Below are 57,671 nucleotides of genomic sequence, written 5' to 3'. Positions count from 1 at the left end.
CCGGTGCCATGTCCTTTTCCACCGGAAGCCCCGTGATTCAAAATTCTCAGTTTATCCAGAATGAACGTTCTGCACTTTCCTCGGCAGCCAACAGTACCGTATCGGCCACCATCAGCAATAATTACTTCAGCGGAAACACCACAGACAATTCCAACCGGCCACAAATCAACATGGGCCCCAGCGGCCTGGACTCCATCCGGATCATCAACAATACAGTCATTGGTGATCCTGCAAAAATTATGGTAGGCGGCATTGCAGCAGCATCTTTGGGCTCCATTCCGCAGCGGGTGAGAATAGAAGGAAATACGGTGACCAATAACCGTTACGGAATCACCGTGTATGGGGTAAATGCCGCAGGTTATATCCGGAACAATATCATTACCAACAATAATACACAAAATAATCCCGACCAGGGCGGCAGCGGAATTGCACTTTACGGAACCGGTGACCAGCTGTACATCGCACACAATGAAATCCGCGGCAATCTCTGGGGAATTACCCTACCCACCTCCGGAACCGCTAACCTGGGAAGTGATGTGGCAGGAAACCTGAATCCCGGGCAGAATATATTCTTTAATAACGGAAATAACGGGACCACTACCGCTTTGTTTAACAATACTTCCAATCCGGTTATGGCTAAATTTAACTGCTGGCGTGAAAATGAAAACTCTACAGATGCCATGGTAGAAGCCGTAATTCATCATCAGGCAGATGATCCTGCACTGGGACAGGTCACCTATTCCGGCCATTACAATTGTGGCACTCTTTCTACCGCCGAGGTTCCGCTTCCTAAAAATGCAGTGTACCCGAACCCCAGCAGAGGATTCTTTTATTTTGAGGCACCCGAGCGCGGGAATATCATCATTGCAGATACAGCAGGACGCATCATCCATTCATCTTTGGTGCATCAGGGAAAAAACGAAATCCGGCTGCAGGGACTTCCGGGCGTGTATTTCATGCTGTATCAGTTTAATCATCGAAAATCAAGTGTAAAACTGATTATTCAGTAGTCCCGATTAAAGTATTGACCCATTTTTTATGAAAATTCATACCACCAACTATTTTGACACCTTCATTGAAATCGCCGAAGATTCCAAAGTTCAGCACAGTGAAGTTCCGCCACAGAAAAGCACAAAAACCGTGGCCAGAATGCTGTACGAAATGATTGCTGAACAGCCGTACAAATTTACTTCAGATATGGTTTTATTTGAATGTTTCGCACAAAAGAACAATATTCCCGAAGACCAAAAAGCGGAGGCAAGAAACCTGTTTTTCTCTAAAGGTCAGGCCTGCATGCGGGCATCTGCGCTGCCGAAACGTTACGGATTTGGCATGCATTTTAACAGTGAAGGGAAAATAGCGCTTTGCCCTGCTGAAAGTGATGAATATCAAAATTTCCTCAATAATCCGGAGATTAAAAAGGTAAAAGCCATGCGGTCTTCCCGAAATTAGCCAACAGATATCTTCTATGATGATCAAAGGCGGAAATGCATGCTTTAATGAATAAAAAGCGGTAATTTTACGTGAAATTAAAGCTTATGAATTACCATACCCGTAAATGGATTAAACCGGAAGACCTGAATCCCAATCACACCCTGTTTGGCGGCCGGCTTTTGCAGTGGATTGACGAAGAAGCTGCGCTCTACGCAATTGTTCAGCTGGAAACTCCCCGCTGCGTTACCAAATACATTTCTGAGATCAATTTTGTGAGTTCTGCCAAACAGGGAGACATTATTGAAATCGGAATAGAAGCCACAGATTTTGGCAACACCTCCATCACTTTGTATTGTGAAGTACGCAATATGATGACCCGGCAAACCATCATTACCATTGACAAAATTATCTTTGTAGGGGTAGACGAAAACGGAAAACCCACCAGACACGGCAAAACGAAAATAGAATACGTATCAGATCGGCTGAAAGATCTCCCATGAAAATCTTCATCAAAAATATGGTCTGCACCCGCTGTGAAATGGCTGTAGCCCGAATTCTGGATGATTTGCATATTCCGTATACCAGCATGAAACTGGGCGAAGTAGATTCTGCCCACCCACTTTCAGATGAAAAATTGAAAGATCTGAATCAGGAACTTCGCAAAATGGGTTTTGAAATCCTGGGCGATGCTGCCCAACAGCAGATTGAGGCGGTCAAAAATCACATCGTTCAGAAGATTGCCGGCCAGGATATTCCTGAAGATTTCATGCTGTCCGAATTTGTGAGTTCCAGGATGAACAGAGAATACAGTTCCGTATCCAAACTCTTTTCGCAGCATGTGGGCATCACACTGGAACAATATTTCATACTTCAGAAAATAGAAAAAATAAAAGAATTGCTTTTCTACAATGAATATACCGTGAGTGAAATTGCAGTAATACTGGGTTATAAAAGTGTACAGCACCTCTCGGCCCAGTTCAAAAACACTACAGGACTTACTCCCACTCAGTTCAAAAAACTGAAAGAAAACACCAGAAAAACCATTGACTCAATCCACCAGAGCCAGCGCTGACCGAATTCTATGAATCTTTTCCTTATATTTATAAATCTTTATGAGGAAGAAAGCGGAAATTTGTTTCATAAATTTTGAACATGAAAAAGACTTATCACGTATCCGGAATGTCCTGTTCCGGGTGTCAAAATAAAATAGCAGATATTCTGAATGCTGTACAAGGAATTAAAGCTACCGTACATCTTGAAAACTCCACCGCTGAGATTGAATCAGAAGAGAACATTGACCTGGATGACCTGAACCGGCTTCTGAAGGCTGCCGGAGACTATCAGCTGAGTGAACTGCAGGCTGCACCTGCGGAAAACCCCGCATCCGTTCCGCCAAAAGACCGGGTTTCGCCAAGTTCGGTATATTACTGCCCGATGGAATGTGAAGGCGAAAAAGTATATTTTCAGCAGGGTCTGAGATGTCCGGACTGCAATATGTATCTGGTTCCCATTGAAGAAAAAAAGGGTCACAAATCGCCGCAGACTTATACCAAAACCTATCTTCCGGAAAGCTTCAGGGCTCAAAAAGGAAAATATTTCTGTCCCATGTTTTGCGAAGGAGAAAAGGTCTATGACACAGACACCGGATGCCCGGTTTGCCACATGCATCTGGAACCCATTACCGATGAGTTGCTTCAGCATGCTACTTTCGCCCCTGCTCAGGATCCGCATTCTCACCACGAGCATCACCATATGGTCACACAGGAACCTTCCAAAAGTTTTATGGCGGAAAATGCCGGAAAGTACTACTGTCCCATGTTTTGTGAGGGCGATAAAGTGTATGATTCCAATGTCGGTTGTCCTGTATGCGGAATGGATCTGGTAAAAATTCCTGAAAAGCAGCAGTCCAAAAAATACCAGTGCCCCATGCATCCGGAAATTGAAAGTGAAACTCCGGGTGAATGCTCCATTTGCGGAATGGACCTGATACCGGTACGCAGCGGGAAAGAAACCGGTGAAAACGAAACCGTAAAAATACTCTCCCGAAAATTCTGGATCGCAGCCTTATTTACACTTCCGGTATTCATTCTTTCCATGGGTGGCATGTGGATCAACTGGCCGTTTACGCATCGGGTGCAGGGCATTCTGGAACTCTTACTCACCCTTCCTGTTTTGTTCTACGCCGGCTGGTTTCTGATGGAGCGGGGCTGGCGTTCTTTTAAAACATGGAACCTCAACATGTTTTCGCTGATTGCACTGGGGGTGGCGGCAGCACTTCTGTTCAGTCTTGTCGCACTCTTTCTCCCCGGAATCTTACCGCATGAAATGGTCCATGACGGAAAAGCGCCCTTGTATTTCGAAGCAGTAGCGGTCATTCTGACTCTGGTTATTTTGGGTCAGCTGATGGAGGCCAAAGCGCATGAACGTACCGGAAAAGCCATAGAAGAACTGATGAATCTGGCACCGGATGAAGCCAATATTATCATTGATGGTACTGAAAAGAAAATTCATGTAGCCCATGTGAAAAAAGGCGATATTCTTCGGGTAAAACCGGGCGAAAAAATTCCGGCAGATGGCAGAATCACCGAAGGAAATTCCAGCATAGATGAAAGCATGATTACGGGGGAACCTATTCCATCTGAAAAAGGAGCAGATGACCAGGTGACCGCCGGAACCATCAATGGAAACGGAACCTTCCTGATGGTGACTGAGAAAATAGGTGAAGATACCGTACTCTCGAAAATTATAGAGATGGTAAACAGCGCCAGCCGCAGTAAAGCTCCCATGCAGCGCCTTGCCGATAAAATCTCAAAAATATTTGTACCTACGGTCATCATCGTTGCACTGCTCACCTTTGTCATCTGGGCTCTGTTCGGCGGAGAAGACCGGTGGATGTTGGCTCTGGCCAATGCGGTGGCAGTCCTTATTGTGGCCTGTCCATGTGCTCTGGGCCTCGCCACACCCATGAGCATGATGGTAGGTATCGGTAAAGGTGCCAAAAACGGCGTGCTGATTAAAAATGCAGAAGCTTTGGAGCATATGAATAAGGTGAATGTACTCATTACCGATAAAACAGGAACTCTGACCGAAGGAAAACCAAGCCTGGAAGAAATTGTACCTCACGGTGATGCAGACAAACACCAGATTCTGAAACTGGCCGCCTCACTGAATCAGGGATCTGAACACCCGCTGGCAAATGCGGTACTTACAGCATTTAAACAGGCCATATCGGATTTTGAAAAAGTTGAAGATTTTGAAAATATTTCCGGTAAAGGGGTCAAAGCACACGTGAACGGTCACATGGTTTTACTGGGCAACGAAGCTTTGCTGAATCAGTTCGATATTACTGTTCCGGCATCATTGGTTGAAAAAGTTAATGAAAACCGCCGGAAGGCCAGAACCGTATCCTATCTCACCCGGGAAAATAAAGTATTAGGCTTTCTCACCTATTCAGACAAAATAAAACCTGCTTCAAAAAAGGCCATTGAATATCTTCATAAAGAAGGTGTGGAAGTTATCATGATTACCGGGGACAACGAACATACCGCACAAGCCGTAGCCCGTGAACTGGGAATCCACAGATATCTTGCCGGTGCCTTACCACAGGACAAAATGAATGAGGTAAAAAAACTTCAGGAGCAGGGCAAAATAGTGGCCATGACCGGAGACGGAATTAATGATGCGCCTGCACTGGCACAGGCAGACATCGGAATTGCCATGGGAACCGGAAGTGACGTGGCTATAGAAAGTGCCGAAATCACACTGGTAAAAGGGGACATTCTGGGAGTAGCGCGCGCCCGGATCCTGAGTGAAAAATTACTGAAAAACATTAAACAAAATCTTTTCTTTGCGTTTATCTACAATACACTGGGAATTCCTGTAGCAGCCGGACTTCTCTATCCGGTTTTCGGAATCCTGCTCAGTCCCATGATTGCCGCTGCAGCCATGAGTTTCTCTTCTGTTTCGGTCATTATGAACTCACTAAGGCTGAATGGCGCGGAACTCATTATAGATGAAGCCGGAAAAAGAAAATAATGAAAATATGAAAAAAAAATTAGCAGTATTGTCTGGCGCTGGGATCTCTGCTGAAAGTGGTGTGAAAACCTTCCGTGATTCAAATGGTCTTTGGGAAAATCACAGAATTGAGGATGTTGCCAGTCCGGAGGGATTCCGCCGCAACCCGCAGATAGTACTGGATTTTTATAATGCCCGCCGCCGGCAGCTGAAAGAAGTACAGCCGAACGAGGCTCATATTATTTTAGCTGAACTGCAACAAGATTATGAGGTTCATATCATTACTCAAAATGTAGATGACCTGCATGAACGTGCGGGTTCAGAAAAAGTATTGCACCTGCATGGCGAACTGCGGAAAGCCAGACCGGTAAACGCTGAAAGGGCCGTCATCCCCTGGGAAAGTGATTTAAATCTGGGCGATACGGATGAGTTCGGGATTCAGTTGCGACCACATATTGTATGGTTCGGGGAAATGGTTATTGCAATGGAAGAAGCACAGCAATCCGTACAAGACGCAGATCTGTTTCTGGTCATCGGTACTTCTATGCAGGTGTACCCGGCCGCAGGCCTCATTCACCATGTACCGGAGCATTGTGAGGTATACCTGATTGATCCGCACCTGGAAAATAAGTATGTGAAACCAGAGCATTTTTTTCAGCATTCAGCAACAGAAGGGATGCGGGAATTTCGGGAACTTCTGAGGAAATCATAGCAACAAATCCCGTTATAAAAAAAGAAAAACCGACTGTAAAGTAAGTCGGTTCTCATCATTTGTGTTTCTGGCTATTTTTTCTGAAACAAATATAGAGGAAGAGCGAAAACTGTGAAAGAGGAAAATCACCCAATATTACTTTCATTTTTAAATTATATTATGTTTCAGCACAAATAAAACCAGTCCCACTCTGCTTTTCACATCCAGTTTCAGAAAAACACTGTCGCGGTATCCGTCTATTGTTTTCGGACTCATACACATAATATCTGCAATTTCCTTATAGGTGTTTTCGGTACAGGCAAGTTTCAGAAATTCTTTTTCCTTTTCCTTCAGATCCGCCATGATATTGCGTACGTTATCTTCATCATTTTTCACTTTCATCAACCGCTGCGTCAGAAAATCCGTGTAAAAAATCCCCTTGCTGTAGACCGTTTCTACGGCCTCGAACAATAAATCCGGAGACATATCTTTCAGCAGATAGCCTTTGGCACCAGCGCGCATCATCTTAATAATGGTGTTTTCATTATCTTCCATGGTAAGAGCAATTACTTTTACCTGAGGCTTTTTACTCTGCAGCCAGGCGGTGGTCTCTATACCGTTCCGAAAGGGCATATTGATATCCATAAGGACTACATCCGGGTCCACCATCCTTTCATTCAGGCTTTCTATAAACTCATCACCGTTACTGCAGTTATACACGACTTCATACTTGGGGTTGGCCGCAATCATATCTTCCAGTGCTTTAGACACCATTTTATGATCATCAACGATCGCAATTTTAATCCTGTACATCTTATTTATTTTTTAGGGTAAACAATTCTGATTTCAGTTCCTTCATTCAGTTCAGAAGAAATAAGGAATTCTGCCTTAATGATACTCGCACGATTTTTAATATTCCGCAGTCCGCTTCCTTCGGTGGCCAGATTCTTCGGAATGCCTACGCCAAAATCCACAATCCGGATGTCCAGACTTTCATCGCCATCATCCAGAAATATTTCCAGTTTTTTGGATCTGGAATGTTTCAGCACGTTATTGAGGCACTCCTGTACCATACGGAACAAAATGAGGGCGTGTTTGGGATTGATGTCTATATCATGGCTGTTAAAAACAAACCGAACGGTTATGAAATCCAGTTTTTCAATCCGCTGTACCTCCCGTTCTATAGAATCTATGAGTCCTACATGCTCAATCTGGTCGGTATTAAATGTTTTGGAAAGGTTGCGTATATCTGTGATGCATTCTGACAAAAGTTCACTCAGTTCTTTCGCCAAGACCTGCACATCCGGCTGCAGAGTCGCGTTCATTTTATTGGTCATCATTTTGGCTACCGATAATTTTTGACCGATGTCATCATGCAGCTCTCTGCCTACATAACTGAGGGTTTGTTCCCGCATTTCAATCTGGGAAAGCGCCAGTTCCTGGGAGAATTTCAACTCATTCTGCTGCTTTTGGAGGACCAGTTCTGTTTTTTTCCGGAGAAAACCCACATAAATCAGAATCATCATCATCAAAACCATTAAAATAATGAGTGACGAGAAGATTATTAACATTTCGGAGCCTTCAAATTTCATAATTTGAAGTTAAGTCTTTTTTTGAAACCTTGCAAAGAAAATTCCGGCAAGCATAATGGAGTATCCGAAAAAGTTAATGATAAAGAGCATCATGTAAAATGTAAACATCTCCACCTCTGTCACAATACGGTTACTGAAAAACAAAATAGGAACAAGTCCCACATAAATAAATGTGAGACTTACTGCAACAAAGAAAGGGAAATACCCTTTTATATAAAGGACTTTGTTGGAATTGAACGTATCATGCAGAAAAATAAAAAGCGAAATTAATATCAGGAATATACTCGTAAAATTGGTATATTCCGGAAAGCTGGAAAAAAAATCTTTTTTAAATATAAGCGAACCCCCGAAATTCAGCACGTGAAGCAACATCAGCAACATCTGAAATTTCTTCAGTTGATGGTTTTGCATCATTCTGTAGAAATAAAACAGAAATAAAAAATACACAATCCCTAAGATGCTGACCACAAAAAGAGGAAGGGTATTCATTGTTCCCTCAGTAAACTTCACCGCAGAACCCACAGATTCGGTTAAAAAAGTGATGATCATGGCAATGATGATAATCCCGATATGTTTTCCCAGATATTTGCGGTACAAGACCATCAATATCACAAGGGCTAAATAATAAAAATTAAGTATCAGACTTCCTGCATCTCTGATAATTTCCATAAATTTTAGTAAGGCGGTCTTAAATTAAAATAATTGAGCGCCAATATACTGTCCAGGTCTTCAGATGATTCTGCAGATTCTGCCTTCAGAAATACCGTCTGGTATCCTTTATACTGCTCATCAAACTTCGGATTACTGTAATCTTCAGGATATTGTGCAAAACACACTGCAATCTTCACCTGGTCCACACCTATGTTTTGCGCCTCGGTTTTTACATATTCCAGATAATCTTCCAAAAGTTTAATATCCATCGTGCACACCAGCGCATCTGGCTGCTCAGATGGTCTTTTAGCATTGATTACAGCGTAATTGTGCTCTTCGTAAAATGCCTTGATTTCTTCCTGAGAAGAAACATCAAGTAAATGATCTTGTAAATTGCTCATGATCTGACTTTTTAAGTTAATTAGTTTATATAGCGGCAAATTTATGGTATATTTGAATTCTGTTTCACAGGAAAAACACCCTTTTTTAAATGAACCATCCTATACTGCAGGAAAATTACAAAAATATCTGCAAAAAACTGCCTCCGCATGTACAATTAGTAGTCGTGTCCAAAACCCATCCCGTTGCCATGATACAGAATGTGTATGATATGGGACAGCGGCACTTTGGCGAAAATAAAGTGCAGGAACTGCTGGAAAAGCAACCGCTGCTGCCAGAAGACATCTGCTGGCACCTCATTGGCCATCTGCAAACCAATAAAGTAAAACAAATCATTCATTTCATTGATGTCATCGAAAGTGTGGACAGTCGTAAACTGATGGCTGAAATCAATAAGCACGCTGCAAAAGCAAACCGCACGGTAAAAGTGCTTTTACAGGTAAAAATTGCGGAAGAAGACACCAAATTCGGTTTAGAAGTTTCCGAAACCAAAGAATTGTTTCTGGAATGGATGCAGGGGCAATATCCCAACGTAGAAGTAAACGGCCTGATGGGTATGGCTACCTTTACAGATGATGAAGCACAAGTAAGCCGAGAATTTTCTTTTCTGAAACAACTTTTCAAACAACTTTCCCTGCAGAAGGAACTTACTACCCTTTCCATGGGCATGAGCGGTGACTACCCGGTGGCTATAGATTGCGGATCTACCTCTGTACGCATCGGATCTGCCATTTTTGGCGAAAGAGATTACCTGTAATATACTGCCAGACCTGTTTCCCGTTTCATTTGGAGCCTCGCCTATAATGGGAACGATATTTGATAACTTAGAAGACTTAATAATTTACTCTACAAGCAAAATTTAGCCACAATGCAAAAAATTCTCATTATTGAAGATGAAAAAACCATTTCCGGAGTCCTGCACAGCATCTTGTCTGATGAACTTCCTGATTATGAATTTATAATTGCCGAAGATGGCCTGGAAGGCTTTAAGCATATTGAAAAAGATGATTTTCAACTGATTATTTCTGATATAAAAATGCCTAAACTGGCGGGTACGGATCTGCTAAAACAGACTCTTGCCATAAAACCGGAATCCACAGTTGTCATGATCAGTGGACATGCAGATATAGACACCGCGGTAGATTGTCTGAAGATGGGGGCTTACGACTTTATTTCCAAACCTATCGACATCAACAGACTCATCACCAGCGTAAAAAACGCCCTGGACAAAGAAAAACTGACGAAAGAAAATAAAACCCTTCAAAAAGAAAACACCACTTTAAAAAAGAAAGTGAATAAAAAATACCAGATGATTGGTGAAAGTGATGCCCTGAAAAAAATTCAGGACATGATAGACAAAGTAGCCGCATCTGACGCCCGGGTACTTATTACCGGTCCCAATGGTGCCGGTAAAGAACTGGTAGCTCATGCCATACATGCACAAAGCGAACGCAGCAAAGGCCCGATGATTGAGGTAAACTGTGCCGCCATCCCCTCCGAACTTATTGAAAGTGAACTTTTTGGTCATGTGAAAGGTTCTTTCACGGGCGCTATTAAAGATAAACAGGGAAAATTTGAACTGGCCAATAACGGCACCATTTTTCTGGATGAAATTGGAGACATGAGCCTTGTGGCACAAGCCAAAGTACTGCGCGCGCTTCAGGAAAGCCGTGTATCCCCGGTAGGAAGTGACAAGGAAATAAAAGTAGATGTCCGCGTACTGGCTGCAACCAATAAAAATATGGAGAAGGAGATTGAAGCCGGACGATTCCGGGAGGATTTATACCACAGATTGTCTGTCATTGAAATATACGTACCCCCGCTGGACGAAAGAAAAGACGACATCCGACTACTGGTAGAACATTTTGCCAAATCTCTGGCCGATGAACAGGGCACAGCGCCCAAAGTTTTCGAAGAAGAAGCCATCAAAGCACTGGAATCTTTCACCTGGACGGGCAATATCCGTGAACTGCGTAATATTGTGGAACGGCTGATTATTTTGGGCGGAACTACAGTAAGCGCCGAAGATGTGGCGGCGTTTGTAAGAAAATAAAATTCAAAAGAAAAAACGATAATTCTACTAAGTTTGCAGTATTTTTGCTGCAAATTTTTTTTCATGCAACTGCTCAACAGAAATTACACCAAAGAAGCACTTACCCTGGCTGTTCCCGTGATGCTTACACAGCTGGGACAGGTCTCGGTACAGCTTTTTGATAATATTATTGTCGGGAATTTACTGGGTGCAGATGCCCTGGCAGCAGTTTCACTTGGAAACGCGGTTTTTATATCGGTATTTATTTTCGGGCTGGGCATTTCCTTTGCCATTCCGCCGCTGGTATCGGAGGCACACGCCCAGGGAAAACATCAGCGCATCAATGCGGTTTTCCGCCACGGCTTTGTGCTGAATATGGTGGTTGGATTCTTACTCATGCTGCTGCTGCTGGGATTTGTCCCCATACTTCCCCACCTCAACCAACCGGCAGAAATCATTCCGGATACTCAGAATTTCCTCACCATTATGGCCTTCAGCATTCTGCCTTTTATGGCCTTCCAGACTTTGCGTGAGGTTTCCGAAGGTCTGGGCTACACCATCGGGGTAACGGTGGCTACCATACTGGCCAATATCATTAATATTGCCTTGAATTACGTTCTGATAAAGGGAATGTTTGGCTTACCTGCCATGGGCGTTCAGGGTTCTGCCACAGCTACCCTCATTGCCAGAATTTTCATGATGATCTTTCTGTACGTAGTGATGTTTAAGCACGAAACCACCCGTCAATACCTGCGGGCTTTTACCATCAAATTCAACGAACTGCGCAAAACCATGTTTACCAAAATGCTGAAACTTGGCTTTCCTACTGCTATGCAGATGTTTTTTGAAGTCACGGCTTTTGCCGGCGCGGCTTTTGTCTGCGGTCTGGTATCTTCCAAAGATATCGCTTCTCACCAGATTGCACTCAGTATGGCTTCTTTCACCTTTAATCTTTGCGTGGGATTCAGTGTGGCTTCCACGGTGATGATTGGCAGAAAACTGGGCGAAAAGAATTTTACCGAACTCAGAAAAGTAGGCATTAATAATATAAAGATTTCATTTATTTTCATGCTAATTTGTGGTTTATTTTTCATCATCGGCCGCAACGTGCTGCCTACGTTCTTTACCCAGAAAGAGGATGTGGAGGTTATCCTGCTGGCATCCAAATTATTGATTATTGCAGCGCTTTTTCAGTTGTCAGACGGCGTTCAGGTCACGGTACTTGGTATTCTGAGGGGCATACAGGATGTTAAAATTCCAAGTTACCTCACCTTCGTGGCTTACTGGATTTTTACCATACCGCTTGGCTATTTTCTTTGCGTAACGCTCAATATGGGCGCATTCGGAATGTGGATTGCATTGGGATTAGGCCTTACGCTTTCGGCCTGTATGCTGGTCATCCGTTTTCTCCGGCTTTCAAAAAGAAAAATGCAGATATAAAAAAATTCCCTTCGTGTGGTGCGAAGGGAATTTTTGTTAATGCTTGATGAATTTAAAACTTTGACCGTCCAGAATCAACATATACACACCCGGTTTCAGGGTGCTCACATCCAGCGATTTATGAATTTTAAAAGGTGTTTTTTTGTTAAAAATTAAAGAACCAGTCATATCATAGATTTTGGCAGACTGAATTTTGAGGATGTCGGATCCATTCACAAAAAGTTCATGCTTTACGGGATTTGGATAAATGCTGACATCAGAAAATGAATTTCCGGGCGTACCGACCACAGAAAGTGTCCCCAGATTGGTGCAGTAGTCTGACGGATAGGTCTGCCATTCTGCAGCAGCAAAGGTTGCAGTGGGCTGCGTAGCATTGATCCGGTAGAGGGAGCGGTCTTCCAGATTGTTCATCGTATCCCGCACACCTATTGCATCTACGGTAAACTGATTGCGGTAAGACAATTCTATATATTGGGTACCACTGAAGGTCAGCGGGTCTGAGGCCGTCACAAATTTTGCTTGTTCATTGGTACTACAACCCAGCGCTGCTTTGGGATTCAGTACTACGAAAACTTCACCGGGGGCTGCGGTGCCCTCCATCTGGAATGCCTCCGCAAAGTAATAATTGCCGTTTACAGAATTGTAATTCTGAATGCGGAGATGATAATTATTCAGATTGACCTCATGACCTGTATTGTTTACAATCTCAATCGCCTTATTATTGCTGCTTCCTTCTATATATTTGGTAATCATTAAATCCCGGGCAAAACCGTCTGATGCCGCAGTGGTGACAGAGATTGCATTACTCACGGGCGATTCCAGATAGCCTTTATCATAAGATTTTACCGTAAAAGAATAGGTAGTTGACGGCGTAAGCTGGTCTATGCTTATACTGGTAGATTTGGTTACAGCTACCGGTTCTGTGCTGCCATCTGCAAAGATTTTATATCCCAATACATCAGCATCAGCGGAAGGTGTCCAAGAGAGCGTTACAAAATGTGCTCCGCTCTGGTTAACTGTGAGATTTGCCGGTGCCTGCGGGGGCACAGCATCAGGTGTTTCAGACCACATCAGATTCACCCACTGGGGGTTATCCACAAAAGGATTTCTGTTTTTCTGAATGGTATACACCGCATTATTTCGGTCTGTTTCCCGCTGTGATACAGGATCTGCAGCGTGCCATTGTTTCAGCATTTCCAGATATCCTGGATCAAAAGCATATTCGGCAGTACCGTTAAAAGGATTGGTATCATTGGCCACCGTGGTCCCGGGTGCATAATTAAATGAACGCAGTTTGGCTTCGTAACGGACTGCAAAATACAGGATAATCCGTGCCAGATCACCCCTGAACTCAGGAGCAGGCTCATACACCCTACCCGTATACGCATAGCCGGGCGTAAGGTCATTAGAAATTCTAGACGTATTACTGAATACATAATGATTGGTAGCCCCGCCCGTGGCAATAGGATAATTACTCCTGAGTTGATTGATTCTGGCATCTACCGGAATCACGGTATGGAGATCAGAATACATGGGATAGTAACTGTAAAATGTGCTCTGGGGCATGATGTGTTCGCGGTTATACCCCATCCCCTCTGCCGAGGCATTGCCTATAAGTTGTGCCGCGGTATATTCGTATGCATCTGGGCCACCAATAATTTCCGAATAAATATCCATCAGTATGGTGGTGTTGGAAACATCGTGATCATCATATATATCCAAATCTGTCTGATTGTAAAAACCTGGCAAATCACCGTAATTCCAGTTGTAGTTTCGTGAGATAATCTCTGAAACCTTCGTCTTTAATGCATAACCGGTAAGACCAGCCGTTCCGTTGTAATATCCTGCGGGTGCCTGACTGAACCCGGCAAAGGGAATCAAAACAGCTAATAGTAAAATTCTTTTCATAATCAATGGCTAAATTACTGATTTTCTGGCGAGCATCAGTCTGAAGGCATGTTAATTTTATGTAATTTAATACATAACATAATGATTATCAACAATAAACAAAAACAGTTTCCTATCCCTATTAAATTAATTTTTACCAGTTCTACATTTTAAGTATCTTTGGAACAAATAATTTTTATGAATACCGATACTCAACAAAACATTAAAATGGTGGCAGAAACGGCCAGAGATTTTGCCGAAAAGAATATCAGACCACATATTATGGATTGGGATGAAAGCCAGACCTTTCCGGTGGAGTTGTTTCACCAGTTGGGTGAAATGGGTTTTATGGGCATCGTAATCCCGGAACAATACGGTGGTTCAGGTCTCAGCTACCATGAATACGTAGCCGTTTTAGATGAAATTTCTCAGGTAGATCCCTCCATCGGTCTGTCTGTTGCTGCGCACAATTCTTTATGTACCAACCATATTTATGAATTCGGAAATGAAGAACAACGCATGAAATGGCTTCCCAAACTGGCTTCAGGGCAGGTCATTGGCGCTTGGGGACTTACTGAACATAATACCGGATCAGATTCCGGAGGCATGAGTACCACGGCCGTAAAGGACGGTGACGAATGGATTATTAATGGTGCCAAAAACTTCATTACCCACGCCATTTCCGGAGATATTGCCGTTGTAATGACCAGAACAGGAGAAAAAGGAGAAAAAAATAATTCCACAGCATTTGTACTAGAGAAAGGAATGCCTGGATTCACCTCCGGCAAGAAAGAAAATAAACTGGGAATGCGTGCTTCAGAAACAGCAGAACTTATCTTTGATAACGTTCGTGTACCAGATTCTCACAGATTAGGAGAAGTAGGCGAAGGTTTCAAACAAGCCATGAAAATTCTGGATGGCGGAAGAATTTCCATTGCCGCCCTGAGTCTGGGGATTGCCAGAGGAGCTTACAAAGCCGCTTTGAAATATGCCAAAGAAAGACAACAATTTGGAAAACCTATTTCAGAATTTCAGGCCATCAACTTTATGCTGGCAGACATGGCTACAGAAATTGACGCTGCAGAACTGCTGATTCAGCGCGCTTCTACCCTGAAAAATGCCAAACAAAAAATGACCCGCGAAGGCGCCATGGCAAAACTTTACGCTTCTGAAGCGTGTGTGAGAATTGCCAATAATGCCGTTCAGATTTTCGGCGGCTATGGGTATACCAAAGATTTTCCGGCAGAAAAATATTACCGGGATTCCAAACTTTGCACCATCGGAGAAGGAACTTCTGAGATTCAGAGACTGGTCATCGGAAGAGATATTACAAAATAAATTCTGACCTCAAAATACTTCAAAAGCATTCATTTCCGGATGCTTTTGTTGTTGTGGTATACTTTTTACTTTTCATATATTTGCTAAAATTAAATCTGAATGGAGAAAATAGACAGCCTGAACATGGTTGCAGAATTTCATAAAACCTTTAACGCGCCGGTACTGGAGACCCCGCAGATTCCGTCGGCAGAAAGGTGTACCCTGCGAGTATCCCTGCTGCAGGAAGAACTCAATGAACTGAAAGAAGCCATTGAAGCTCACGATCTTGTGGAGGTGGCAGATGCGCTTTGCGATTTACAATACGTGCTCAGCGGTGCGGTTCTGGAATTTGGTCTTGGCGAAAAATTCGGAAGACTTTTCAGCGAAGTGCAACGCTCCAATATGTCCAAAGCTTGCGAAAATGAAGAACAGGCCATACAGACCATGCAGCATTATCAGGCCAAAGGTGTGGAAAGCTATTACGAGAAATCTGGTGATAAATATAATGTACACCGCAGCTCTGATGATAAAGTTCTGAAAAGTATCTTTTACTCACCTGCAGATTTAAAAACCATTATTGAAAATTAATTCATGAAGAAAATATTTCTGGCCGGCGCACTGGCCACTGCCCTGTTGGTTACCGTACAGTCCTGCAAAGGACAAAATACCATCGTGGTGAACCGCGAAGTGGAAACAGAGAAGGGCAAGATGCTGCTGGGACACCAAACCCTGGATCAGTTCAGTAAAGAGCCGTACAGTGAGTGGTACACCAAAGAATACAATGAATATTTCATTGATAAAAAAGCTGTGGAAGAACTGAAAAAAGAAAACCTCAATTCTTTCAATATCCTGGTTTTTGTAGGCACCTGGTGTAGCGACAGCCACCGTGAATTTCCCCGGCTGATCAGAATTCTGGACGAACTGAAATATCCCCACTCCCGCCTTACCATCATTGCTGTAAACCGCAAAAAAGAATCTCCTACGGGTGATGAAGGCATTCATAACGTTCATAAAGTTCCGACCATTATTGTATCCAAATACGGAAAAGAGACAGGACGAATTATAGAATCCACGCAATCCGGCTATCTGGAAAGAGATTTGCTTGAAATTATTAAAAAACACGACCCCAGTATCAAAGATATTCTGAAATAATTTGAAAAATACCGAAATCATCAAAGGAATTGTGATAGGAGCAGCAGCCGTGTTACTCATCACCTGGCTTGTGCAGAGTCTTTCTGGCGTGGCTGCAGAAAAAACCGATAACAGCTACCAGATTCTGCGCAATCAGATTACCAAAATGAATAAAATGGTGGTGCTGGAGCAGGATTTTTCTACCATACAGAAAACCAGTGTGGCATTTGAACTGCTGGGAAACAAAATCTCTGAGAATGAAATCATTGCGTTTACCAAAACCAATGCGCAGGTATCTTACGATTTAAACAAAATGGTGATTGAAGTAGATTCGCTGGACCGCAAACTCATCATCCGCAATCTTCCGGATGCCGAGATCCGCATCACGCCGTCCGTGGAAATTCAGTCCATAGATGACTCTTTTCTGAACAGAATAGATGATTCGCAGATAAAAAAAGTCACCCAATCTGCCAAAGACGATGCCGTAAAACGGGTAGATCAGACCCGGCTGCGCAGCGAAGGTCGAAAACAACTGATGGATAATCTGAACAATATTTTCATTCTGGCAAAAGCACTGAACTACTCGGTGGTAGATGAAACCAAAACCATCAGCCTTTCAGAACTTTCAAGGCTCTGAATCAGCACCTGCATTCGCCATCCGAATCATCATCGATTCCTTTGGCAAATCTTTTGAAGCACTCATGAAGACCAGAGTGGTCAACCATTCACCCAAATCACGGACAACATGGAAAAAGATAATGCCAAAAAAGACCACCAGAAGGCTGATGTTAAAAAACAAAATCAGGATCTGGCCAATATTCCCGCAGCTTCAGAGAAAATAAAACCTGGAGAAAAAGCCAAAAAGGCCAAAAAGGAAATCCGCAAAACATCCGGACTGCACCCGGACGGAAAAACCGACAATACAGAACACAACCACGACTGAGCCATGAGCTTGAGTGCAGCGTTATTTTGAGAAAATATTGCAACATCACTTCCCCGCTCTACAATTTCGGCACCACATCATGAAAAATTAAAGGAAAATTCGTAATTTTGTACCTTAATTTTTCAATTTTATCCATGGTAAAGATTACACTTCCGGACGGAAGCATTAAAGAGTTTGACGGGGCAGTGACCCCGCTGGATGTGGCAAAATCAATCTCAGAAGGATTGGCCAGAAATACCATTTCTGCAATGGTAAACGGTTCCCAGGTGGAAACCACCACAACCATTGACTCAGATGCTACTGTTCAACTGTTTACCTGGAATGATGAAATGGGCAAAAAAGCCTTCTGGCACTCCTCTGCTCACCTTCTGGCACAGGCGATTCTGGAATTCTATCCGGATGCGAAACTTACCATAGGCCCGGCCATTGAAAACGGATTTTATTACGATGTAGATTTTGGCGAAGAAACCCTGTCTGAAAAAGACTTTGAAAACATCGAGAAAAAGATGCTGGAAAATGCCAAAAAAGATTCCACTTTCAAACTCTACGCCGTATCCAAGGAGTATGCTCTGAAAGAATATGCAGACAATCCGTATAAAACAGAACTCATTTCTAATCTGAATGATGGTGAAATCACCTTCGTGACCCACGACAATTTCACCGATCTGTGCCGTGGCGGCCACATTCCCACTACCGGGATTGTAAAAGCTGTAAAAATCCTCAATGCTGCAGGTGCTTACTGGCGTGGCAATGAGGACAATCCGCAACTCACCCGAGTGTACGGCATCTCTTTCCCGAAACAAAAAGAACTCACCGAGTATCTGGAAAAACTGGAAGAAGCCAAAAGACGGGATCACAGAAAATTAGGAAAAGAACTGGGCATTTTCGCCTTCTCCGAAAAAGTAGGAGCCGGCTTGCCATTATGGCTTCCGAAAGGGGCTGCACTGCGCAAAAAACTGGAAAATTTCCTTTCGGATGCACAGAAAAAAGCAGGCTATGAATTTGTACTTTCTCCGCACATCGGGGCCAAAGAACTGTACGTCACTTCAGGACACTGGGACAAGTACGGAGCCGATAGTTTTCAGCCCATTAAAACCCCGAACGAAGGCGAGGAATTCATGCTGAAACCCATGAACTGTCCGCATCACTGTGAAATCTACAAAGTGGGACAATGGTCTTACCGGGATCTGCCAAAGAGATTCGCAGAGTTCGGAACCGTGTACCGCTATGAGCAATCGGGAGAACTTCACGGACTGACCCGCGTGCGTGGCTTTACTCAGGATGATGCACACCTTTTCTGCACACCGGATCAGCTGATGACCGAGTTCGAAGGCGTCATTGATTTGGTAATGTACGTATTCAGAAACTTGGGATTTGAAGATTTCGTTACCCAGGTTTCACTCCGCGACCCTGAAAATCGCGAAAAATACATCGGTTCCGACGAAAACTGGGAGAAAGCCGAACAAGCCATCATCACCGCGGCTGCCAATAAAGGTTTGACCACCGTAGTTGAATACGGCGAAGCCGCTTTTTATGGTCCGAAACTGGATTTTATGGTAAAAGACGCCTTAGGCAGAAAATGGCAGCTGGGCACCATTCAGGTAGATTACAATCTGCCGGAACGCTTTGACCTGCACTATATAGGAAACGACGGCGAGAAACACCGTCCGGTCATGATTCACCGCGCACCGTTTGGCTCCATGGAACGCTTCATCGCTATTTTGCTGGAAAATACTGCCGGTGACTTCCCGCTCTGGCTGGCACCGGATCAGTTCATCATCCTGCCGATTTCTGAAAAATATGCAGAATATGCAAAAAAAGTTTCACATAAATTAGAAAATGCCGATATTAGCGGCCTGATTGATGACCGCAACGAAAAAACCGGGAAGAAAATCAGAGATGCTGAAATCAATAAATATCCTTTCATGCTGATTGTGGGAGAAAATGAAGAACAGGGCGGCACCGTATCCGTGAGAAGACGGGGCGAAGGCGATCTGGGAACCATGAGCATAGAAGATTTTATTGCATATTTTAAAGATGCTGCAGCGTTTCACGCAGAATTTGGAGCATAAAAAATAAGAGCATACCAAGATAAGATTAACTTAAAATTTAATACAATAGCACAGAAATTTAATTACAGAGGTAGAGGCCCGCAAAGACGTGTGCAGGAAGATGCACATCAGATCAACGAAAAAATTCGGGCTAAGGAAGTCCGTTTGGTGGGCGATAACGTAGAACCGGGTGTGTATCCGCTGGCAAAAGCATTAGAAATTGCCAAAGATCAGGAACTGGATCTGGTGGTCATTTCAGATAAGGCCGAACCTTATATTGCACGGGTGCTGGAATACAAAAAATTCCTGTACGAGCAGAAGAAGAAGCAAAAAGAACTGAAAGCCAAGCAGGTAAAAGTAGTGGTAAAAGAAATCCGTTTCGGGCCGCAGACAGATGAGCACGATTACGAATTCAAGAAAAAACACGCAGAAAAGTTCCTGGAAGAAGGTTCCAAGCTCAAAACCTACGTTTTCTTCAAAGGCCGTTCCATTATTTTCAAGGATCAGGGCGAGATTCTGTTGCTCAGACTTGCACAGGATCTGGAGCATGTAGGCAAAGTAGATCAGTTGCCCAAGCTTGAAGGCAAACGGATGATCATGATGATGAGCCCCAAAAAACCGGCAAAATAATCTGAATACCGCAACCTCCCGGGGTTGCCAAACATACGGAGAGTTCTGAAAAGAGCTCTCTTTTTTTTGTAGATGTATATTTTTTATCAGGAGCTTCACAAGAATCGGGCAGCGTCACTTGTATTACGCGCTGTTCGCTATTACTCCTCCAGACTGCCCACGGTTAAAACCGTGGGCAATCTGTGCGGGGTAGCCGCTGCCATCACGGCTAGGCTGAGGATTTGTCATTCTTTCACCCAGCCTTCACTTTGCCCATAAAAAAATCCCGCCGGAGCAGGATTTCATGTGTTCAATATGATAATGTCTTATTGACCTCCGCCAAACCTATACCCCACGCCCGCCTGAAGGAAGCTATTGGTTAATTTTCCTTCGGTCTTACTGAGATCAGAAAGTCCCTGGTGGTAGCGGGCCTCAAAGAACAAGCCGTTCCCCAGTGTATAACTCACTCCTGCAAACGGCGCAAAGAGCAATGAATTCATCTGATTCTTTACATCATACTCATCATCCGGAATCACAGAGAGCTCTGTACCTGGCACATTGTGGGATTCGTATGCCACATAGCGTAGTTTGGCAGAAAGCACAAATCCGAAATTTACACCGGCAGAAACCGAGAAAGCATCATTGATAAAATACTGCCCGGACAGTGGAATCTGCAGCGTCTCCAAATTCAGCTGAGTTTCCGTAAGGCTGTACATGGTGTCGCTGCGAAATTCAAATGACTGGGAACCGCCCAGTGGTGCATACAGCAACTCCCCTTGTACGCCGAACTTGCTGCCCAACTGATGCTGAACCAGACCTCCTATGTAAAAAGTATGCAGCGGATCTGAAGTATAGGTTGTAGCCACCGCCTCGGGTGAGTCATTTTTCAGCGTAGAAAGCGCGTAACCGGCTTTCAGCCCCCATGTGGTTTTCTGTGCGTTCATAGTGGTTCCTGCAAGTACTAATGTAGTAAAACATATAATTTTCTTCATATCAAAAGATGATTAAATATCTGACCAAGATAAATCAAAAAAACCACATTGTCCAGGGGATTGACCACCGTTGGCTTTAAATTTTTGTTAATTTTTAAGGTAAAAAAACAAAAAATCCCGCCGGAGCGGGATGATATGCTAAAGGAAATACGTCGGGATTAATAACCGCCTCCGAATTTGAATCCTACACCAATCTGTGCAAAGCTGTTGGTCATTTTTCCATCATACTTACTCAGGTCAGAAACGCCCATATTGTATCTGGCATCAAAGAAAAGTCCGTTTTCCAGCGTGTACTCAGCGCCAATGAAAGGAGCAATGTTCAGGGTATTCACTTCATCTTTGATGTCAATTGTGTCATCAATCGTAAGTTCTACACCGGGAATATTCATACCACCATCAAAAACAGATTTTGCTTTTGCAGAAACAATCAGTCCGAAACTCGCACCGGCATTGACGGCAAAAGCATCGCTGATGAAATACTTGGCAGAAACAGGAATTAAAATAGTTCCCAGTTCAATTTTGCTCTTCATCCCGAAGCTCATCCCCTCTTCATCATATACATAGTCATCTTTACCTCCCAGTGGCGAATACAGAAGTTCTCCCTGAATACCGAAGTTATCATTGAATTTGTGCTGAACCATACCACCGATATAGAAGGTATGAGAAGGATCTGTAGTGTAAGATTCTTCATTTGCCGTTTCCGCATCCATTTTAAGAGTAGAAAGGGAATAACCGGCTTTTACACCAAATTTAGTTTCCTGAGCCTGCAATGCTGCACCAAAGATTGCCACAGAAGCAACCAATAGAATTTTCTTCATGTTTAAAAATTTTAGTTAAGTTTTCGGCAGCAAATTTACCCTTATTTCTCAGGTATGCAAATTATTATCATCAAAAAAGCAGGAAATTACAATGAGTGATTCCGGAAAGAACAAGCCAGGGGAAAATACCCATATACAGCTTTCAGTATCAGGGTTATTCTCCCTGCTGAAATCCCGAAGATTATGCAGAAATATTCAGCTGTGCTTCCTGCCAGGCGCTCTGATTCTCTTCTGTTAAAATTATTACAAGGATATCCCTCTAATCCGGAAGTTTTTCATATCTTTGCACACTCATTGATAACAAAAACTTAAAAAGCAAAGTAATGCCAAAATTAAAAACGAAATCAGGTGCTAAAAAGCGTTTTAAGCTTACCGGAACCGGTAAAATTAAAAGAAAGAATGCTTACAAAAGCCACATTTTGACCAAGAAAGAAACCAAGCAAAAGAGAAATCTGACGCAAACTTCTTACGTGGCCACTGTGGATGAGAAAAGCGTACTGCGCCAATTAGCCATTAAGTAAGTAGTTTTTATAAATCAATTCGGTTTATAAGAATTCAAAAAAAATTCAAAAATTTAACCCTGAACTGGTGCCCCCAAGATTCGCTGCAGCGAACGCCCAATTCAAAAAAAACAAATTTATATTATGCCAAGATCAGTAAATGCAGTAGCCTCCAGAGCTCGCAGAAAAAAAGTAATGAAGCAGGCTAAAGGTTATTTCGGTAGAAGAAAGAACGTTTGGACTGTTGCTAAAAACGCCGTAGAAAAAGCAATGCAATATGCTTACCGCGGCAGAAAAGAGAAGAAAAGAAACTTCAGATCTCTTTGGATCACCCGTATCAACGCAGGTACCAGAGAGCACGGAATGTCTTACTCTCAGTTTATGGGAGCTCTCAAAAAGAACAATATCGAACTGAACAGAAAGGTTCTGGCAGATTTAGCAATGAATCACCCTGAAGCTTTTAAAGCAGTTGTAGATCAAGTAAAATAAAGTAAAACTTTTTGTTATCAATAGAAAACTCCCGGGCTCACGCCCGGGAGTTTTGCTTTATATGCGGATTTACACTGTTACTTTTTGATAAATTTATGTGCCGTATCCTGACCAATCTGCAGGATATAGTTTCCTTTCTCCAGCTCTGCCACATGAATTCTGTTCATTCCCTGCTGCAAAAATACTTCGCGAATCAGTCTTCCTTCCATATTTAGGATGCGCCCTTTCTGATGTTCCTTATCTGTCATCCGCACATTCAGAACATCACTGACAGGATTGGGATAAATACTGTATAAATCCTTCTTCACATCTGCTACTCCCAGATCTGTACAACTGTAAGCCGGCATATTGTAACCTGTGGCAGTCATCTCCTGGCTGATAATCTGTACGTCTGCGCAGATGAACCCATGTGTACCCACCATATTCAATGCGGCCTGTCTCACAGCCACAGCCGCCGTCTGCTGATTGGCGGTGGAGTTGGTCAGTGCCAGACCTTCCAGAAATGCCCGGTCTGTTTTTTCTTTGCCGATGATATCATAAATTCTCATTAAGGTGGTAGCCCAAATTTGACCGTTAGCATGGATCGCTCCGCCATTGTTGATATTGGGCGTGGGATAGGTAGCAGAATAATTGGTTACCCGCCCGTTCCAGAACGGATTATGGCCATCCCATGGAAATACCCAATGGTATTGCGGGGCCGTAGAAGGCCACAGATTCAGGCTGCGGGTATAAGACATGGCCCAGTAATCTCCTGAACCTTCGCCCAGTCCCTGTGCGGAAGATGAACTGTTGCCGGTAATCCAGTAATGCACGCCATGTCCCAGTTCATGCAGAATCACGTGCGCATCTTCCCCGTCATCCACTCCGCCTTCCCCGAATGTGAGGTACTGACCACCGGGATAAAATGCAGAATTATCATTTCCGTTTTGCCCATGCGGGTCAAACCTCACCCTGCCGTTGTTCAGGGTAGGAAGACAGGCAATGCCGAGTGTTTCATTAATGTATTTCATACTCTGATGAAAGTGCCAGAAAACATTCACCGCTTCAAAGCCCTGGTCATTCCTGTTGAACAGAAAATCGGGTGTGGTCTGTGTAAAAAGTCCGGTGGCGGGCGCCTGAATTTCGGCAATCTCCACATACTGGCTTTTCAGTTTGTACAAGCCACCGTCAAACTCAACATCATCCAGCGTGACCAGAGTTCTGGCCGCATCCAGACTTGCGTTCGTCGCATCATTATTGTCTACATAATTACCGCCATACGTTGCCTGCGCTACAGAAAGCGGATCCGGATTGTACACATACGCAGTTCCGGTAGCCTTCAGTGCTGCTTTTGCACCAGTCACCGGCTTTTCACTTTTTTGATGATGCGGATGATGGCAGTACTGGGCAATATCTTTAATACTGATGATTTCGCCATTTTGTGCATCCACCATCACCTCCCAGGAGCCGGGCTTGCCAAAAGACTCCAGTAAAACCCTGTACACCAGTATGGTTCCGGATTCATCGTTGTTCAGAACAAAAAGTTTTACTTCCTCATGCATGATTTCACCCTCGGGCGCACTCGCTACCTTAGCAGCAGCCATTGCAGCTTGTTCAGAAAGTGCCGGAACTGCAGATATCTTTCGTAAATTTCTGGTAGATGGGGTTTCGGCTACATAGGTCACTACTCCAGCTTTATTAAAATGCACGGTCACGTCTGCCTGAAAGATGGTGACACCATCCATTTCCTGATTAAATCTCAGGGTTTCACCCGCGTTTCCCTTGCGCACGTCATAGAGTTTTAACTGAGCCATACTGCTGACCCCAAACTTTGCCCGATGGTCCTGCAGGTATTGTACGGCAGTGGTTTCGTATATAGATGTCTGTGCATGCATGTGAACCAGTGACATTGCGCCAACCATAACAATGAAAATTATAACTTTCTTCATAGAGGATTACTTATGTGTAATTGTAGATTTCAAATTTAAGATTATATTTTAGTTACAATTAAATTTCGTGTAAAATTTCATTTTAATATCTTTGAAGTCTTAAAAAAATCAATGAAAAAGTTATTAATTTTCGCCGCATTTTTCTTTTATTTGGCTGCCTTTGCACAAACTCCGGAGCCTGCCTATGTATCCCGGGTTAGTCAGGTGTCGCAAACGCAGATCAATCAGACGCTGCAGGAGTATGTGAACTTTGGCGTGAAAACCACCGGCAGTGCCAATAATACAAATGCCCTGTACTGGCTGAAAAATAAATATGCATCTTTTGGTTACAGCCAGAGCCAGATTGAAGAAGATCCGTTCACTTATGGTAATGTGAACTCAAGAAATCTGGTGGTGACCAAAACCGGAACTCTCTATCCCAATACCTATGTAATTGTGTCTTCACATTTTGACAGCATCGTAGGTCCGGGAGCCAATGATAACGGAAGCGGTACTACTGCAGTGCTGGAAATGGCCCGGATTCTGAAAGACATCCCCACCGAATATTCCATAAAATTCATCCATTTTTCCGGTGAAGAACAAGGCCTCCGCGGAAGCCAGCATTACGTAACGAATGTTGTAAACGCCTCCACACCCAAAATGAGCATCCGCCTGGTATTCAATCTGGACCAGATAGGCGGTGTAGCAGGTCAAATGCACAATACCATTATTTGCGAACAGGATACCAATAACAGTCCTTCCGGCAATAATGCTGCATCTGCCGCTTTCACTCAGCAGCTGAAATCTTATGTACTGGCCTACTCTTCTCTGCAAACCAATACCAATGTACAGCCTGCCTACTCTTCAGATTATATGCCGTTTCAGAATAATGGTGAAATCATTACAGGGTTTTACGAAGGTAATGGATCTTCTAACCCGTATCCCCATACCGCAAATGATGTGATCCAGAATATGGATCCGGTGTACCTCTTTAATGTGACCAAGGCAGCGCTGGGTGCCTTGCAACATTTTGCGATAGCCTCTACCTATCTGTCGGTGAACGAAACCGCAACGCCGCAGGCAGCAGGATTTCAGATTACCCCTAATCCGGCAAAAAATTTCATTGAAATTCACCTGGATGAACCACGAAACAGAGATTTTGAATTTGAAATATTCGATATGAGTGGTAAAAAAGTAATGGCAACTCAGGGAGAAAAGGGCATCAATATTTCTTCATTACCTGCAGGAATGTACCTCGGAACACTCCGCTACCAGGGCAAAACAGCCACCAGAAAATTCAGGGTAGGAAGGTAAATCATGTGATTTCAACGGTTACTGTTCCTTGAGCACAGATTGGTAAACAGCCATAACTGCTTCGGCAACCCTGTCGTCATTGAATTTCTGAACAAATTCCAGGCTTTTTTCTGCCCGTCGAACGCGCTCTGCATCGTTTTCCCAGAGAAAAATAATTTTCGCCCGCAAATCCAGATGGTTTTCGGGATCTATGTACATGGAATGAGGTCCTCCTGCTTCGGGCAGGCAACTGGTATTGCTTGTGACCACAGCAGTGCCGGAATAAAGCGCTTCGATGACCGGAATGCCGAATCCTTCAAATAAACTGGGATATACAAAAACATCTGCCAGCTGATAGAGTGACGACAGCTCTTCCATATTCACCTCTTCCGGAAACCATACCTGGTCTTCCATTTTATTTTTCAGGATATATTTCTGAATGAGCTTGAAGTACTTTGTTTTCTTTCCCACCACCACCAGAGGAATTGCGGTTCCTGTGATGGCCCGGAGCACCTTGAGAAGATTTTTGCGCTTTTCCACGGTGCCCACACTCAGAATGAAGCGGTCCGGGAGTGCGAATTTTGCCCGGACTGCAGCAAGAACATCCTCCGTTTTTCTTTCCTGAAACGCATGATGACACCCTTGGTACACCACGGTAACTTTTGACTCTGGAACTTTCAGAAAATGCACAATATCCTGCTTTGTCTGTTCAGAAATCGCTATAATGCGGTCTGCTCCCTGTGCTGCTTTCCGGAATTTCCACAAGTGCATTTTACGGTCAAAAAGCGAATAAAACTGCGGATAACGCATGAAAATCAGATCATGAATGGTGACTATTTTCTTCACCGGTGTAGGGTGCCACCGCAGCGGCAACTCGCCGGAAAGTCCATGAAACAGTTCTGCACCGGCATCCTGAGCCTGCTTACCCATCCGGAACTGCCTTGCCAGAGTGCCGCCACGGAGTTCCACAAAAGTAACTTCCGGAAGCTCCAGAATCTGTGCCCCTCTTTCGGTTTTTTTTTTGTTGAAGAGCAAATATTGATTTTCTGTAAAGTTTGTGGCCAGAATCCGCACCAGATCACGGGAATAATTTCCTAACCCGGAAGCATTCTGAAAAAAACGTTTGGCATCATAAGCTATTTTCATCTTAGCAAAGAGATTTTGAAAGGTCTGCAGACAAAAATAAACCTTCGGAACAATCCGCAAACAGCTGTTCCAAAGGTTTTATAGTTTTGCTTACAGAAAGTCATGTTTTTTACACCGCTACATTATTCTCGCGCAGTGCATCATTCAGTGAAGTCTTTTTATCCGTAGATTCCTTGCGCTTTCCTATAATCAGTGCACATGGAACCTGAAACTCGCCGGCAGGAAATTCTTTGGTATAGCTGCCCGGTATCACCACGGAGCGGGCGGGAATTCTTCCTTTGATTTCAAACGGTTCATCATCGGTCACATCAATGATTTTTGTGGATGCGGTAAGCACTACATTAGCACCCAGAACGGCTTCTTTTTCCACATGCACCCCTTCTACCACAATACATCTGGAACCTATGAATACATCATCTTCTATAATTACCGGAGCGGCCTGCAGGGGCTCCAGCACACCACCAATTCCCACGCCACCACTCAGGTGTACGTTTTTACCAATCTGCGCACAACTGCCTACTGTAGCCCAGGTATCTACCATGGTCCCGCTGTCTACATAGGCGCCGATATTGACATAGGAAGGCATCATGATCACGCCGGATGCCACATAACTGCCGTGTCTGGCTATTGCATGTGGTACCACGCGTACTCCTTTTTCTGCATAGTTTTTCTTCAGCGGAATTTTATCATGAAATTCAAAAGGTCCCACTTCCACAGTTTCCATTTTCTGAATCGGGAAATACAACACCACGGCTTTTTTCACCCATTCGTTTACCTGCCAGCCGTTTTCGGTAGGTTCGGCCACGCGCAGTTCACCCAGATCCAGTCTGGATACCACTTCACGTATGGCTGCTTTACTTTCGTCATTCTGCAGTAGATCTCTGTTTTCCCAGATCTGCTCTATGGTTTCTTTTAAGGACATATTTTCAGTTTAAAATTAAATGTTAAAGCGTAAAAAATATAAGTTGGCAAGATAAGGAATTAAACCGCAAGTCTGGAAAAGATATTCGGATGATCCTTTTTGATTATTTCAATATCAGGGTTTACTTTTAATAAATCCTGCAGAAATTCTTCTGTACGCACCGGCGAAATCAATATTACGTCTGCACCATTATACAAAATTTCCAGGCGGTCCAGAGATGCCGCCGGTGAACTGAGCAGATTATTGGTTTCTGTTATTCTTCTGACAGACTTTACCGGAATTTTATTTTTAATGAAAAACGAGTGCGAAATCACCAGATTTTTTTCGTCTGTGGTATAGCGGATGCTGAAGAGCACTGCAGCTATAAATCCCAGAAAGGGAATGATAAATAGCCATATAGCAGGATCGTCATCAGAGGAGATGATCCATCCTGTGATAAGGGCAAAAAATCCTACAAGTTCGAGGCCGATTTTGGAACGGTATTTATTCATCATCAAAATTATAACAGACGGCGTGCAAAAAGATACGCCTGATTCCAGTATTTCTCATTGAGTGAAGAGATAATGACCCCTTTTGAGGTGGAAGAATGGACGAAATTAATCTCACCATTATCCAGCACATCATGCACAATTCCCACATGCGACACTCTGTTTCCCCCTGCTGTGGCAAAAAATAGCAAATCGCCGGGCATCACCTGATGCACATGGATTTCTTTTCCTGTTTTACTCTGATCTTCGGAACGGCGGGGCAGTTTCACTCCATTTTCATCAAACACTTTGGATACAAGTCCCGAACAATCAAAGCCCGCAGAGGTATTACCCGCAAATTTATAGGGTGCACCCAGATATTTCTCGGCATCCTTTAAAATTTCACGGGTGCCGGCAGAAATTTTTCCCGTAAACCCTGAGCTCAGGTCACGCAAACCTGCGGTTTTCTCTACCGTTTTCTTCAGAGGATCCGGCCTCTGCACAGGCTTCCTTGCAGTACAGGAAAGCACAGCGCTGGTCATAATCATCATCAGTACTATTTTCTTCAACATCATCAACTCACGTTTTTCATAATGAATTACTGCTCCATTCATATCTTTTTATCTGATCTTTTTTCTTCGGTTAATCATCCAGTACACCGGCAGTCCTGTTAATATTAAAATAAATCCCGGCCAGGTGTATTGTGGCTTATAGATAATGAGCAATATACAAAAGGCTGAGCCAATCAGCAAATAGATGACAGGAGTCAGCGGATAAAGCCACGTTTTGTAAGGCCGTTCCATATCCGGTTTTTTGAAACGCATATAGATGACCCCAAAAACAGTAATCATATAAAACAAAACAATTACAAAGGAAATCATATCCAGCAAATCCCCGTACTGTCCGGAGAGCGCCAGCACCGAAGCCCAGATTCCCTGCATCCACAGGGATTTTTCCGGCACATCAAATTTATTATTGACCATGGCACTCTTAAAGAATAAACCATCCTTTGCCATGGTCTGATACACCCGTGCACCGGCCAGTACCAGCCCGTTGATGCAGCCAAAGGTAGAAATCATGACCAGAACTGCCATAATAATAGTACCCAGATTACCGAAAATCATTTCGGAAGCTGCCACTGCCGGTCTGTTTTTATCGGCAAAAGCAATTCCGTCCCGGTCCAGCGCATTCAGATACACCAGATTTACCAGCAAATACAACACCATGACCGCAGATGTACCCAGCACCATTGATTTCACGATATTCTTCTTTGGATTTTCAATTTCACCGGACATGAAGGTTACGTTTTCCCAGGCTACAGAACTGAAAACCGAGCCTACCATAGCCGCAGCAATCCCACCCATGAGCGCCATTCCACCGATTTCCTTCCAGCCTGTGGGCAGCAGATCATTTCCTACTTCTTTCCCGAAATCCTGAAAAGAGCTCCAGCCAAAATTCATATTGGCAGACCACTGAGACTGGCTTATGAACAGAAAACCAAAAACAATTAATCCCAACAAGGCAATAATTTTGGAACCGGTAAACAAATTCTGTAACAATTTGCCGTTTTTCACCCCTTTGGTATTGATAAAAGTGAGCAGGAGGATGACCAAAATGGCCAGAATCTGAACCCAGGTAATCCGGAATCCGCCATTCTGAAAAATAGGATCCGAATTATTGAGCCAGGGAATGAGGTATGCCGTAAACTTTCCGAAGGCCATGGCTACAGCGGCGATGGTTCCGGTCTGGATGACGGTGAAAAGTCCCCAGCCATATAAAAATCCGGAAGCTTTACCGAAAATCTCTGAGATATAGGTGTACTGGCCGCCCGCTTTGGGAAACATAGAAGAAAGTTCGCCATAAGAAATAGCGGCCGCCACGGTCATGATTCCCGTGATGACCCAAACGGCAATGAGCCAGTAACCGGAGCCCAGGTTGCGCATCATATCTGAACTTACAATAAAAATTCCGCTGCCAATCATGGAGCCCATTACCAGCATCACTGCGTCCCAGAGTTTAAGTTGTCTTTTCATACCGTATTTGAATCAATCAAATATAAAAAAAATGGCCCAAAATTTCTGTGATCTGCGGCCGCCGGCATCAATCTTTTTAAAAATCTTCATAATAAAACTGCATATTATCATGAAATTCAATCCGTTTGATGTAAAATAAATTACTTATTTTTGAAAAAATTTTAAATACAATGAAAAAATTAGCACTCGTATTTTCAATGGCTTTAACCACCGTGGCCTTTGCACAAACTGCCAAGAAAGCCGGTCCGCCGGAAGGAAAAGCACTGGTAGGTGACGCCTATGGAGCACAGGTTTCTGTAAAAGCAGAAAAAAAAGCAATGTCTGCAGCACAATTAGATAAAAAACTCAAAAAATCCGGAAAACTCAACAATGTTGCTGTGAAAGGAAAAGTGACAGACGTTTGTGAGAAAAAAGGATGCTGGCTGACGGTAGAAACAGAAAATAACGAAAGATTTTTTGTAAAAATGAAGGATTATGCGTTTTTTGTACCCACTGCACTGGTTGGAAAAAATGTAGTTTTGGAAGGAACTGCTGAAAATAAAATCACCTCTGTAGATGAACTGAAGCACTATGCAGAAGATGCCAAAAAATCACAGGCTGAAATTGATGCCATTACAAAACCCCAGGAAGAAATCAGATTCCTGGCAAGCGGTATAAAAGTGGTGAACTAATATTCACCCTGTCCAAATGAAAAAGCGAGGCTGCAGAGCTTCGCTTTTTTTATTCAATCCGGAAATTAACCACATGATCCAGTTTGGGAAATTCTGAATCGCAGATGAATTTTTTTCCCGTGCAATCCATCTCCTTCCAGCCTTTTTTATCGCCCACATCCCCGGCAGCCACTACCACGGGGGTGAAGGTAATCTCTTCATTTCCCGGGAGCAGTTCTTCCTTATACTGTACGGCCACATCCAGCACACAATCAAAGCCTGTATTCAGTTTTACATTTCTGTAAATGAAATCGTAGTGCGTTTCCTGATTTTCCGGGATTTCAAAATAGCCGCCGAAACCGGAGGTACTTCCCCTTAACTGAGCCATCGCCTTCAGACCTTCATACAGCGCAAGGGTATAATACTTTCTGGTGTGCTTCCGCTCATAATCCTCCGGAAAATGTCCTCCTTCGTACAATATGACCGGCAATCCCATCCGTGAGAAATTGTCGCCCGTGGAGGCAGGATAAAACTCATCGGTATACCGTCCGGTCTGATGGGGAATATAAAGATTCAGCTTTTCATAAATTCTGGCAATCACGGCCATTCCCTTTTTACGCGTTTCAGTGAGCTCACGCTCCGGGCTGACGGAAGGGGAGAGAAATGAAAATGTAGCCGGATGCACGCCGTCTGTTGTAAAAATAGTACGCTGCTCATGGAGATTGAGTCCGTAATGGTAGTTACCGGTCCGCACTGCTTCTTTCAGAATGGGCAATTCTTTACTTTCGAGTTTCAAAAAATCACGGTTCAGATCTATATCCTGGGCATTTCTCCGGTTCCAGACCTCAGATCCGTCAGGATTCAGCATGAGGATAAAATCCAGCGTAATCTCAGAGAACAACTGATCCCGAAGATCTGGCCGGTATTGAAGACTTTCCCACAAATCCAGGAGTGCATGTGTGGCATTGCTTTCATTTCCATGCATTTGAGACCAGGCAATGACCCGTACAGGACCACTTCCCAGAGTCAGCATCCGGATATTCTTTCCGGCGTAGGATGTGCCGATAACCCGATTGTAATCGCTGAGATTCTTCTGTAGAAATTTTTCCAGGGTTGTGGGCGGGATATAGCGGTGTGGGAAGTCCGGGTTTCTCCGGTACCAATTTTCAAAATCCATTCAACGTGAAATTTACAACAGTCAAAAGTAGAATAATTTTCTGAAACCTCAATGATTTACATTTGTAAATCTATTAAACATTGTAAAATGTCAGTTTGTCTGTTAATAATTTTGTGGATTGCATTAATATTAAATATAAAATATAATCAATTGTTTTTGAGATATATATTTAAACTAAATAAAGTGTTAATTCATGTTTACTTTAAGTAGAGGAATGCTGATAAAAAGATATTTAACCATAAAATTATTAAACATTATGTATCCGGAAAAAACCTATTGTACCGAAGTAATTTAATCATGTAAATTTCTTTAAGAAAAGAACTATTTCCTATCTTTGCTGCTATAATTTTTTTTATGAGTAGCGAAACTTTGTTCATGGCCGGATTCCTGTTGTTCATCATTATTATCCTGGCGATTGATCTAAATATGGGTAGAAAATCCGGTGGCATTGTGACCATGAAAAAGGCCGGCATCATGAGTTTTTTCGTAATAGCACTTTCCATGTGCTTTTATTTTCTACTCATTTCCTACGGTCACCTACTCCACGGCATAGACAGTATGGAAAAACTGCAGTCCGTAATCTCCCGGCATCACCATCCGGTGAAAGTCATACCCGGCGATCTGGCACATTCCATTCAGCTTTATAATCAAAACCTGGGACTGGAGTATCTTACCGGCTATATTGTGGAGTATGCGCTGTCTGTGGATAATATTTTTGTGATGATTCTGATATTTACAGCTTTCGGGGTCGCCCCAAAGAATTATCACCGCGTACTGTTCTGGGGAATCCTGGGCGCAATTGTGATGCGTTTTATCTTCATCTTCGTGGGAGCAGCGCTTATTGCGAAGTTCGGATGGATCATGTATGTCTTTGGTGCCTTCCTGATTGTTACGGGAATAAAAATGTTGCTGGAGAAAGACAAGGATGAAAAAATTGACACCCAAAATCACCCGATCGTACGGTTTGCCAATAAATATTTTAAGGTACACAATCATTTTGTAGGAGACCGGTTCTGGGTCACCATTGATGGAGTACGGAAAATGACCCCTTTATTTCTGGTGGTACTGATCATAGAAGCTACGGATCTGATCTTTGCAGTGGACAGTATTCCGGCAATATTCTCGGTAACAAAAGATCCCTATATCGTATTCTTCTCTAATATATTTGCCATCATCGGACTGCGTTCCATGTTCTTTTTGCTGGCCGGAATCCTGGACAAGTTCCGTTTCCTGAAAATAGGTCTGGCTGCCCTGCTGACCTTTATTGGTCTGAAGATGATCTTTCACAGTTACCTGGAAGAATGGGGCTTTGAAACCACACATTCTCTCCTCATCATCGTATCCATACTGGGAATCAGCATCGGTGCTTCGCTCCTGTTTCCGGTGACGAAAAAGAACCGTACACTGAAATATGATCCGGACCACGACAAAAATATCCGGCATTAAAGTCCTGTAATCAGCCCATTTTTGCGGTGTGATTACCGGCAGCAAGACCAAAATCCCTTTGCGTTATCATGTAAAGGGATTTTATAATATTGCTGGTCATACATCACGGTTTGGATTTGACCATGCGGACTGCGTCTGGTGGATGTCAAAATCCTTCCGAAAATAAAATATGTCTACCTCTTATAATCTCTTTTTTATTGACTGATAACACATTATAACCTTTAGGGTAAGAATTACTTTAAAGGATATGAGTAACGCAAAACGAGACCGTAACCGGCAAATACGGATTAAATTGAGAGTTTTCCACAATTGCAGCTAGAGCAGTAAGAGTACAAGAGCTGCATGTATGATTTTCATGATTATTGGCATCAAAATACTGAAAAACATCATCAAATTTCACTAATGTAATTTTGTAAAAGGCTGATGCATAGTAACATATTATGTTGATTTAACTTTGTAAATTCAAATTATTGCAGTTTTGTTTACATTTGTATTTCAGTATTGTGAATTTATTATTTACATTTGTATTTGTAAATTTCACATTTCTAAACATGAATTTGAACGAAAGGATTGCTAAAATTTTGGAATATTCGGGTTACACCGCTTCTGAGTTCGCAGATGCCATAGAAGTACAGCGGTCTTCTGTTTCGCATATCACTTCCGGCAGAAATAAGCCTTCGCTTGATTTTTTAATTAAGGTGAAGGATCGATTTCCGGAGTTGCAATGGGACTGGCTCATTAAAGGTGAAGGAGAAATGTTGCAGTCGTTAATTTCTGAAGAAGAAACAGAGGAAGAATCTTCCCAACCCAAAACCACTTCCCTGCCCGATTTGTTCAGCATCATTGAAGAAGATTACCTAGGTGGCACCGAAAGTGAAGACACTATTACCAGTGATGATTTCCCCATGACTGATTTCGCACCCGCTGCAGAATCGCCTGTAGCGATACGAAGTGCGGCCGGATCAGTTTTAACACATTCTCAGCCATCAGAGCCTCAGGAAAAACCAACTCCTTTATCAATCACTGATAATCAGACGGGTAAGGTAAAACGAATCGTCCTTTTTTATGAAGACGGCAGGTTTGAGAGTTTTGAACCCTGAATCCGCCCGTACACCATATATATTACACCATATATATTGTTACTCTCGTAGTGGCTTTTATCTCCTGATGTTTTTCATGGAACTTATTTATTGTAAGCATAAGACTTCCCTGTGTCAAGTCTGAAAATTTCATTAATTTTACGTTTCTAATAAACTTAACGAAAATGAGATACCATCAGTCCGGGAAAATCCCTCATAAAAGACATACCGTCTTTAAATCTGACCAAGACCAGTATTACTACGAACAACTCTTCGGCACCGAAGGATTCCACGGGATTTCGTCGCTATTATATCATATACACCGCCCTACACAGATCAAGTCCATCAGCGAGCCCAAAGACGTCACACCAAAAATTGCTGTTGAAAAAAACGTCACACCCCGCATGTTTAAAGGGATGAATGTGACTCCGGAAGATGACTTTCTGGACAGCCGCAAGATTCTGATGCTGAATAACGACCTGAAAATGGGTCTGGCCAAACCCAGAAAATCTACCGATTATTTTTATAAAAATGCCGAGTGTGACGAACTGCTCTTTGTTCACGAAGGCAACGGCACGCTGAAAACATTCGTAGGAAATCTGGAGTTTTCTGCAGGTGATTATCTTATTATTCCCCGCGGGACCATCTACCAAGTGGATGTTCAGACCGAAGAAAGTGTTTTTATGATTGTAGAAAGCCACTCACCCATCTATACTCCCAAGCGCTACCGGAATGAGTTCGGGCAGTTACTGGAGCACTCCCCTTTCTGCGAAAGAGATATTGTAGCACCGTCATTTGTGGATCCGGTAGATGAAAAGGGCGAATTTTTAATCAAAGTTAAGAAAGAAAATCAGATCTGGGATTTCATCTATGCCACGCATCCGTTTGATGTGGTGGGCTGGGATGGATTTTTCTATCCTTTTAAATTCAGCATCAAAGATTTTGAACCGATTACCGGCCGCGTGCATCTGCCCCCGCCCATTCATCAGACCTTTGAAGCGCATAATTTCGTGGTTTGCTCTTTTGTGGCCAGAATGTATGATTATCATCCGCAGGCCATCCCGGCGCCATATAACCACTCGAATATCGATTCGGATGAAGTTCTTTTTTACACCGAGGGCGATTTTATGAGCCGTAACCATATTGATTTAATGGACTTTACCCTGCACCCCGGCGGAATTGTTCACGGGCCTCATCCGGGCGCTATGGAGCGAAGTATTGGCCAGAAATTTACCGAAGAATATGCCGTAATGGTAGATCCTTTCCGCCCGCTGAAACTCACAGAAGAAGCACTGAAGGTAGAAGATCCTACCTATAAAACTTCATGGCTGGAGAATGAAAAAAATTATCTGGAAGACCGATCTCAGGAGTAATTTTTCGTTCGCAATATCATCATCTCTCTTTCCGGACTATGGAAAGAGAGATTTTTTTGAATAGCTTTGCTGAATACTCAACTGCTGTGCAATTAAGGCCAGTAAATGATATAATTCATCTTGAAAATCCGCGGTAAAATGAGTAATTTTGAGAAGCTTAAATCAGAAAATAACAAAAAAACAGATATAATGATTCAGTATGTAAGTGCCGAAGAAGCGGTTTCACTCATCAGCAGCGGCGACAGGATTTTCTCACACGGAAGTGCATGTACACCCAATCTTCTGATTAATGAACTGGCCCGGCAGGCAGACCGTCTAAAGGACGTGGAATTTGTTTCCATCACCCAACAGGGAAATGTGGAAATTGCCAAACCGCAATATAAAGACAGTTTCTTTGTGAACTCGCTCTTTGTTTCTACGCCGGTTCGCGAAACTGTAAATTCTGAACGGGGAGATTTCGTGCCAGTTTTCCTGAGTGAAATTCCGCTGCTTTTCAAGAACAAAATCCTTCCGCTGGATGTAGCCATGATTACCGTTTCACCGCCGGATGCGCATGGATACTGTACGCTGGGAACTTCTGTAGATGTGGCAAGAAGTGCGGTAGATACAGCCAAAGTAATCATCGCTCAGGTGAATCCGCAAATGCCCAGAACCCACGGCGATGGCATGATTCACTATACTAAAATAGACAAATTTGTTTTTCATGACGAAGAACTGCTGACCGTGGATTACGGAGCCAAAGTGGGACCCGAAGAACTGCTTATCGGGAAACACGTTGCCGAACTCATTGATGACCGTTCTACGCTGCAAATGGGCATCGGAACGATTCCGGATGCCGTTCTGAAATGCCTGCATAATCATAAAGACCTGGGCATCCATACAGAAATGATCAGTGACGGTATTGTAGATCTGGTGGACAAGGATATTGTGAATAATAAATATAAAGGTACTCACCTTAACCGTTCCATTACCAGTTTTGCGTTCGGCACCAAAAAACTCTATGATTATATAGATGATAATCCCTCTTTCGCTTTCATGGATGTGGAACATGTGAATTATCCCATTAACATTATGAAAAACAAAAAGATGGTGGCCATCAACTCTGCCATCGAGATTGACCTTACGGGACAGGTCTGTGCAGATTCCATCGGGACTTTTCAGTTCAGCGGCATTGGCGGTCAGATGGACTTTATGAGAGGGGCAGCGTTGTCTGAGGGCGGAAAACCCATCATTGCCATCTCCAGCCGTACCAAAAAAGGAGTCCCTAGAATTGTACCATTTCTGAAACCGGGAGCCGGAGTAGTGACTACCCGCGGACACATTCATTATGTGGTCACTGAATTCGGAGTGGCCTACCTCTACGGCAAAAACCTGAGACAGAGGGCCAAAGCGCTGATTGACATCTCGCATCCTGATGACCGTGAAATGCTAGAAAAAGCCACTTTTGACAGGTTCAAAACACTATAAACATAAAAACAGTGATTCCCGGCAAATCCCTGGGAATTTTTTTGGACATCAAGATCGAAACGGGCCGCCTCTTTTCGTTTTTGGTTAAATTTTGTAAATTAGCCAGATTAATTTTAATATAAAGTATAACAGAATGTCAACACTCACTTTTGCAGAGAAAATTGCTCAGGCAGAGAATTTTCTTCCGATTAACGGAACAGACTATATTGAATTTTATGTAGGAAATGCCAAGCAGGCGGCTCATTTCTATAAAACCGCTTTTGGTTTTCAGTCCATTGCATATGCAGGTCCGGAAACTGGTGTCAGAGATCGTGCCTCTTATGTACTTCAGCAGGGGAAGATCCGTCTGGTACTGACTTCTGGGTTGAAATCTGACTCGCCCATCTGCGAGCATCAAAAAAAACATGGAGATGGGGTAAAGGTGCTGGCACTTTGGGTAGAAGATGCTTATTCAGCTTTTGAGGAAACCACCAAGCGCGGCGCAAAACCTTATCTGGAGCCACAAACATTAACAGATGAACAGGGTGAAGTGAGAATGTCCGGAATCTACACCTACGGCGAAACCATACACATGTTTATAGAAAGAAAAAATTACAATGGTCCATTCATGCCCGGATACGAAAAATGGGAAAGTGACTACAATCCATCAGACTGTGGTCTGCTGTATGTGGATCACTGTGTAGGAAACGTAGGCTGGGATCGTATGCTGCCGGTAGTAAAATGGTACGAAGATGTGATGGGATTTGTAAATATTCTGAGCTTTGACGATAAGCAAATCAATACAGAATATTCTGCACTGATGTCCAAGGTAATGAGTAACGGAAACGGGTATGCCAAATTCCCAATCAATGAACCGGCAGAAGGTAAGAAAAAATCTCAGGTAGAAGAATACCTAGACTTTTACGAAGATGAAGGGGTGCAGCACATTGCTGTGGCTACTAAAGACATCATCAAAACCGTAACAGAACTGAAATCCAGAGGTGTTGAATTTCTTTCTGCACCACCGGAAGCCTATTACGACATGGTTCCAGAACGCGTAGGACATATAGATGAGGACATCAAAAAACTGGAAGAACTGGGAATTCTGGTAGATCATGATGAAGAGGGATATCTCCTTCAGATCTTTACCAAGCCGGTAGAAGACCGTCCGACACTGTTTTTTGAAATTATTGAAAGACATGGAGCTCAGAGCTTCGGAGCTGGCAACTTCAAAGCATTATTTGAAGCATTGGAAAAAGAGCAGGCACGCAGAGGAAATCTGTAATCTGCTATAGAAAAGCCGTGCAGATCAAATGGTCTGCCCGGTTTTTTATACAACATTCCCACCGCATTCAGGTGCGGTTCTCTTTTTTTATTAATCAACACTGAATTATTTCTGATGAAAAAGTTTCTTTTCTTGTTTTTTTTCTTGCTAACAAGTGCACTGGTTCATGCGCAGTATGGTACCATAAACGCCATACTAGATCGGCTGGAAGAAAGAAGAGGCCTTAATCAGAACCTGAAAAACATCCATCTGGACGATGTGAAATTTGTCCTCATTAAAGATTTTGAAGATCATACCGAGCGTAATTTCATCATCCTGAAAGGTAAAAATGCCACTTTTGCGGAGGTGTTTGATGACAAAGCCACCGGAACCACCAATTCCAATGTATTTTCCGGAGACGCAGTACGTTCTAACCGCAATGTCATCTCGGTACGTTTTGACCAGCTGGAAGGCAAAAAAATTCCGGTGCCCGTCACAAAAACCCTTTTATTAACACAACAGCAGAAAATCCTGTATCTCATTGATCTGAATACCAAAGACCGATGGATAGAAGAAAGTGCTCTAAACAGAAAATAAATCAGTAATTTCGGAGAGGCGCCGGTACAGTTTAACATAGAACAGTCACGGGTCTTTCCCATAAACAACATTATATGAAATCTTTTGTCAATTACTCAGAAAATTCCGATTTTTCCATTCATAATATTCCTTTTGGAGTAGCGGTTTTCAATAAAGAATACATTGCCTGCTGTACCCGCATAGGAGATATGGTAATAGACCTGGCCACGCTTTACGATTACGGCTATTTTGATGAACTGGAAGGCCTTAATGACAATGTTTTTGAAGCCTATACCCTTAATGAATTCATTGAACTCGGCAAACCCGTGACTTCTGCGGTGAGACTGAGAATCCAGGAATTGCTGGACGAAAACTCAAAACTCGCCAGTGATGAAAAAACCATTGAGGAATGCTTTTTTAATCTGGATCAGGTAAAAATGATGATGCCGGTTCACGTGGCCAATTATACCGACTTTTACAGCAGCATAGAGCACGCCACAAACGTGGGCAAGATGTTCCGAGATCCAGACAATGCCCTGCTTCCGAACTGGAAACACCTGCCGGTAGGCTACCATGGTCGCGCCTCCTCTATTGTAATTTCCGGAACAGAAATCCACAGACCTATGGGCCAAACCAAACCGGCTGGTGCAGATATGCCGGTATTCGGACCTTCCAGACAACTGGATTTCGAACTAGAAATGGCCTTTATTGTCAATAAAAATACAGAGATGGGCGATAGAATATCTACCGCAGAGGCAGAAGATGCCATTTTTGGGATGGTGATATTCAACGACTGGTCTGCCCGGGATATTCAGTCCTGGGAATATGTACCGCTGGGACCATTTCTGGGCAAGAATTTCGGCAGTTCTGTGTCTCCCTGGGTGGTAACCCTGGAAGCGCTGGAACCATTCCGAACCGCTTCGCCACAGCAAGAACCAGAAGTATTGGAGTATCTGAAATTCAGTGGTGAAAAAAATATAGACATCAAGCTGGAAGTGTATCTGAAGCCCCAAAACGGAACAGATACCCTTATTGCCGCAAGCAATTATAAATATATGTACTGGAATATGGCCCAACAACTTGCGCATCACACCGTAAACGGCTGTAATGTAGAGGTAGGCGATATGTATGCCAGCGGAACCATCTCCGGAGACGAAGCACAATCCTACGGATCCATGCTGGAACTCACTTGGCGAGGTCAAAATCCGCTGAAACTGGCAGATGGCAGTGAGCGTAAATTTATTGAAGACCATGATACCGTAACCATGAAAGCCTGGGCCGCAAAAGACGGCATACGGGTAGGTTTTGGCGAGGTTACCGGTACCATTCTTCCGGCAAAGGATTTTTAACCATACCACCATTAATGATTAAACCGGAAGCATTTGATGCTCAATAAAGCAGAATTTATGTCCTGACAACCGTAATGTACAGTTGCTATGAAAGATTTATTTCTTTTTATAAACTGTGATGTGAGGTGTTTAGAATGAGCTTTTCAAATGCTTCCGGACTTATACCTATGAAGACAATAATTCCAAATGAAGTAACCCCTGCCAAACTGCAGAGAGTCATGCAGACCGCCATATCGCCACGACCTATTGCACTGGCATCAACAGTAGACGAAAACGGACGGTGTAATCTCTCACCATTCAGTTTTTTCAATATGTTCAGTACGGTGCCGCCCATACTGGTATTTTCACCATCCCGAAGAGTGCGGGACAATACCACCAAGCATACCTTGGAGAATATTCTGAAAGTGCCGGAAGTGGTCATCGGAACGGTGAACTTCCCTATTGTACAGCAGATTTCACTCTCCTCTACAGAATATGACGAAGGGGTAAATGAGTTCGTGAAGGCAGGTCTTAGCATGAAGGATGCCGACCTGGTACAACCCAAATTGATAGAAGAATGCCCGGTCAATTTTGAATGTAAAGTTCTGGAAGTGAAACCATTGGGAGACCAGGGAGGAGCCGGCAACCTCATCATCTGTGAAGTTCAGAAAATCCATATCCGCGAAGAATATCTGAATGAGGACGGGGATCTGGATCAAGAAAAACTGGACATGGTAGCAAGACTGGGAGTGAACTGGTATTCCCGCAGTAACAGAGACAGCCTTTTTGAAGTACCCAAACCATTGGTAACCAAAGGCATCGGTTTTGACCTACTGCCGGAGGAGATTAAATATTCCCCAGTGTTTACAGGCAATGATCTGGGCATGCTGGCCAATGTGGAAGAGCTTTTGTCTGGACCCTATCATGACAGTGAAGAAAAGCATAGGGAGGCGCAGCTGCTGCTTTTGGAAAGTAAAATTTCCGAAGCATGGCAGGTTTTAATCAAATAAAGCAAAAAAGAGTGAAAAAAATCACTCTTTTTTTATTAAAAATTGACAGCAAAGCATCTAAGAAGGATTCTGCTCTTCACCCTCTTGTTTTATGCTTAAATCCTTATTCAGATCCGGGTTCAGTTTCAGGTATTTCTTTTCCTGATTTTTGCGCAGCCGGATGTTGAGCAACTCTACTGCCAGACTGAATGCAAGACAGGAGTAGATGATGTTTTTGCTCACATGTTGATGGATGCCTTCTGCCACCAGCATCACTCCGATTACGACCAGAAACGCCAGCGCAAGCATCTGCAATGACGGATATTTGTTGATGACCGCAGAAATAGGTCCGGCAAATGCCATCATTATCGCAATGGAAATTACTACGGCAATAATCATCAGCAGTACATTGTCTACCAGTCCGATGGCGGTAAGAATGGAGTCTAGTGAGAACACCATATCAATAAGGATGATCTGGATGATGACCATAATCAAAAGTCCGGAGGCGGCAGATTTTGGTTTAGGATCATGCTCAATACTCTGCATTTTACTGTGAATTTCAAAGGTGCTTTTACCAATCAGAAAAATACCTCCGGAGAGCAGAATAATGTCCTTCCAGCTCAGTGCCAGAGGAAGATCCGAGCCCGGTTCATGAAACCAGTCCAGTGTTATGACCGGTTCTTTGAGACCGATAATCCAGTTGATCATCAGGAGCAGAATAACCCGGAACAGCATGGCAAATCCGAGACCGAGATTTCGGGCAAAACGTTGTTTTTCCTTCGGCAAACGATCCGAAATAATGGAAATAAAGATGATGTTATCTACCCCCAGCACAATTTCCAGGAAGGTGAGGGTAAGGAGACTGATCCAGATTTGCGGATCGGCAAAATTCGGGAATTCAAGCAGGGAGAAAAATTCCATAGGTTTGTTTTATTAGGAAACAAAAATACGCTTTTCCCGTGCCGGATTTTTATTTATTTTTAAGAAAATCTATTGTTTTTTCCACTATCCGGCTCAGGTCTTGCGGCATTGCATCTGCTGTCCAGGGTTCACGGCCTCCAAAGACATGATTTACATCCGGTAGCAGGAACAGTTCAGAAGATTTGCACCATTCATGCAGCAGCAAACCTTCCTTTTCGGCCACCGCTTCATCTGCTGTACCCTGAACCACTAAATACGGTTTCTTTAAATGCTGTGCAGCATACTGAATATTAAAGCGGTTTTCATTGGCTTTATAGTCTTCGTAATACTGAAAATAAAGCGGCAATTGCTGTTTGGTTCTGGTATTTTCAGAAAACATCACCCCTTCTTCCTTCCAGCGTTCCAGTTTATGCCCGGTAGGAAAACGGTAACCAAAATTACTGACTCCAGCATAAGTGATCACATTTTTCACGCGTTCATCTTCGAAGGCTTGGACCACAGCAATGCCCCCGCCCCGGCTGTGACCGATGATGGAAACGCGTTCGGAATCCACTTCTTTTCTCTTTAAAAAATGGCTTAAAACTCTTTTAAAATCGGACATTTCTTTGGTAAAATTATTCAGTCCGAATGCTTCGGTATCGGCAAATTCAGCAGGTCTGTCAATTGTGGTTCCATTGTACGAGAAATTAAACTTCACGAAGAAAAATCCTGCTTCGGCAAAACGCTCTGCCATCAGATTCCACGCGCCCCAGTCTTTATAACCCTTGAAGCCATGGGCGAAGACAATGAGTGGCAATGGTTTTTCACTTTCAGGAAAACAGGCATCAGCCAGAAAATCCCGGGTATCGGGATTCTGAATCAGGATATTTTTTTGGGTGATGATGGGCATGGTTATCTCACTTTAAAGTTTTTGTCTCGTTCGAAATAGATTCTGAAAAACCTGTACTTACTAATTTTGTTGTTTCTCAATACAATTGAAATATCTGCTATGCTTTTATTCGTATTTTTTGAATTTTTAATTAGAAAGTTCCTTCGCTAACATCTCTGCTTGTTTCAATACTGTTTCTGTTGCTAGTAATTGCATATCTGGTGGATAGCCATATTTGCGTAATAATCGTTTTACAGCTACTTTTAATTTCGCACGAACGCTCTCTTTGATGTTCCAATCGATGCTTGCGTTTTGTTTTATTGTGTTGGTTAATTCCACTGCTAATTCACGTAAGCGATCTTTTTGAATTAACTCAAGCGCACTATCATTATTTGCAACAGCTGTATAAAAAGCATACTCATATTCTGATAAACCTAACTTCTGTGCTTCAGAATCTAATTGAACAATATCTTTACTTAAATGAATTAATTCGTCGATTACTTCAGCTGCGGTTAAAATTTTATTATGGTACCGATTAATGGACTGTTCTAACATTTCCAATAACTTCTTACTTTGAACCAAATTGGTTTTTGCTCTCGATTTTATCTCATCTTTCAATAATTTTTTCAACACTTCTAAGGCCACATTTTTATGTTGCATATCTTTCAACTCCATCAAAAACTCGTCGGATAAAATAGAAATATCAGGTTTTTTAATACCCGCTGCATCGAAGACATCAATTACTTGATCGGATACTAAAGCTTGATCAATTACTTGACGAATGGTGGTTTCAATTTCTTCATCTGTTTTGCCTGATCCCGTACTATCAAACTTAGCCAATCTCGCTTTCACGGCTTGGAAAAAAGAAATCTCATCTTTGGCATCCATGGCTTGATCATGTGGTATAGCAATGGCAAATGCTTTTGATAAAGCGGTCACTTCATCTATGTATCTTTTCTTGCCATCCTCTAATCCTAAAATATGATCTTCGGCAGCTAAAATCATCGACAGTTTTTTGGATGTATCAGCATCAAAATAATCTTCATAAGGGAAACCATGATACATGGCAGAAATCACTTCAATTTTTTCCAACATGATTGCGACGGCCTGTTCTTGTGCCACTGCTGGATCACCTTTCCCTCCTGCGTCTGAATAGAAAGCTAATGCTTTTTTCAAATCGGAAGCAATGCCTAAATAATCGACGATTAAACCTCCTGGCTTATCCTTATACACCCGATTTACGCGAGCAATCGCCTGCATAAGGTTATGCCCTTTCATAGGTTTATCGATATACAACGTGTGCATACTCGGAGCATCGAAACCCGTTAACCACATATCACGAACAATCACTAATTCTAATTCGTCATTAGGATCTTTCATACGTTCGGCTAACATTCTACGTTGCTCTTTTGTTGTATGGAATTTAGCTAATTCAGGACCATCAGAAGATGCAGAAGTCATAATAACTTTTATCTTTCCTTTTTTCAAATCGTCCGAATGCCATTCAGGTTTTATAGCAATAATCGCATTGTACAAATCCGCCGCAATACGACGACTCATTGACACGATCATTGCTTTCCCTTGAAACACTTCCTGACGTTGCGTAAAATGACCGACAATATCAGCAGCTATATTTTGAACACGTTGTTTTCCGCCAATCAAGGCTTCTAACTGTGTCCATTTACTTTTGGCTTTTTGAGTGGCTGTTAAATCTTCTTGATCCAATTCATCATCCAGCTCATCCACCAATTCTTTTCCTTCTTCTGTTAGTTTTACCTTCGCCAATCGGCTTTCATAGAAAATACGAACTGTTGCTCCGTCTTCAACAGCTTGAGCTATATCGTAAATATCTACGTAATTACCAAAAACTGCTGGTGTATTGACATCCGTACTTTCAATAGGTGTTCCTGTAAAACCTAAATACGTCGCATTGGGTAAGGCATCACGCATATACTTGGCAAATCCATACACGATTTTTTTACCAATTACATTACCGTTCTCATCCTTATCATCAACTGTTTTTGCACTAAAACCATACTGTGTACGGTGCGCCTCGTCTGCTATGACAATAATGTTTTCTCTAGCCGATAGCGTTTCAAAAACGTTACCTTCTTCCGGTTGAAATTTTTGTATCGTTGTAAAAATTACGCCTCCTGAATTTACCTTCAATAGGTCTTTTAACTGTTTGCGATCGGTTGCTTGAACAGGATCTTGACGCAACAATTGCTTCGATGCTGCAAACGTATCAAATAATTGATCGTCCAAATCATTACGGTCTGTTATCACTAAAACCGTTGGATTATCTAAGGCTAATACAATTTTACCTGTATAAAACACCATAGACAACGATTTACCCGAACCTTGTGTATGCCACACTACACCACCTTTTCGATCGCCTTCGGGTTGATTTTTCACACCAGGTAAACCATAGCTTTCTGGAGATTCATTTAATAAATTCCCTAATGTTTGTTTTGAAACAAAACCAGAAGCTCTTTTAGTAGATTCTACCGCACGATTTACTGCATAATATTGATGATAAGCGGCTAATTTCTTTACTGTTTGAACGGTAACAATTCCTTCAGTGTCTTCCTTTCTAAATTTTTCAAAAACCACAAAATGTCTGACCAAATCCAATAACACGGTTGGTTGCAACATTCCTTTTATTAATGTTTCTAATTGGCTGATTTGTTTTGATGCTTCGGAGATACCATCTGTGGTTTTCCAAGCCATAAAACGACTTAAGCCTGCCGAAATTGTTCCTGCTTTTGCTTCCAATCCATCAGAAATAACCGAAAAAGCATTGAAAGTAAACAATGATGAAATCATTGCTTTATAGGTTTCTATCTGGCGAAAGGCAGACTGAATGGTGGTTTTATCATCCGTAGCGTTCTTTAATTCGATAACAACTAATGGTAAACCATTGACAAAAAGGATAATGTCCGGTCTTTTATTGACTCCGTTTTCTACAATTGTAAACTGGTTGACTACTAAAAATTCGTTGTTTAATGGATTTTCAAAATCTATTAAAAACACACGATCCCCTCGTTCTTGCCCATCTACACGTTTGGTTACCGGAATACCTTCCGTTAGTAAACGATGAAAGGTTTCGTTATTGGATAAAACATCAGGCGAAGCAATACGCAAGATTTGCTTTACAGCATCTTGTTGTACATCTACAGGAATATTTGGATTGATACGACGAACCGCATTTTCTAAACGTTGTTTTAACACCACTTCTTCAAATGATGTTCTTTCTAGATCACCTGCATCAGGAGCTAATTGAACACCATTGATATAGGTATATCCTTGGTGTTCTAATAATTCTATAGCGAGTTTTTCAATTTCGTTTTCGGTCATTATGAAAAAATTAAATTAAAGTAATTAATTTTTGAGCATCTGCTGCATTAACCACTCTATAAAACTCTTCTGATGAAGAGCTCGTTTTATTAACAAAATGATGATTAGTAAAAGTGGACACAGCGGCCTTTATTTTTGGCTCATCACGACACGCACATATCGCTACATCACAACCGAGATTCTCTAACTCTTGTAAAAGACTTTTTAGACTTTTACCAGGACCAACGATATAATCTCCCATCCCAACAAAACCAACCTTAATGTCGTTTTTAAATAAAATATCAAAAAAATCCTCAAATTTTGGATTTCCTAAAACTCTAAAATATCCTGGTACTTGCGTATAACCATCACGTAGTAAAAAAGAATAGGTAGTATTAATGGTATGTGATTTCCCTGAATTCTCAGTTCCTAATAAAGCGATAATTTTCATGATTTTTGGTTTTATTTTATTTATTGAAGCTTAGCTTCTATATTTCTTATTAAATTTTCTATCCTTCCATTCGTTGCAATTCCTCCTTTAGCATTCCAGTTTTTTAGGCCAATATATTTTGTATTCCAATCTGGGGAAGCGGTATCAAAAAAGTTCCAAAAGGCAAGAACTCCGAAATAACAATGCGGAAAAATATTTTTTATTTTGGCTTCTCTATTTTGTAAATGTTCTCCGATAGCTTTACGCTTCCATCCGTCATTTACCTTTAGTTCTAAAACGCCAATAAGCTCCTCGCACTTCCAAATAGAAATATCTGGTTTTATAGACTTTTTGCCTTTAACAATACTCCTCTCCGAATAGACTTGTACCTCAGGATATTTTGCAAAATAACTCTTTATAAACAATAGAACTGTTTCTGTAAAAAAATCGGCTGCTACGCTATTGGCCTGCCTTCCTAGGATTTCTTTATTGTTATTAACATTAAAATACCAGAAAGCGTGCATTCTATTGATGACGCTTTCGGTAATTTCGTTATCATCTAATTTGAAAGGATAATTACACAACTGTTTGTAGATATCCTTTTGAATGTCTAAAAGTTGCCTGTAATGTTGCGTAAACTGCTGATCGATCTCTGTAAGTAGCATTTGGTGTTTCGCTCTATTATTATAACTTCACCCTCACCTCACCACTCATTAACTTTGGTAATAAGGTATCGCGAAGTTGGGTTAGGGTTTGGATTTGTTGTTGATTTTCTGATATTTTTGTTAGAAAACTTACAGAATATTCATTTGCTTGTTGCATTAATTGTTCCGAAGAAAAACTAATTTCAAACTTTTTAAGAATATCAAATGTAATTTGTGGAAATGTACCAGATCTATCCTCAGCTAATAGTTGTAGTTCATTTACAATGTAATTTTGTGTTAGATATAGGTAAAGAAATTCGGGAGATAAAATTCCTTTTGATCTTAATACCATAAGCTTTGTTGAAACAACAAAATCATCTGCATCAAAGTCAACAAATGCCCATCTTCCATTTGCTGGTCTAATTTCACTAAATAATATATCTTTTCTTTGAATTGATTTTTTTGCCTGGCCCGGCAAATCTTTAACACTTGAATAATTATTGTGCAAAATATTACCTTTCAAAATATCTGATGTATTTAAAAAAATCAATTCATTTTTTAAAAAATCATGTTTAACTGAAACACTATCTACTAAATCATGTAAATTATATATAACCCTTTTCTCATTTTCACCTTCAATAAACCACTGACGGAATAAAGTTTCCGCCAAAGCCTCTAAGGTTTGGTTTTGTTGGTGTAATAAGTCGATTTTATCATCCAAACTCGACAAGACCGATGCAATGGCTTTTTGCTCGGGAAGTGGGGGAAGTTGGATTTCGATTTCATTAATTACAGGAACAGTTAAACTCGGAACTGCAGAACCTACATTCAAATTTTCATAATCAATCAATGTTAATTGATAGAATAGATATTTTGGGAATACTTTTGATTTATCAATTTTTGACCAAAACATTGTATCAACAGTCCAAAAAGGGCTATCTTGAAACATAATATTATTCAAAGAACCTTTTCGAGGTATTAAAATAGATTCATCATCATAGAGATAAGAATCAACATAACGCATAATCCCACCACTGCCTAAACAAGGAAAATTTCCCTCACTTAACTTTTTATGATCTTTCCCATATTTAATTTCTATAACAGAACCTAATTTATCTGAATTCCAATTACTATTCTCCATTATTCCCCCTTTTTATTTTACTTAATACATCCTTACACAAGCTATCCATTCGAGAAAATGCAAACCATTTCTTCCCTAAATCTTTGAGCGAAGCACCAATATGATACAGCTCCCTATCATCGATAATCAAGAAACGATCGTGGCTTTGTTTGAATAAATGGATACCTGTTGCTGGATACTGCTGATTATGTTTCTGCAGATCCAAGCGCAGCTGTTGGCTAATAGTTGCCGTATAGATATTGGCTTTCACATTCTTTTTCCTTTTACTTAATAAAGTCAACACCGTGTCGTCCACATAATTATCGATAAGGAGAATAGAGGATTTGGCATTTCGTACCAGATCAGACACAAAGTTGTAAGCATCAAACACCTGTCCATTGAAGAAAACGCCTTGATTAGGAAGTTTATTAGATTCGATCTGTAAAGATATGATATCCATTTTCTTACTGAGCTCGTCCACATGGTTTTCAACTCGATCCATACGTTGATTCAGTGCATACCCTTTTAATAAATACTCTCTCAATACGTTCGTAGCCCAAATTCTAAACTGAGTACCCTGCTTTGATTTAACGCGATAACCAACAGAGATAATTACATCGAGGTTATAGAACTCTATCATTCTTCGCACGGTTCTATTTCCTTCTTTTCGAACTGTCAAGGATTCCTTGACAGTTGCCTTTCTATCTAATTCTCCTTCCTTATAGCAATTGTTGATATGTAAGCTTATATTTTGCTTCGTTTGACTAAAGAGTTGAGCCATTTGCTCTTGAGACAGCCAAACAGTTTCTCCTTCTATGATTACTTCAATCCGTTCTGGTAAATCATCCGATTGGTAGAGTATAATTTCGTTTGTCATAGGACTCTTAATTGAATTTAAAAATAACAGACAGCATCGCTACACCTTGCTCTGTAAAAGTATACGGATTTACAGCGGAATGTTTTAACGATTCGAACCGGTCGCAATTTGCGACCAGTTCATCTTTTTCTTGGGTATTCAATTGAAAACGAAATGTCTCGGGAAACCGGTCAATGTTGCGTTTTACCTGTTCATTTAACCTTTTTACTTCCACCTGGTACATTTCTGCCAGATCTCTGTCGAACATAACTTGTTTCCCCCGAATCGTAAAAATTCGGTTTTCTATATGTTGTTGGGAAAGGGTTAAATCTTTACTCATTCTTTCGGCAGTTCAATTTTAGACAAGTTCTCCGCAATAATCGTATTCAGTTCCGCTTCTTTGGCTAATTGTTCTTCTAAAGTTGTTTTCAATGACATAAAACGTTCAACAAAGTTAAAATCGTCTTCTTCATCAGGTAAGCCCACATAGCGCCCAGGCGTCAATACATAATCTAACTCAGCCACTTTAGATATAGGAACCGAAGCACAGAAACCCGCTACATCTTCGTATTGCCCATCGACATTACGCCAATTGTGGTAGGTAGAAGCAATTAAGTCGATATCCTCTTTGCTTAATTCACGGTTTCTACGGTTAATCAGATGTCCTAAATTTCGTGCATCGATAAACAAGATTTCGTTTTCGGTATTACGGAATTTTGGATTTGGTACTTTCTTACGGCGCATAAACCATAAGGCCGCAGGAATTTGCGTATTGAGGAACAACTTGGCTGGTAAGTTGACAATACAGTCAATCAAACCTTCCTCGATTAAGTTTTTACGGATTTCTCCTTCCCCCGACGTTTTAGACGTTAAGGCTCCTTTTGCTAATACCACACCCGCTTGTCCTGTTGGTGCCAAGTGATGGATAAAATGTTGTAACCAACCAAAGTTGGCATTTCCTACGGGAGGTGTACCAAACTGCCAACGCGCATCATTACGCAATAAATCACCCGACCAATCGCTCACGTTAAACGGAGGATTCGCAATGATATAATCGGCTTTTAAATCTTTGTGTGCATCGTTCAAAAACGAACCTTCCGAATTCCATTTTACGCCCGTAGAATCAATCCCACGAATGGCTAAGTTCATCTTTGCCAAACGCCAGGTGGTTTGGTTGGATTCTTGTCCGTAAATCGAGATATCATCTATTCTTCCCTGATGTTCTTCCACAAACTTTTCCGACTGCACAAACATACCACCCGAACCACAACACGGATCGAATACACGACCTTTGTGGGGTTCCAGCATTTCTACCAATAATTCTACAACCGAACGAGGCGTGTAGAATTGTCCACCTTTTTGTCCTTCAGCTAAGGCGAACTGACCTAAGAAATACTCAAATACGTGTCCTAACACATCGGCAGAACGCTCCTGCGTATCGCCAAAATTAATGTTGCCAATCAAGTCGATCAAATCTCCTAAACTGGTAGGATCCAAATTTTGTTTGGCATAAACTTTTGGTAAAATACCTTTCAATTGTGGGTTTTCCGCCTCAATAGCATCCATTCCATCATCTACAATTTTACCAATCGTAGGTTGCTTCGCACTAGATTGTAAAAACGACCAACGCGCTGAAGGTGGCACAAAGAATACGTTTTCTGCCGTGTATTCTTCTCTGTCTTCCGGATCCGCTCCCTGACCGATTTGCGCGGTTAATTCTGCGTGTAATTTCTCAAATGCAATGGATATATATTTTAAGAAAATCAATCCAAGAACGACATCTTAGTATTCTGCCGCATTGATGTTTTTTCGCAGTTTATCTGCTGCCTTCCACAGTGTTTTTTCTATCGTTTCTTCTACTTTTTCTTTTTGTTTTTTAGCCATTCGGGTAATTGAATTTTGGGTATAATTTCTGTTGCCATATATTGTATGGCAATAAATTTTTGTCGGTTATTTCTAAAGTTGTATGTTCGCCAAAAGCGGCTGTACTGAATGTGAAGCAGCTTTTCATTCATTTGTGTTTGCTATCTTTCAAAAATACAAAATTGTACTGAAATAAAAAAGCAGAGACACAACCTCGTGCGTCTCTGCAGATACCTTAATCTGACAGGAATTTCCCCCTACCAGATTTTAATTCTTTCTTCCGGAGCTTTGTAGAGTTTGTCTCCCGGTTTTACGTCAAAGGCTTTGTAGAATGCATCCTGATTCACGAGCGGACCGAAGGAACGGAAATAGCCCGGTGAATGCGGATCGGTTTTCACCTGATTCGTCATGTACTGCTCTGTAGATTTGGTACGCCACACGGTTGCCCAACTCATGAAAAAGCGCTGGTCCTGTGTAAATCCGCTGATCGGTCCCGGATTCCCGTGATCTTTCAGATACATTTGCAGTGCGGTATAGGCCACAGCCACACCGCCCAGGTCACCAATATTTTCGCCACTGGTAAATTTACCATTGATGAAACTGCCCGGCACCGGCTCATACTTGCTGTACTGATCTGCCAGCTGACCTACTTTAGCATCAAAGTTTTTACGGTCTGCATCTGTCCACCAGTTGTTCAGGTTACCATCTCCGTCAAAACGGGAACCGGAATCATCAAAACCGTGAGAAATTTCGTGCCCGATTACCGCCCCGATGCCCCCGAAATTCACCGCAGGATCTGCTTTGAAGTTAAAGAAGGGCGGCTGCAGAATTGCTGCCGGAAAAACGATTTCATTGTTAGAACCACTGTAGTAAGCATTCACCGTTTGCGGAGACATTCCCCACTCTGTTTTGTCTACCGGCTTGCCTACTTTATTCAGATTGCGCTGGTAGTGCCATTCTGTGACTTTGTGCAGGTTGTCATAATAGGAACCGCCTTCTGCAGGAGATTTCAGAACCAATTTTGAATAGTCTCTCCACTGATCCGGATAGGCAATTTTAACCCCGAATTTAGACAGTTTTTCCTGAGCTTTTACCTTGGTTTCGGCAGACATCCAGTCCAGATTGTCAATATGATATTCAAAGGCTTTTTTCAGGTAATCAATATAGGTTTCCATTTGTTCCTTGGCTTCTGCAGGGAAATACTTTTCCACATACAATTTCCCGAATGCTTCGCCCAGTGTTCCGTTTACCACGCCCAGTGCACGTTTATCCATCGGGCGCTGCTCCTTCTGGCCCTGCAGATATCTGGAATAGAAATCAAACTGCAGATCATCCAGCCTTTTGTCCAGATTTCCGGCGTTTCCGGAGATCATACGGGCTTTCATATAATCCTTGATGAGCGGCAGGTTTTTGGCAGTCATCCAGCCGTCCATATTCTGGTAATATTTGATTTCGGTTACAATAACCTTATCCGTATTCACGCCCACATCCTTCAGATATTTCTGAAGGTTCACACTTTTTACCAGTGCCGGAAGTTCCGTGACATTCTTTGGATTGTAGCGCAGGTTCGCATCCCTGTTTTGCTCATTGGTCAGCATATCCTTGGCCAGTTTTTTCTCAAAATTCACTACTTTCTGAGCGGCTGTACCGGCATTCTTCTGACCGGTGATGGTAAAGAGTTTTTCCAGGTAGTTTTTATATTCTGCCAGCGTTTTGGTATTGGCATCACTTTCCTTCTGATAATAATCTCTGCCCAGTCCCAGGCTCGCACCACCCAGATACACGGCATTCATTACAGAGTTTTTCATATCTGCACTTACACGCCATGCATAAAACGGATTGTCACCGGTTTTGGTAGCTTCAGTAAGGTAATTTTCCAGATCTTTTACGGTTTTGATGCGGTCTATCTTCGCCAGATCTGCCTTGATGGGATTGATGCCGTCTGCATTACGCTGATCCCAGTCCATAAAGGTTCCGTAGAGTGCCTGAATTTTCTGACCTTCAGATCCCGGTGTATAATTGTCGGTTAAAATCTTATTTAAAATTTCCAGCGAAGCATTGTCTGTATCTTCACGAAGTTTATTAAAAGAACCCCAGGTGGTTTTGTCCGAAGGAATGTCTGTAGTCTTATACCAGTTCCCGTTTACGAAACTGAAAAAATCATCCTGCGGACGAGCAGAACGGTCCATATAGTGCAGATCCAGTCCTTCTTCTTTGATGGTTTCTTTGGGCGTATGTGCTGCTTCGGAAACAGCAGTTTCGGTTGTTTGTTGAGCTTGCTTGGCGGTGCAGGAGTTCAGAAAAACCACTCCGGCAAATGCCAGCGCACTGATGCTTATCTTTTTCATTGATGATGATTTATTTATAAAAACGTTCAAAGATAATGATTTCTGCCCGCATAGCCTGACCCAGTTTTGGTGGACAGCCGCTGCACAGGGTTTATGCTTTAGCCATGAATACAATTGCAGCTTTTCCCAGGCACGATCCTTCTGAATTTCAAGTCCTTAACCTCATCAAAACATCAGATTCTTACGGTTATGATGCCGATTCCTGAACTAAAATTTCCACCAGATCCTGTAAAACCCTCTGGGAGACAAAATTGGCAAAATCATTGCGGTGCAGATGCGGCAAATAGAGTTTGTTGGTTTTCACCAGATCAGCGGTGCAGATGGTATAATACACCAACCCCACTTCATTGTTGAATTCATCTGTGCCGGGGCCGGCCACGCCCGTAGTTGCGACTGCAATATCTGTACGAAACAACTTCCGGCAACCCTCAGCCATTTCTTCTGCCACTTCTGCTGAAACGACTGTATGCTGCTGAATAGTGGATGCAGAAACGCGCAGCAATTCGATTTTCTTGTGAAAATCGTAGGGAATAATTCCGCCCGGAAAGAATTGAGAACTGCCGGTAACCGATGTCAGCAAGCGCGCCAGCTCACCGCCGGTACAACTCTCTGCCGCAGAAACCGTCAGTTTTTTCTGAACCAACAGATTTTTCAGGATTTCCTGAATTTCATTACCATCCCAGGATATGACATTTGCACCGATTAACGGACGTAGTTTTTCAATCGCTTCATCCAGCAGACGGGTAAGGTTTGCCAGGTTTTTTCCGGTACCGGTCAGTCTGAGTTTCACACGGTTTCCGATGGGAAGATATGACAGTTCCAGAGCTTCCGGCAGACTCGTCTCCCATTCTGAGATGGTCATGGCAAGGACACTTTCCGGGACATTCACCACCGAAATAATGCGGGTTTCAATGTGGGGCAATGAATATTTTTCCCTGATGAACGGTATGATTTTTTCGGTAATGAGCGGTTTGACTTCATAAGGAACTCCGGGCAGACAGAAAATCAGCTTTCCGTTGTGCTCGATGCGTTGACAAGGTGCTGTACCATGGTCATTTTGGATGACAGAGGCTCGGGAGAGGGTGATGGCCTGATGCCGGTTTGCCTCCAGCAGATGTGCCCGGTTTCGTTTTTCGAGCAGTTTGGTGAGGTGTTCCAGTGCTTCCGGCTTCATGGTAAGCGAGTCATCAAAAAATTCAGCGAAAGCCGTTTTAGTTTTGTCGTCTCTCGTAGGTCCCAGTCCACCGGTAGCCAGAATGACTTCTGCTTTTTCCAGGCCTTTTCCCAGCGCTTCCTTTATGGCTTCCACCTCATCGGGCACGATGTACACTTCTGCTACTGCCATCCCGATTTTTTTCAGCTCTACAGCCATAAAATTGGAGTTGGTGTCCAGAGTATTGCCGGATAGGATTTCATCGCCAATAATAATCAATACTGCCTTCATGCGGTTTTTGCCGGGTTTGCTATTATTTAAAAATATCGGCCAAAAATATGGTCATTTCGTTCCAGGATTTTTCATCGGCCTCCTGGTTGTAAGCAATATCCAGGTTAAATTTCTTACCGGTCTCCGTGGCATCGGGATTGGTAAAGGCATGTTTGGCGCCCGGATAGTTCACGAACTTATATTTAATCTGCGCGCTGTCCATTTCTTTTTTGAACTGTTCTATTTCTTCTTTTGGCACAAAATCATCTGCTTCACCGTTCAGGACCAGATATTGTACGGAACGGTTTTTTGGTTTTATTCCGGTATCCAGATTTCCGTGGAAACTCACCACCCCTTTGAAGTCCGGTGACAAACGGCCCATGTTCAGCGCCTGTGCACCACCGAAGCAGTATCCTATCACAGCCATTTTACTGTAATCTGCATTGGGGGTAATGATTACTTTATTTTTCACGGCGTCAAACATACGGCGGGCATCAATGGGAATATTATAAAAATGTGAAGACAGTTTCTGCGCTTCTTCCACCGTATCCACTACCCTGCCTTCTCCATAATAATCTACTGCTACTGCGTAATAGCCCAGGCCTGCCAGTTGCTGCACCCGGTTTTTGATATATTCTGTAAGACCCCACCATTCCGGCAAAACAAATACTACCGGAAGTTCGCCCTCCAGATCAGCATTGTAGGCGGCAAAGGAGCGGTGCGTCACGCCGTTGATGATATAGGAAATCTCTTCGGTTTTTACATGCTCCGGAATCTGTGCGGTTGCAGATGTTACCTGATCTGTTTGATTCGTATGAGTCGGTTTATCTGCACATGATGTGAACGCAAGCAATGCTGCTGCAGCAAGGGTATAAAATGTAATTTTCATAGTTCAGAATTTGAAGTTTAAAATTAACTATTTTTTTCTGCTTCCGGCATAAATATTCAGGAAAAAATAAAAGGTTCCGCATTGTGGCGAAACCTTTGTATAAACGATGTGTTAAAACTTAGCAAGTGAAAGGTAATGTTTAATGAATATGCTTCTCTGCATGGTAGGAGCTGCGTACCAGCGGTGAACTTTCCACATGGCGGAAGCCTAGGTTTCGGGCAAAATCACCAAATTCTTCAAACTCTTCCGGCGAAATGAATTTCTTCACCGGCAGGTGCTTTTTGGTAGGCTGAAGGTATTGGCCAATGGTGATGACATCTACCTGTGCATTCCGGATATCTTCTATGGTACGGAATACCTCATCTTTTTCCTCGCCCAGACCCAGCATCAGACCTGTTTTGGTACGGTTCTGACCGGCTTCTTTCATATAGCGAAGTACCTCCAGGCTTCTTTCATATTTCGCCTGAATTCTCACCTCCCGTGTCAGTCTTTTTACCGTTTCCATATTGTGCGAAATCACCTCCGGCTTTACCTCCAGAATCCGGTCTATATGTCTGGTAATTCCCTGAAAATCCGGAATCAACGTTTCCATCGTAGTTCCGGGGGAAATTCTGCGCACTGCGTTTACGGTTTCGGCCCAGAGAATGGAGCCCATATCTTTCAGGTCATCCCGGTCTACCGATGTAAGAACGGCATGCTTAATTTTCATAAGCTTAATGGACCGGGCCACCTTTTCGGGTTCATCCCAGTTTACATCCAGCGGTTTTCCTGTTTTCACCCCGCAGAATCCACAGCTGCGGGTGCAGATATTGCCCAGAATCATAAAAGTTGCAGTTCCCTCGCCCCAGCATTCACCCATATTCGGGCAACTGCCGCTCTGGCAAATC

At 42.5% G+C, this 57,671-nt stretch carries 56 protein-coding genes and 1 pseudogene (2 of these 57 only partly in view); 28 read left to right on the top strand and 29 right to left on the bottom strand.

Features of this window, described 5'->3' with window-relative positions:
* The 6 genes from LKO26_RS11930 to LKO26_RS11905 form a co-directional block, all read left to right on the top strand.
* A protein-coding gene (locus LKO26_RS11930; RefSeq protein ID WP_227588111.1) for a T9SS type A sorting domain-containing protein crosses the window boundary here: on the top strand, nucleotides 1-1,010 show its 3' portion. Its footprint begins 448 nt before the window's first position; the window shows 1,010 of its 1,458 coding nt (coding positions 449-1,458); the start codon falls outside the window, past its left edge; the stop codon is at nucleotides 1,008-1,010.
* Nucleotides 1,011-1,038: 28 nt separating this feature from the next.
* Nucleotides 1,039-1,452 (top strand): DUF6157 family protein, encoded by a 414-nt coding sequence (locus LKO26_RS11925; protein ID WP_227588110.1) that lies wholly within the window; start codon nucleotides 1,039-1,041, stop codon nucleotides 1,450-1,452.
* Nucleotides 1,453-1,538: 86 nt separating this feature from the next.
* Complete coding sequence (locus tag LKO26_RS11920; RefSeq protein WP_227588109.1) at nucleotides 1,539-1,934, top strand: acyl-CoA thioesterase; 396 nt, start codon at nucleotides 1,539-1,541, stop codon at nucleotides 1,932-1,934.
* Nucleotides 1,931-2,506 carry an AraC family transcriptional regulator gene (locus tag LKO26_RS11915; protein ID WP_227588108.1) on the top strand — a complete coding sequence of 192 codons (576 nt, stop codon included), beginning with the start codon at nucleotides 1,931-1,933 and terminating at the stop codon, nucleotides 2,504-2,506. The genes LKO26_RS11920 and LKO26_RS11915 overlap by 4 nt, the downstream gene beginning before the upstream one ends.
* Nucleotides 2,507-2,586: 80 nt before the next feature.
* Nucleotides 2,587-5,469 carry a heavy metal translocating P-type ATPase gene (locus LKO26_RS11910; RefSeq protein WP_227588107.1) on the top strand — a complete coding sequence of 961 codons (2,883 nt, stop codon included), beginning with the start codon at nucleotides 2,587-2,589 and terminating at the stop codon, nucleotides 5,467-5,469.
* 7 nt (nucleotides 5,470-5,476) lie between these two features.
* Nucleotides 5,477-6,160, top strand: coding sequence for an SIR2 family NAD-dependent protein deacylase (locus tag LKO26_RS11905; protein ID WP_227588106.1), 684 nt, complete (start codon nucleotides 5,477-5,479; stop codon nucleotides 6,158-6,160).
* A gap of 147 nt (nucleotides 6,161-6,307) precedes the next feature.
* Here LKO26_RS11905 and LKO26_RS11900 read toward each other — a convergent pair whose 3' ends face one another.
* From LKO26_RS11900 to LKO26_RS11885, 4 genes are read right to left on the bottom strand one after another with little or no spacing between them, the layout of a single operon-like run.
* Entirely contained in the window at nucleotides 6,308-6,952 is a 645-nt protein-coding gene (locus tag LKO26_RS11900; protein WP_227588105.1) for a response regulator transcription factor, read from the bottom strand.
* A gap of 5 nt (nucleotides 6,953-6,957) precedes the next feature.
* Nucleotides 6,958-7,710, bottom strand: coding sequence for a sensor histidine kinase (locus LKO26_RS11895; RefSeq protein ID WP_227588104.1), 753 nt, complete (start codon nucleotides 7,708-7,710; stop codon nucleotides 6,958-6,960).
* Nucleotides 7,711-7,740: 30 nt separating this feature from the next.
* Nucleotides 7,741-8,400, bottom strand: a complete 660-nt coding sequence (locus LKO26_RS11890) for a hypothetical protein (protein WP_227588103.1) — start codon at nucleotides 8,398-8,400, stop codon at nucleotides 7,741-7,743.
* Nucleotides 8,401-8,405: 5 nt separating this feature from the next.
* The gene (locus LKO26_RS11885) at nucleotides 8,406-8,783 is read right to left on the bottom strand and encodes a hypothetical protein (RefSeq protein WP_227588102.1); all 378 of its coding nucleotides are present in this window, start codon (nucleotides 8,781-8,783) and stop codon (nucleotides 8,406-8,408) included.
* Nucleotides 8,784-8,872: 89 nt separating this feature from the next.
* Between LKO26_RS11885 and LKO26_RS11880 the strand changes: the two genes are divergently transcribed.
* From LKO26_RS11880 to LKO26_RS11870, 3 genes are all read left to right on the top strand, one after another.
* On the top strand, nucleotides 8,873-9,538 hold the full coding sequence (locus LKO26_RS11880; RefSeq protein WP_227588101.1) for a YggS family pyridoxal phosphate-dependent enzyme: 666 nt from the start codon (nucleotides 8,873-8,875) through the stop codon (nucleotides 9,536-9,538).
* Between the two features lie 111 nt (nucleotides 9,539-9,649).
* Entirely contained in the window at nucleotides 9,650-10,834 is a 1,185-nt protein-coding gene (locus tag LKO26_RS11875) for a sigma-54-dependent transcriptional regulator (protein ID WP_227588100.1), read from the top strand.
* A gap of 63 nt (nucleotides 10,835-10,897) precedes the next feature.
* Nucleotides 10,898-12,253: an MATE family efflux transporter gene (locus LKO26_RS11870; RefSeq protein WP_227588099.1), complete on the top strand. Its 1,356-nt coding sequence runs from the start codon at nucleotides 10,898-10,900 to the stop codon at nucleotides 12,251-12,253.
* 36 nt (nucleotides 12,254-12,289) lie between these two features.
* Here LKO26_RS11870 and LKO26_RS11865 read toward each other — a convergent pair whose 3' ends face one another.
* Nucleotides 12,290-14,161 (bottom strand): endonuclease, encoded by a 1,872-nt coding sequence (locus LKO26_RS11865; RefSeq protein ID WP_227588098.1) that lies wholly within the window; start codon nucleotides 14,159-14,161, stop codon nucleotides 12,290-12,292.
* Nucleotides 14,162-14,338: 177 nt separating this feature from the next.
* Here LKO26_RS11865 and LKO26_RS11860 point away from each other — a divergent pair, with 177 nt between their 5' ends.
* From LKO26_RS11860 to infC, 7 genes are all read left to right on the top strand, one after another.
* Nucleotides 14,339-15,478, top strand: a complete 1,140-nt coding sequence (locus LKO26_RS11860; RefSeq protein WP_227588097.1) for an acyl-CoA dehydrogenase family protein — start codon at nucleotides 14,339-14,341, stop codon at nucleotides 15,476-15,478.
* Nucleotides 15,479-15,577: 99 nt separating this feature from the next.
* The gene (locus LKO26_RS11855; protein ID WP_227588096.1) at nucleotides 15,578-16,045 is read left to right on the top strand and encodes a nucleoside triphosphate pyrophosphohydrolase family protein; all 468 of its coding nucleotides are present in this window, start codon (nucleotides 15,578-15,580) and stop codon (nucleotides 16,043-16,045) included.
* Between the two features lie 3 nt (nucleotides 16,046-16,048).
* Complete coding sequence (locus tag LKO26_RS11850) at nucleotides 16,049-16,609, top strand: TlpA family protein disulfide reductase (RefSeq protein WP_227588095.1); 561 nt, start codon at nucleotides 16,049-16,051, stop codon at nucleotides 16,607-16,609.
* Between the two features lies 1 nt (nucleotide 16,610).
* Complete coding sequence (locus LKO26_RS11845; protein WP_227588094.1) at nucleotides 16,611-17,225, top strand: DUF4230 domain-containing protein; 615 nt, start codon at nucleotides 16,611-16,613, stop codon at nucleotides 17,223-17,225.
* 108 nt (nucleotides 17,226-17,333) lie between these two features.
* The gene (locus tag LKO26_RS11840; RefSeq protein WP_227588093.1) at nucleotides 17,334-17,531 is read left to right on the top strand and encodes a hypothetical protein; all 198 of its coding nucleotides are present in this window, start codon (nucleotides 17,334-17,336) and stop codon (nucleotides 17,529-17,531) included.
* Between the two features lie 134 nt (nucleotides 17,532-17,665).
* Nucleotides 17,666-19,603, top strand: a complete 1,938-nt coding sequence (thrS, locus tag LKO26_RS11835; protein WP_227588092.1) for a threonine--tRNA ligase — start codon at nucleotides 17,666-17,668, stop codon at nucleotides 19,601-19,603.
* Nucleotides 19,604-19,693: 90 nt separating this feature from the next.
* Entirely contained in the window at nucleotides 19,694-20,212 is a 519-nt protein-coding gene (gene infC, locus LKO26_RS11830) for a translation initiation factor IF-3 (RefSeq protein WP_227588091.1), read from the top strand.
* 305 nt (nucleotides 20,213-20,517) lie between these two features.
* Here the strand turns inward: infC and LKO26_RS11825 are convergent, their stop codons facing one another.
* The gene (locus tag LKO26_RS11825) at nucleotides 20,518-21,183 is read right to left on the bottom strand and encodes a porin family protein (protein WP_227588090.1); all 666 of its coding nucleotides are present in this window, start codon (nucleotides 21,181-21,183) and stop codon (nucleotides 20,518-20,520) included.
* Between the two features lie 158 nt (nucleotides 21,184-21,341).
* Complete coding sequence (locus LKO26_RS11820) at nucleotides 21,342-22,001, bottom strand: porin family protein (protein ID WP_227588089.1); 660 nt, start codon at nucleotides 21,999-22,001, stop codon at nucleotides 21,342-21,344.
* Between the two features lie 323 nt (nucleotides 22,002-22,324).
* Here LKO26_RS11820 and rpmI point away from each other — a divergent pair, with 323 nt between their 5' ends.
* Nucleotides 22,325-22,522 (top strand): 50S ribosomal protein L35, encoded by a 198-nt coding sequence (gene rpmI, locus LKO26_RS11815; protein ID WP_031503941.1) that lies wholly within the window; start codon nucleotides 22,325-22,327, stop codon nucleotides 22,520-22,522.
* Nucleotides 22,523-22,645: 123 nt separating this feature from the next.
* Complete coding sequence (rplT, locus tag LKO26_RS11810; RefSeq protein ID WP_227588088.1) at nucleotides 22,646-22,990, top strand: 50S ribosomal protein L20; 345 nt, start codon at nucleotides 22,646-22,648, stop codon at nucleotides 22,988-22,990.
* Between the two features lie 77 nt (nucleotides 22,991-23,067).
* On the opposite strand, the gene LKO26_RS11805 is transcribed toward rplT, so the two are convergent.
* Nucleotides 23,068-24,918, bottom strand: a complete 1,851-nt coding sequence (locus LKO26_RS11805; RefSeq protein WP_227588087.1) for a T9SS type A sorting domain-containing protein — start codon at nucleotides 24,916-24,918, stop codon at nucleotides 23,068-23,070.
* Between the two features lie 111 nt (nucleotides 24,919-25,029).
* Between LKO26_RS11805 and LKO26_RS11800 the strand changes: the two genes are divergently transcribed.
* Entirely contained in the window at nucleotides 25,030-26,211 is a 1,182-nt protein-coding gene (locus LKO26_RS11800; protein ID WP_227588086.1) for a M28 family peptidase, read from the top strand.
* A gap of 18 nt (nucleotides 26,212-26,229) precedes the next feature.
* Here the strand turns inward: LKO26_RS11800 and LKO26_RS11795 are convergent, their stop codons facing one another.
* From LKO26_RS11795 to LKO26_RS11775, 5 genes are all read right to left on the bottom strand, one after another.
* Nucleotides 26,230-27,336 (bottom strand): glycosyltransferase family 4 protein, encoded by a 1,107-nt coding sequence (locus LKO26_RS11795; RefSeq protein ID WP_227588085.1) that lies wholly within the window; start codon nucleotides 27,334-27,336, stop codon nucleotides 26,230-26,232.
* 109 nt (nucleotides 27,337-27,445) lie between these two features.
* A complete protein-coding gene (locus LKO26_RS11790; protein ID WP_227588084.1) occupies nucleotides 27,446-28,258 on the bottom strand; it encodes a 2,3,4,5-tetrahydropyridine-2,6-dicarboxylate N-succinyltransferase in 813 nt (270 codons plus the stop codon).
* A gap of 59 nt (nucleotides 28,259-28,317) precedes the next feature.
* On the bottom strand, nucleotides 28,318-28,752 hold the full coding sequence (locus LKO26_RS11785; protein WP_227588083.1) for a PH domain-containing protein: 435 nt from the start codon (nucleotides 28,750-28,752) through the stop codon (nucleotides 28,318-28,320).
* Between the two features lie 5 nt (nucleotides 28,753-28,757).
* Entirely contained in the window at nucleotides 28,758-29,339 is a 582-nt protein-coding gene (locus LKO26_RS11780) for a C40 family peptidase (protein ID WP_227588082.1), read from the bottom strand.
* Nucleotides 29,340-29,345: 6 nt separating this feature from the next.
* Nucleotides 29,346-30,758, bottom strand: coding sequence for an APC family permease (locus LKO26_RS11775; RefSeq protein ID WP_227588081.1), 1,413 nt, complete (start codon nucleotides 30,756-30,758; stop codon nucleotides 29,346-29,348).
* A 170-nt stretch (nucleotides 30,759-30,928) separates the two neighbouring features.
* On the opposite strand from LKO26_RS11775, the gene LKO26_RS11770 reads away from it, so the two are divergent.
* A complete protein-coding gene (locus tag LKO26_RS11770) occupies nucleotides 30,929-31,429 on the top strand; it encodes a DUF4920 domain-containing protein (protein WP_227588080.1) in 501 nt (166 codons plus the stop codon).
* A gap of 49 nt (nucleotides 31,430-31,478) precedes the next feature.
* Here LKO26_RS11770 and LKO26_RS11765 read toward each other — a convergent pair whose 3' ends face one another.
* On the bottom strand, nucleotides 31,479-32,585 hold the full coding sequence (locus LKO26_RS11765; RefSeq protein ID WP_227588079.1) for a M14 family zinc carboxypeptidase: 1,107 nt from the start codon (nucleotides 32,583-32,585) through the stop codon (nucleotides 31,479-31,481).
* A gap of 354 nt (nucleotides 32,586-32,939) precedes the next feature.
* Here LKO26_RS11765 and LKO26_RS11760 point away from each other — a divergent pair, with 354 nt between their 5' ends.
* The 8 genes from LKO26_RS11760 (at nucleotide 32,940) to LKO26_RS11725 (ending at nucleotide 42,107) form a co-directional block, all read left to right on the top strand.
* A complete protein-coding gene (locus LKO26_RS11760; protein WP_227588078.1) occupies nucleotides 32,940-34,031 on the top strand; it encodes a TerC/Alx family metal homeostasis membrane protein in 1,092 nt (363 codons plus the stop codon).
* Nucleotides 34,032-34,582: 551 nt separating this feature from the next.
* The gene (locus LKO26_RS11755; RefSeq protein WP_227588077.1) at nucleotides 34,583-35,131 is read left to right on the top strand and encodes a helix-turn-helix transcriptional regulator; all 549 of its coding nucleotides are present in this window, start codon (nucleotides 34,583-34,585) and stop codon (nucleotides 35,129-35,131) included.
* Nucleotides 35,132-35,295: 164 nt separating this feature from the next.
* The gene (locus LKO26_RS11750; protein WP_227588076.1) at nucleotides 35,296-36,483 is read left to right on the top strand and encodes a homogentisate 1,2-dioxygenase; all 1,188 of its coding nucleotides are present in this window, start codon (nucleotides 35,296-35,298) and stop codon (nucleotides 36,481-36,483) included.
* Between the two features lie 189 nt (nucleotides 36,484-36,672).
* A complete protein-coding gene (locus LKO26_RS11745; RefSeq protein ID WP_227588075.1) occupies nucleotides 36,673-37,950 on the top strand; it encodes an acetyl-CoA hydrolase/transferase family protein in 1,278 nt (425 codons plus the stop codon).
* Between the two features lie 133 nt (nucleotides 37,951-38,083).
* Nucleotides 38,084-39,214 carry a 4-hydroxyphenylpyruvate dioxygenase gene (gene hppD, locus LKO26_RS11740; protein WP_227588074.1) on the top strand — a complete coding sequence of 377 codons (1,131 nt, stop codon included), beginning with the start codon at nucleotides 38,084-38,086 and terminating at the stop codon, nucleotides 39,212-39,214.
* A gap of 114 nt (nucleotides 39,215-39,328) precedes the next feature.
* Nucleotides 39,329-39,790, top strand: coding sequence for a hypothetical protein (locus tag LKO26_RS11735; protein WP_227588073.1), 462 nt, complete (start codon nucleotides 39,329-39,331; stop codon nucleotides 39,788-39,790).
* 74 nt (nucleotides 39,791-39,864) lie between these two features.
* Entirely contained in the window at nucleotides 39,865-41,118 is a 1,254-nt protein-coding gene (gene fahA, locus LKO26_RS11730) for a fumarylacetoacetase (protein ID WP_227588072.1), read from the top strand.
* A gap of 167 nt (nucleotides 41,119-41,285) precedes the next feature.
* A complete protein-coding gene (locus LKO26_RS11725) occupies nucleotides 41,286-42,107 on the top strand; it encodes a flavin reductase family protein (protein WP_227588070.1) in 822 nt (273 codons plus the stop codon).
* Between the two features lie 57 nt (nucleotides 42,108-42,164).
* Here the strand turns inward: LKO26_RS11725 and LKO26_RS11720 are convergent, their stop codons facing one another.
* The 15 genes and pseudogenes from LKO26_RS11720 to lipA form a co-directional block, all read right to left on the bottom strand.
* Nucleotides 42,165-43,007 (bottom strand): TerC family protein, encoded by an 843-nt coding sequence (locus LKO26_RS11720; RefSeq protein ID WP_227588069.1) that lies wholly within the window; start codon nucleotides 43,005-43,007, stop codon nucleotides 42,165-42,167.
* A gap of 49 nt (nucleotides 43,008-43,056) precedes the next feature.
* The gene (locus LKO26_RS11715; protein ID WP_227588068.1) at nucleotides 43,057-43,896 is read right to left on the bottom strand and encodes an alpha/beta hydrolase family protein; all 840 of its coding nucleotides are present in this window, start codon (nucleotides 43,894-43,896) and stop codon (nucleotides 43,057-43,059) included.
* 126 nt (nucleotides 43,897-44,022) lie between these two features.
* A complete protein-coding gene (locus LKO26_RS11710; RefSeq protein WP_227588067.1) occupies nucleotides 44,023-47,232 on the bottom strand; it encodes a type I restriction endonuclease subunit R in 3,210 nt (1,069 codons plus the stop codon).
* A gap of 10 nt (nucleotides 47,233-47,242) precedes the next feature.
* Nucleotides 47,243-47,662 carry a hypothetical protein gene (locus tag LKO26_RS11705; RefSeq protein ID WP_227588066.1) on the bottom strand — a complete coding sequence of 140 codons (420 nt, stop codon included), beginning with the start codon at nucleotides 47,660-47,662 and terminating at the stop codon, nucleotides 47,243-47,245.
* A 20-nt stretch (nucleotides 47,663-47,682) separates the two neighbouring features.
* The gene (locus tag LKO26_RS11700; protein ID WP_227588065.1) at nucleotides 47,683-48,306 is read right to left on the bottom strand and encodes a hypothetical protein; all 624 of its coding nucleotides are present in this window, start codon (nucleotides 48,304-48,306) and stop codon (nucleotides 47,683-47,685) included.
* 19 nt (nucleotides 48,307-48,325) lie between these two features.
* On the bottom strand, nucleotides 48,326-49,426 hold the full coding sequence (locus tag LKO26_RS11695) for a restriction endonuclease subunit S (RefSeq protein ID WP_227588063.1): 1,101 nt from the start codon (nucleotides 49,424-49,426) through the stop codon (nucleotides 48,326-48,328).
* Nucleotides 49,416-50,282 (bottom strand): virulence RhuM family protein, encoded by an 867-nt coding sequence (locus LKO26_RS11690; protein ID WP_227588061.1) that lies wholly within the window; start codon nucleotides 50,280-50,282, stop codon nucleotides 49,416-49,418. The genes LKO26_RS11695 and LKO26_RS11690 overlap by 11 nt, the downstream gene beginning before the upstream one ends.
* Before the next feature lie 7 nt (nucleotides 50,283-50,289).
* Nucleotides 50,290-50,601: an ORF6N domain-containing protein gene (locus LKO26_RS11685; protein WP_227588059.1), complete on the bottom strand. Its 312-nt coding sequence runs from the start codon at nucleotides 50,599-50,601 to the stop codon at nucleotides 50,290-50,292.
* Nucleotides 50,598-51,677, bottom strand: coding sequence for an N-6 DNA methylase (locus LKO26_RS11680; protein WP_317206388.1), 1,080 nt, complete (start codon nucleotides 51,675-51,677; stop codon nucleotides 50,598-50,600). Before LKO26_RS11680 ends, LKO26_RS11685 begins: the two co-directional genes overlap by 4 nt.
* A gap of 54 nt (nucleotides 51,678-51,731) precedes the next feature.
* A pseudogene (locus tag LKO26_RS12780) lies at nucleotides 51,732-52,031 on the bottom strand (type I restriction-modification system subunit M N-terminal domain-containing protein); the annotation flags it as partial.
* A gap of 12 nt (nucleotides 52,032-52,043) precedes the next feature.
* Entirely contained in the window at nucleotides 52,044-52,145 is a 102-nt protein-coding gene (locus tag LKO26_RS11675; protein ID WP_227588056.1) for a type I restriction-modification system subunit M N-terminal domain-containing protein, read from the bottom strand.
* Nucleotides 52,146-52,381: 236 nt separating this feature from the next.
* The gene (locus LKO26_RS11670; protein ID WP_227588055.1) at nucleotides 52,382-54,472 is read right to left on the bottom strand and encodes a M13 family metallopeptidase; all 2,091 of its coding nucleotides are present in this window, start codon (nucleotides 54,470-54,472) and stop codon (nucleotides 52,382-52,384) included.
* Nucleotides 54,473-54,659: 187 nt separating this feature from the next.
* Nucleotides 54,660-55,916 (bottom strand): CinA family nicotinamide mononucleotide deamidase-related protein, encoded by a 1,257-nt coding sequence (locus LKO26_RS11665; protein WP_227588054.1) that lies wholly within the window; start codon nucleotides 55,914-55,916, stop codon nucleotides 54,660-54,662.
* A gap of 22 nt (nucleotides 55,917-55,938) precedes the next feature.
* Complete coding sequence (locus LKO26_RS11660; RefSeq protein WP_227588053.1) at nucleotides 55,939-56,784, bottom strand: dienelactone hydrolase family protein; 846 nt, start codon at nucleotides 56,782-56,784, stop codon at nucleotides 55,939-55,941.
* Nucleotides 56,785-56,923: 139 nt separating this feature from the next.
* Nucleotides 56,924-57,671: the 3' portion of a lipoyl synthase gene (gene lipA, locus LKO26_RS11655; protein ID WP_227588052.1), read on the bottom strand. The gene runs 119 nt beyond the window's last position; the window shows 748 of its 867 coding nt (coding positions 120-867); its start codon lies off the right edge, out of view; it ends in the stop codon at nucleotides 56,924-56,926.

Source organism: Chryseobacterium sp. MFBS3-17, assembly GCF_020687745.1.
GTDB lineage: Bacteria > Bacteroidota > Bacteroidia > Flavobacteriales > Weeksellaceae > Marnyiella.
Note: the sequence above shows the minus strand (reverse complement) of the source record. Positions and strands in the feature narration are given on the sequence as shown.

Bases quoted from the DNA above. Each gene is read 5' to 3' on its own strand.
- LKO26_RS11770 (WP_227588080.1), top strand. From the start codon at position 30,929: ATGAAAAAATTAGCACTCGTATTTTCAATGGCTTTAACCACCGTGGCC.
- LKO26_RS11735 (WP_227588073.1), top strand. From the start codon at position 39,329: ATGAAAAAGTTTCTTTTCTTGTTTTTTTTCTTGCTAACAAGTGCACTG.
- LKO26_RS11715 (WP_227588068.1), bottom strand. From the start codon at position 43,896: ATGCCCATCATCACCCAAAAAAATATCCTGATTCAGAATCCCGATACC.
- LKO26_RS11675 (WP_227588056.1), bottom strand. From the start codon at position 52,145: ATGGCTAAAAAACAAAAAGAAAAAGTAGAAGAAACGATAGAAAAAACA.
- LKO26_RS11750 (WP_227588076.1), top strand. From the start codon at position 35,296: ATGAGATACCATCAGTCCGGGAAAATCCCTCATAAAAGACATACCGTC.
- LKO26_RS11710 (WP_227588067.1), bottom strand. From the start codon at position 47,232: ATGACCGAAAACGAAATTGAAAAACTCGCTATAGAATTATTAGAACAC.
- rpmI (WP_031503941.1), top strand. From the start codon at position 22,325: ATGCCAAAATTAAAAACGAAATCAGGTGCTAAAAAGCGTTTTAAGCTT.
- LKO26_RS11890 (WP_227588103.1), bottom strand. From the start codon at position 8,400: ATGGAAATTATCAGAGATGCAGGAAGTCTGATACTTAATTTTTATTAT.
- LKO26_RS11880 (WP_227588101.1), top strand. From the start codon at position 8,873: ATGAACCATCCTATACTGCAGGAAAATTACAAAAATATCTGCAAAAAA.
- LKO26_RS11690 (WP_227588061.1), bottom strand. From the start codon at position 50,282: ATGACAAACGAAATTATACTCTACCAATCGGATGATTTACCAGAACGG.
- LKO26_RS11745 (WP_227588075.1), top strand. From the start codon at position 36,673: ATGATTCAGTATGTAAGTGCCGAAGAAGCGGTTTCACTCATCAGCAGC.
- LKO26_RS11670 (WP_227588055.1), bottom strand. From the start codon at position 54,472: ATGAAAAAGATAAGCATCAGTGCGCTGGCATTTGCCGGAGTGGTTTTT.
- LKO26_RS11825 (WP_227588090.1), bottom strand. From the start codon at position 21,183: ATGAAGAAAATTATATGTTTTACTACATTAGTACTTGCAGGAACCACT.
- LKO26_RS11870 (WP_227588099.1), top strand. From the start codon at position 10,898: ATGCAACTGCTCAACAGAAATTACACCAAAGAAGCACTTACCCTGGCT.
- LKO26_RS11685 (WP_227588059.1), bottom strand. From the start codon at position 50,601: ATGAGTAAAGATTTAACCCTTTCCCAACAACATATAGAAAACCGAATT.
- LKO26_RS11865 (WP_227588098.1), bottom strand. From the start codon at position 14,161: ATGAAAAGAATTTTACTATTAGCTGTTTTGATTCCCTTTGCCGGGTTC.
- LKO26_RS11920 (WP_227588109.1), top strand. From the start codon at position 1,539: ATGAATTACCATACCCGTAAATGGATTAAACCGGAAGACCTGAATCCC.
- thrS (WP_227588092.1), top strand. From the start codon at position 17,666: ATGGTAAAGATTACACTTCCGGACGGAAGCATTAAAGAGTTTGACGGG.
- LKO26_RS11925 (WP_227588110.1), top strand. From the start codon at position 1,039: ATGAAAATTCATACCACCAACTATTTTGACACCTTCATTGAAATCGCC.
- LKO26_RS11780 (WP_227588082.1), bottom strand. From the start codon at position 29,339: ATGAATGGAGCAGTAATTCATTATGAAAAACGTGAGTTGATGATGTTG.
- LKO26_RS11885 (WP_227588102.1), bottom strand. From the start codon at position 8,783: ATGAGCAATTTACAAGATCATTTACTTGATGTTTCTTCTCAGGAAGAA.
- LKO26_RS11665 (WP_227588054.1), bottom strand. From the start codon at position 55,916: ATGAAGGCAGTATTGATTATTATTGGCGATGAAATCCTATCCGGCAAT.
- LKO26_RS11660 (WP_227588053.1), bottom strand. From the start codon at position 56,784: ATGAAAATTACATTTTATACCCTTGCTGCAGCAGCATTGCTTGCGTTC.
- LKO26_RS11915 (WP_227588108.1), top strand. From the start codon at position 1,931: ATGAAAATCTTCATCAAAAATATGGTCTGCACCCGCTGTGAAATGGCT.
- LKO26_RS11910 (WP_227588107.1), top strand. From the start codon at position 2,587: ATGAAAAAGACTTATCACGTATCCGGAATGTCCTGTTCCGGGTGTCAA.
- LKO26_RS11775 (WP_227588081.1), bottom strand. From the start codon at position 30,758: ATGAAAAGACAACTTAAACTCTGGGACGCAGTGATGCTGGTAATGGGC.
- fahA (WP_227588072.1), top strand. From the start codon at position 39,865: ATGAAATCTTTTGTCAATTACTCAGAAAATTCCGATTTTTCCATTCAT.
- LKO26_RS11725 (WP_227588070.1), top strand. From the start codon at position 41,286: ATGAAGACAATAATTCCAAATGAAGTAACCCCTGCCAAACTGCAGAGA.
- LKO26_RS11800 (WP_227588086.1), top strand. From the start codon at position 25,030: ATGAAAAAGTTATTAATTTTCGCCGCATTTTTCTTTTATTTGGCTGCC.
- LKO26_RS11860 (WP_227588097.1), top strand. From the start codon at position 14,339: ATGAATACCGATACTCAACAAAACATTAAAATGGTGGCAGAAACGGCC.
- LKO26_RS11705 (WP_227588066.1), bottom strand. From the start codon at position 47,662: ATGAAAATTATCGCTTTATTAGGAACTGAGAATTCAGGGAAATCACAT.
- LKO26_RS11875 (WP_227588100.1), top strand. From the start codon at position 9,650: ATGCAAAAAATTCTCATTATTGAAGATGAAAAAACCATTTCCGGAGTC.
- LKO26_RS11720 (WP_227588069.1), bottom strand. From the start codon at position 43,007: ATGGAATTTTTCTCCCTGCTTGAATTCCCGAATTTTGCCGATCCGCAA.
- LKO26_RS11695 (WP_227588063.1), bottom strand. From the start codon at position 49,426: ATGGAGAATAGTAATTGGAATTCAGATAAATTAGGTTCTGTTATAGAA.
- LKO26_RS11895 (WP_227588104.1), bottom strand. From the start codon at position 7,710: ATGTTAATAATCTTCTCGTCACTCATTATTTTAATGGTTTTGATGATG.
- hppD (WP_227588074.1), top strand. From the start codon at position 38,084: ATGTCAACACTCACTTTTGCAGAGAAAATTGCTCAGGCAGAGAATTTT.
- LKO26_RS11805 (WP_227588087.1), bottom strand. From the start codon at position 24,918: ATGAAGAAAGTTATAATTTTCATTGTTATGGTTGGCGCAATGTCACTG.
- LKO26_RS11700 (WP_227588065.1), bottom strand. From the start codon at position 48,306: ATGCTACTTACAGAGATCGATCAGCAGTTTACGCAACATTACAGGCAA.
- LKO26_RS11820 (WP_227588089.1), bottom strand. From the start codon at position 22,001: ATGAAGAAAATTCTATTGGTTGCTTCTGTGGCAATCTTTGGTGCAGCA.
- LKO26_RS11855 (WP_227588096.1), top strand. From the start codon at position 15,578: ATGGAGAAAATAGACAGCCTGAACATGGTTGCAGAATTTCATAAAACC.
- LKO26_RS11905 (WP_227588106.1), top strand. From the start codon at position 5,477: ATGAAAAAAAAATTAGCAGTATTGTCTGGCGCTGGGATCTCTGCTGAA.
- LKO26_RS11900 (WP_227588105.1), bottom strand. From the start codon at position 6,952: ATGTACAGGATTAAAATTGCGATCGTTGATGATCATAAAATGGTGTCT.
- LKO26_RS11795 (WP_227588085.1), bottom strand. From the start codon at position 27,336: ATGAAAATAGCTTATGATGCCAAACGTTTTTTTCAGAATGCTTCCGGG.
- LKO26_RS11765 (WP_227588079.1), bottom strand. From the start codon at position 32,585: ATGGATTTTGAAAATTGGTACCGGAGAAACCCGGACTTCCCACACCGC.
- LKO26_RS11755 (WP_227588077.1), top strand. From the start codon at position 34,583: ATGAATTTGAACGAAAGGATTGCTAAAATTTTGGAATATTCGGGTTAC.
- LKO26_RS11840 (WP_227588093.1), top strand. From the start codon at position 17,334: ATGGAAAAAGATAATGCCAAAAAAGACCACCAGAAGGCTGATGTTAAA.
- LKO26_RS11760 (WP_227588078.1), top strand. From the start codon at position 32,940: ATGAGTAGCGAAACTTTGTTCATGGCCGGATTCCTGTTGTTCATCATT.
- LKO26_RS11850 (WP_227588095.1), top strand. From the start codon at position 16,049: ATGAAGAAAATATTTCTGGCCGGCGCACTGGCCACTGCCCTGTTGGTT.
- LKO26_RS11785 (WP_227588083.1), bottom strand. From the start codon at position 28,752: ATGATGAATAAATACCGTTCCAAAATCGGCCTCGAACTTGTAGGATTT.
- LKO26_RS11790 (WP_227588084.1), bottom strand. From the start codon at position 28,258: ATGTCCTTAAAAGAAACCATAGAGCAGATCTGGGAAAACAGAGATCTA.
- rplT (WP_227588088.1), top strand. From the start codon at position 22,646: ATGCCAAGATCAGTAAATGCAGTAGCCTCCAGAGCTCGCAGAAAAAAA.